The organism is Caldanaerobacter sp., from assembly GCF_049701115.1.
Lineage (GTDB): Bacteria > Bacillota > Thermoanaerobacteria > Thermoanaerobacterales > Thermoanaerobacteraceae > Thermoanaerobacter.
Genome location: NZ_JBNATX010000001.1, coordinates 115150 through 172820, shown reverse-complemented (window position 1 = coordinate 172820; position 57671 = coordinate 115150). Strand labels below are relative to the sequence as shown.

63 protein-coding genes (2 of these 63 only partly in view) are annotated in these 57671 nt (G+C 36.2%); 42 read left to right on the top strand and 21 right to left on the bottom strand.

Annotated elements, in window-relative coordinates:
- The 41 genes from ACPLVE_RS00970 to ACPLVE_RS00770 form a co-directional block, all read left to right on the top strand.
- Positions 1-778 carry the 3' portion of a CCA tRNA nucleotidyltransferase gene (locus ACPLVE_RS00970; RefSeq protein WP_424609009.1) on the top strand. Its footprint begins 395 nt before the window's first position, so 778 of the gene's 1173 nt are visible here — the last part of the coding sequence; its start codon lies off the left edge, out of view; the stop codon is at positions 776-778.
- A 35-nt stretch (positions 779-813) separates the two neighbouring features.
- Complete coding sequence (locus ACPLVE_RS00965) at positions 814-1371, top strand: site-2 protease family protein (protein ID WP_424609165.1); 558 nt, start codon at positions 814-816, stop codon at positions 1369-1371.
- Positions 1372-1373: 2 nt separating this feature from the next.
- Complete coding sequence (locus ACPLVE_RS00960) at positions 1374-2114, top strand: segregation and condensation protein A (protein WP_424609007.1); 741 nt, start codon at positions 1374-1376, stop codon at positions 2112-2114.
- Positions 2092-2598: an SMC-Scp complex subunit ScpB gene (gene scpB / locus ACPLVE_RS00955; RefSeq protein WP_424609006.1), complete on the top strand. Its 507-nt coding sequence runs from the start codon at positions 2092-2094 to the stop codon at positions 2596-2598. The genes ACPLVE_RS00960 and scpB overlap by 23 nt, the downstream gene beginning before the upstream one ends.
- A gap of 31 nt (positions 2599-2629) precedes the next feature.
- The gene (locus ACPLVE_RS00950) at positions 2630-3235 is read left to right on the top strand and encodes a DUF2953 domain-containing protein (protein ID WP_424609005.1); all 606 of its coding nucleotides are present in this window, start codon (positions 2630-2632) and stop codon (positions 3233-3235) included.
- 5 nt (positions 3236-3240) lie between these two features.
- Complete coding sequence (ytfJ, locus tag ACPLVE_RS00945) at positions 3241-3687, top strand: GerW family sporulation protein (protein ID WP_424609003.1); 447 nt, start codon at positions 3241-3243, stop codon at positions 3685-3687.
- Positions 3688-3730: 43 nt separating this feature from the next.
- Positions 3731-4876 carry a D-alanyl-D-alanine carboxypeptidase family protein gene (locus ACPLVE_RS00940; protein WP_424609001.1) on the top strand — a complete coding sequence of 382 codons (1146 nt, stop codon included), beginning with the start codon at positions 3731-3733 and terminating at the stop codon, positions 4874-4876.
- Between the two features lie 81 nt (positions 4877-4957).
- Complete coding sequence (locus tag ACPLVE_RS00935; RefSeq protein ID WP_424608999.1) at positions 4958-5929, top strand: sulfide/dihydroorotate dehydrogenase-like FAD/NAD-binding protein; 972 nt, start codon at positions 4958-4960, stop codon at positions 5927-5929.
- A complete protein-coding gene (locus ACPLVE_RS00930; RefSeq protein WP_424608997.1) occupies positions 5922-7205 on the top strand; it encodes an FAD-dependent oxidoreductase in 1284 nt (427 codons plus the stop codon). The genes ACPLVE_RS00935 and ACPLVE_RS00930 overlap by 8 nt, the downstream gene beginning before the upstream one ends.
- Before the next feature lie 21 nt (positions 7206-7226).
- A complete protein-coding gene (locus tag ACPLVE_RS00925; protein WP_424608996.1) occupies positions 7227-7937 on the top strand; it encodes a pseudouridine synthase in 711 nt (236 codons plus the stop codon).
- Positions 7938-7940: 3 nt separating this feature from the next.
- A complete protein-coding gene (locus tag ACPLVE_RS00920) occupies positions 7941-8318 on the top strand; it encodes a GNAT family N-acetyltransferase (protein ID WP_424608994.1) in 378 nt (125 codons plus the stop codon).
- 19 nt (positions 8319-8337) lie between these two features.
- Positions 8338-9171 carry a polyamine aminopropyltransferase gene (gene speE / locus ACPLVE_RS00915; protein ID WP_424608993.1) on the top strand — a complete coding sequence of 278 codons (834 nt, stop codon included), beginning with the start codon at positions 8338-8340 and terminating at the stop codon, positions 9169-9171.
- Between the two features lie 4 nt (positions 9172-9175).
- Entirely contained in the window at positions 9176-10039 is an 864-nt protein-coding gene (gene speB, locus ACPLVE_RS00910) for an agmatinase (protein WP_424608991.1), read from the top strand.
- A 172-nt stretch (positions 10040-10211) separates the two neighbouring features.
- Positions 10212-11612: an oxaloacetate decarboxylase subunit alpha gene (locus tag ACPLVE_RS00905; RefSeq protein ID WP_424608989.1), complete on the top strand. Its 1401-nt coding sequence runs from the start codon at positions 10212-10214 to the stop codon at positions 11610-11612.
- Between the two features lie 79 nt (positions 11613-11691).
- Positions 11692-12249, top strand: a complete 558-nt coding sequence (gene safA / locus ACPLVE_RS00900; RefSeq protein ID WP_424608988.1) for a SafA/ExsA family spore coat assembly protein — start codon at positions 11692-11694, stop codon at positions 12247-12249.
- 90 nt (positions 12250-12339) lie between these two features.
- Entirely contained in the window at positions 12340-13107 is a 768-nt protein-coding gene (surE, locus tag ACPLVE_RS00895; RefSeq protein ID WP_424608987.1) for a 5'/3'-nucleotidase SurE, read from the top strand.
- 131 nt (positions 13108-13238) lie between these two features.
- The gene (locus ACPLVE_RS00890; RefSeq protein ID WP_424608986.1) at positions 13239-13457 is read left to right on the top strand and encodes an indolepyruvate ferredoxin oxidoreductase subunit alpha; all 219 of its coding nucleotides are present in this window, start codon (positions 13239-13241) and stop codon (positions 13455-13457) included.
- Positions 13429-14565: a 2-oxoacid:acceptor oxidoreductase subunit alpha gene (locus ACPLVE_RS00885; RefSeq protein ID WP_424608984.1), complete on the top strand. Its 1137-nt coding sequence runs from the start codon at positions 13429-13431 to the stop codon at positions 14563-14565. The genes ACPLVE_RS00890 and ACPLVE_RS00885 overlap by 29 nt, the downstream gene beginning before the upstream one ends.
- The gene (locus ACPLVE_RS00880; protein ID WP_424608982.1) at positions 14555-15379 is read left to right on the top strand and encodes a 2-oxoacid:ferredoxin oxidoreductase subunit beta; all 825 of its coding nucleotides are present in this window, start codon (positions 14555-14557) and stop codon (positions 15377-15379) included. The genes ACPLVE_RS00885 and ACPLVE_RS00880 overlap by 11 nt, the downstream gene beginning before the upstream one ends.
- A complete protein-coding gene (locus tag ACPLVE_RS00875; protein WP_424608980.1) occupies positions 15376-15933 on the top strand; it encodes a 2-oxoacid:acceptor oxidoreductase family protein in 558 nt (185 codons plus the stop codon). Before ACPLVE_RS00880 ends, ACPLVE_RS00875 begins: the two co-directional genes overlap by 4 nt.
- Positions 15912-16775 (top strand): MurR/RpiR family transcriptional regulator, encoded by an 864-nt coding sequence (locus tag ACPLVE_RS00870; RefSeq protein WP_424608979.1) that lies wholly within the window; start codon positions 15912-15914, stop codon positions 16773-16775. Before ACPLVE_RS00875 ends, ACPLVE_RS00870 begins: the two co-directional genes overlap by 22 nt.
- A 39-nt stretch (positions 16776-16814) precedes the next feature.
- Complete coding sequence (locus ACPLVE_RS00865; RefSeq protein WP_424608977.1) at positions 16815-18065, top strand: Glu/Leu/Phe/Val family dehydrogenase; 1251 nt, start codon at positions 16815-16817, stop codon at positions 18063-18065.
- A 163-nt stretch (positions 18066-18228) separates the two neighbouring features.
- On the top strand, positions 18229-18936 hold the full coding sequence (locus tag ACPLVE_RS00860; protein ID WP_424608975.1) for an arginase: 708 nt from the start codon (positions 18229-18231) through the stop codon (positions 18934-18936).
- 18 nt (positions 18937-18954) lie between these two features.
- Entirely contained in the window at positions 18955-19575 is a 621-nt protein-coding gene (locus ACPLVE_RS00855) for a histidine phosphatase family protein (protein ID WP_424608973.1), read from the top strand.
- Between the two features lie 3 nt (positions 19576-19578).
- Complete coding sequence (locus ACPLVE_RS00850) at positions 19579-20799, top strand: NAD(P)/FAD-dependent oxidoreductase (protein WP_424608971.1); 1221 nt, start codon at positions 19579-19581, stop codon at positions 20797-20799.
- A gap of 62 nt (positions 20800-20861) precedes the next feature.
- Positions 20862-21290 (top strand): hypothetical protein, encoded by a 429-nt coding sequence (locus tag ACPLVE_RS00845; RefSeq protein ID WP_424608969.1) that lies wholly within the window; start codon positions 20862-20864, stop codon positions 21288-21290.
- Positions 21291-21310: 20 nt separating this feature from the next.
- Entirely contained in the window at positions 21311-21691 is a 381-nt protein-coding gene (gene aroH, locus ACPLVE_RS00840) for a chorismate mutase (RefSeq protein ID WP_424608967.1), read from the top strand.
- A gap of 11 nt (positions 21692-21702) precedes the next feature.
- Entirely contained in the window at positions 21703-22368 is a 666-nt protein-coding gene (cmk, locus tag ACPLVE_RS00835) for a (d)CMP kinase (protein WP_424608966.1), read from the top strand.
- A gap of 1 nt (position 22369) precedes the next feature.
- Positions 22370-22948 (top strand): lysophospholipid acyltransferase family protein, encoded by a 579-nt coding sequence (locus ACPLVE_RS00830; RefSeq protein ID WP_424608964.1) that lies wholly within the window; start codon positions 22370-22372, stop codon positions 22946-22948.
- Between the two features lie 10 nt (positions 22949-22958).
- Positions 22959-23816 (top strand): 4-hydroxy-3-methylbut-2-enyl diphosphate reductase, encoded by an 858-nt coding sequence (locus tag ACPLVE_RS00825; protein ID WP_424608962.1) that lies wholly within the window; start codon positions 22959-22961, stop codon positions 23814-23816.
- A gap of 2 nt (positions 23817-23818) precedes the next feature.
- On the top strand, positions 23819-24913 hold the full coding sequence (locus ACPLVE_RS00820) for a 30S ribosomal protein S1 (protein WP_424608960.1): 1095 nt from the start codon (positions 23819-23821) through the stop codon (positions 24911-24913).
- Positions 24914-25057: 144 nt separating this feature from the next.
- On the top strand, positions 25058-25432 hold the full coding sequence (speD, locus tag ACPLVE_RS00815) for an adenosylmethionine decarboxylase (RefSeq protein ID WP_424608959.1): 375 nt from the start codon (positions 25058-25060) through the stop codon (positions 25430-25432).
- 73 nt (positions 25433-25505) lie between these two features.
- The gene (locus ACPLVE_RS00810) at positions 25506-26282 is read left to right on the top strand and encodes a CheR family methyltransferase (RefSeq protein ID WP_424608957.1); all 777 of its coding nucleotides are present in this window, start codon (positions 25506-25508) and stop codon (positions 26280-26282) included.
- A gap of 20 nt (positions 26283-26302) precedes the next feature.
- A complete protein-coding gene (gene miaB, locus ACPLVE_RS00805) occupies positions 26303-27718 on the top strand; it encodes a tRNA (N6-isopentenyl adenosine(37)-C2)-methylthiotransferase MiaB (RefSeq protein WP_424608955.1) in 1416 nt (471 codons plus the stop codon).
- A 62-nt stretch (positions 27719-27780) separates the two neighbouring features.
- Positions 27781-30381 carry a DNA mismatch repair protein MutS gene (gene mutS, locus ACPLVE_RS00800; RefSeq protein WP_424608953.1) on the top strand — a complete coding sequence of 867 codons (2601 nt, stop codon included), beginning with the start codon at positions 27781-27783 and terminating at the stop codon, positions 30379-30381.
- Positions 30378-32141: a DNA mismatch repair endonuclease MutL gene (gene mutL, locus ACPLVE_RS00795; protein WP_424608952.1), complete on the top strand. Its 1764-nt coding sequence runs from the start codon at positions 30378-30380 to the stop codon at positions 32139-32141. Before mutS ends, mutL begins: the two co-directional genes overlap by 4 nt.
- 11 nt (positions 32142-32152) lie before the next feature.
- Positions 32153-33100 (top strand): tRNA (adenosine(37)-N6)-dimethylallyltransferase MiaA, encoded by a 948-nt coding sequence (miaA, locus tag ACPLVE_RS00790; protein ID WP_424608950.1) that lies wholly within the window; start codon positions 32153-32155, stop codon positions 33098-33100.
- 43 nt (positions 33101-33143) lie between these two features.
- The gene (gene hfq, locus ACPLVE_RS00785; RefSeq protein ID WP_424608948.1) at positions 33144-33404 is read left to right on the top strand and encodes an RNA chaperone Hfq; all 261 of its coding nucleotides are present in this window, start codon (positions 33144-33146) and stop codon (positions 33402-33404) included.
- 71 nt (positions 33405-33475) lie between these two features.
- On the top strand, positions 33476-34270 hold the full coding sequence (proC, locus tag ACPLVE_RS00780) for a pyrroline-5-carboxylate reductase (protein ID WP_424608946.1): 795 nt from the start codon (positions 33476-33478) through the stop codon (positions 34268-34270).
- A 1-nt stretch (position 34271) separates the two neighbouring features.
- Positions 34272-34736, top strand: coding sequence for a ribonuclease HI (gene rnhA, locus ACPLVE_RS00775; protein WP_424608944.1), 465 nt, complete (start codon positions 34272-34274; stop codon positions 34734-34736).
- A 143-nt stretch (positions 34737-34879) separates the two neighbouring features.
- Complete coding sequence (locus tag ACPLVE_RS00770) at positions 34880-35833, top strand: tyrosine recombinase XerC (RefSeq protein WP_424608942.1); 954 nt, start codon at positions 34880-34882, stop codon at positions 35831-35833.
- Here ACPLVE_RS00770 and ACPLVE_RS00765 read toward each other — a convergent pair.
- Entirely contained in the window at positions 35824-37092 is a 1269-nt protein-coding gene (locus ACPLVE_RS00765) for an aminotransferase class I/II-fold pyridoxal phosphate-dependent enzyme (protein WP_424608940.1), read from the bottom strand. The genes ACPLVE_RS00770 and ACPLVE_RS00765 overlap by 10 nt on opposite strands.
- A 151-nt stretch (positions 37093-37243) precedes the next feature.
- On the opposite strand from ACPLVE_RS00765, the gene ACPLVE_RS00760 reads away from it, so the two are divergent.
- Complete coding sequence (locus tag ACPLVE_RS00760; RefSeq protein ID WP_424608938.1) at positions 37244-38083, top strand: amidohydrolase family protein; 840 nt, start codon at positions 37244-37246, stop codon at positions 38081-38083.
- Here ACPLVE_RS00760 and spoVK read toward each other — a convergent pair.
- The 20 genes from spoVK to ACPLVE_RS00660 all read right to left on the bottom strand — a co-directional run.
- Complete coding sequence (gene spoVK, locus ACPLVE_RS00755) at positions 38080-38976, bottom strand: stage V sporulation protein K (RefSeq protein ID WP_424608936.1); 897 nt, start codon at positions 38974-38976, stop codon at positions 38080-38082. The genes ACPLVE_RS00760 and spoVK overlap by 4 nt on opposite strands.
- A 67-nt stretch (positions 38977-39043) precedes the next feature.
- Positions 39044-40462, bottom strand: coding sequence for an adenylosuccinate lyase (gene purB, locus ACPLVE_RS00750; RefSeq protein ID WP_424608934.1), 1419 nt, complete (start codon positions 40460-40462; stop codon positions 39044-39046).
- Positions 40459-41652, bottom strand: coding sequence for a hypothetical protein (locus ACPLVE_RS00745; RefSeq protein ID WP_424608933.1), 1194 nt, complete (start codon positions 41650-41652; stop codon positions 40459-40461). Before ACPLVE_RS00745 ends, purB begins: the two co-directional genes overlap by 4 nt.
- 113 nt (positions 41653-41765) lie before the next feature.
- Positions 41766-42953 (bottom strand): pyridoxal phosphate-dependent aminotransferase, encoded by a 1188-nt coding sequence (locus tag ACPLVE_RS00740; protein ID WP_424608931.1) that lies wholly within the window; start codon positions 42951-42953, stop codon positions 41766-41768.
- A gap of 37 nt (positions 42954-42990) precedes the next feature.
- Positions 42991-43842 (bottom strand): PHP domain-containing protein, encoded by an 852-nt coding sequence (locus tag ACPLVE_RS00735; RefSeq protein ID WP_424608929.1) that lies wholly within the window; start codon positions 43840-43842, stop codon positions 42991-42993.
- Between the two features lie 65 nt (positions 43843-43907).
- Positions 43908-44168 (bottom strand): stage V sporulation protein S, encoded by a 261-nt coding sequence (locus ACPLVE_RS00730; protein ID WP_022587739.1) that lies wholly within the window; start codon positions 44166-44168, stop codon positions 43908-43910.
- Positions 44169-44234: 66 nt separating this feature from the next.
- Positions 44235-45017 carry a TIGR00282 family metallophosphoesterase gene (locus ACPLVE_RS00725; protein WP_424608927.1) on the bottom strand — a complete coding sequence of 261 codons (783 nt, stop codon included), beginning with the start codon at positions 45015-45017 and terminating at the stop codon, positions 44235-44237.
- 103 nt (positions 45018-45120) lie between these two features.
- The gene (gene rny, locus ACPLVE_RS00720) at positions 45121-46647 is read right to left on the bottom strand and encodes a ribonuclease Y (protein WP_424609163.1); all 1527 of its coding nucleotides are present in this window, start codon (positions 46645-46647) and stop codon (positions 45121-45123) included.
- 71 nt (positions 46648-46718) lie between these two features.
- Positions 46719-47312 (bottom strand): regulatory protein RecX, encoded by a 594-nt coding sequence (locus ACPLVE_RS00715; protein WP_424608925.1) that lies wholly within the window; start codon positions 47310-47312, stop codon positions 46719-46721.
- 38 nt (positions 47313-47350) lie between these two features.
- Positions 47351-48376 carry a recombinase RecA gene (gene recA / locus ACPLVE_RS00710; protein WP_424608923.1) on the bottom strand — a complete coding sequence of 342 codons (1026 nt, stop codon included), beginning with the start codon at positions 48374-48376 and terminating at the stop codon, positions 47351-47353.
- 55 nt (positions 48377-48431) lie between these two features.
- The gene (locus ACPLVE_RS00705; RefSeq protein ID WP_424608921.1) at positions 48432-49670 is read right to left on the bottom strand and encodes a competence/damage-inducible protein A; all 1239 of its coding nucleotides are present in this window, start codon (positions 49668-49670) and stop codon (positions 48432-48434) included.
- A gap of 18 nt (positions 49671-49688) precedes the next feature.
- Positions 49689-50225, bottom strand: a complete 537-nt coding sequence (gene pgsA, locus ACPLVE_RS00700) for a CDP-diacylglycerol--glycerol-3-phosphate 3-phosphatidyltransferase (protein ID WP_424608919.1) — start codon at positions 50223-50225, stop codon at positions 49689-49691.
- On the bottom strand, positions 50225-51535 hold the full coding sequence (rimO, locus tag ACPLVE_RS00695) for a 30S ribosomal protein S12 methylthiotransferase RimO (protein ID WP_424608918.1): 1311 nt from the start codon (positions 51533-51535) through the stop codon (positions 50225-50227). The genes pgsA and rimO overlap by 1 nt, the downstream gene beginning before the upstream one ends.
- Positions 51532-53679 (bottom strand): DNA translocase FtsK 4TM domain-containing protein, encoded by a 2148-nt coding sequence (locus ACPLVE_RS00690; RefSeq protein WP_424608916.1) that lies wholly within the window; start codon positions 53677-53679, stop codon positions 51532-51534. The genes rimO and ACPLVE_RS00690 overlap by 4 nt, the downstream gene beginning before the upstream one ends.
- A 96-nt stretch (positions 53680-53775) precedes the next feature.
- Positions 53776-53985, bottom strand: a complete 210-nt coding sequence (locus ACPLVE_RS00685) for a YlzJ-like family protein (protein WP_424608914.1) — start codon at positions 53983-53985, stop codon at positions 53776-53778.
- 3 nt (positions 53986-53988) lie between these two features.
- Complete coding sequence (locus tag ACPLVE_RS00680) at positions 53989-54699, bottom strand: ClpP family protease (RefSeq protein WP_424608913.1); 711 nt, start codon at positions 54697-54699, stop codon at positions 53989-53991.
- A gap of 55 nt (positions 54700-54754) precedes the next feature.
- Positions 54755-55951, bottom strand: a complete 1197-nt coding sequence (gene dapG, locus ACPLVE_RS00675; protein ID WP_424608911.1) for an aspartate kinase — start codon at positions 55949-55951, stop codon at positions 54755-54757.
- Between the two features lie 67 nt (positions 55952-56018).
- Positions 56019-56270, bottom strand: a complete 252-nt coding sequence (locus ACPLVE_RS00670) for a YlmC/YmxH family sporulation protein (RefSeq protein ID WP_424608909.1) — start codon at positions 56268-56270, stop codon at positions 56019-56021.
- Positions 56271-56283: 13 nt separating this feature from the next.
- Positions 56284-56730 (bottom strand): dUTP diphosphatase, encoded by a 447-nt coding sequence (gene dut, locus ACPLVE_RS00665; RefSeq protein ID WP_424608907.1) that lies wholly within the window; start codon positions 56728-56730, stop codon positions 56284-56286.
- Positions 56714-57671 carry the 3' portion of a M16 family metallopeptidase gene (locus tag ACPLVE_RS00660; RefSeq protein ID WP_424609161.1) on the bottom strand. Its footprint extends 299 nt past the window's final position, so 958 of the gene's 1257 nt are visible here — the last part of the coding sequence; its start codon lies beyond the right edge, outside the window — the gene reads right to left on this strand; the stop codon is at positions 56714-56716. Before ACPLVE_RS00660 ends, dut begins: the two co-directional genes overlap by 17 nt.

Here is a 57671-nt window from a genome sequence, read left to right as displayed (position 1 = left end):
ACTTGATTTTTTTGGGGGAATTGAAGACTTAAGAAAAGGGATAATAAGGATTCTTCATGAGAAAAGTTTTGTAGACGATCCTACAAGAATATTTAGGGCCATAAGATATTCTGTAAGATATTCTTTTAAAATTGAACCAGTTACACAGGCATTAATGGAAGACGCTATAAGATATATAGCTTTTTTATCGGAAGACAGAATAAGAAATGAGATTTTTTTAATGCTTAAAGAAGGTAAAGTAAAGTTAATGATAGAAGAATTAATAAGATGTGGCATCAGCAAACTTCTGTTTGGAACTATTCCTTTAAATACAGATAAAATAGATATTTATTATACAGATGTAGATATAGTTTTGTTGCGCCTTTTGATAATGTTTTATAAGGTCGAAGAAGAAGACGTTAATCTTGTAATCAATAAATTGAGGCTAAGTAAGGAGTATGCTAGATCTCTCAAGTATCTAATTTTTTTGAAAAACGAAATAAAATTTAAAAGACAGATAAGAAAATTAAGAGAGGCAATAGAACATATAAAAAAAGAGGTTGTTAGAGTTCTTGAAGTGATGGAGGGAGAAGGAGCAAAAAGAGTCCTTGAAAGTAGACCCTACATAAGAGGAAAAGAAATCAAAGAACTGGGAGTACCTCCGGGCCCTTTGTATGGTGAATTGCTGGATGAGGTATTTAAGGCTAAATTAGAAGGAAAGTTAAAGAGTAAAGAAGAAGAGGTCATGTTTATAAAAGATATCCTTGATAAAAGAAAGGAGAGAAAAAGTTGTTGTTAGATTTTATATACAGAATTCCTGCTTTATTGATTGCAATGAGTTTTCATGAATTCAGTCATGGATATGTGGCAGATAGGTTAGGTGACCCTACTCCCCGTCAAAGCGGGAGGCTTACTTTAAATCCAATAGCTCATATAGACCCGATTGGACTTTTGATGTTGTGGATTTTAAAATTTGGATGGGCAAAACCTGTGCCAATAAATCCGCTTTACTTTAAAGACACGAGAAAAGGCGTACTTCTTGTAGCGCTGGCAGGTCCGCTCTCCAATGTTTTGTTAGCAATAATTACTAGAATTTTGATGGTGCCTTTTGGACATATTGCCATTGTAGGTCCTATATTGTATTTATTATACATCTACAACTTAATTTTTGCAGCTTTTAATATAATCCCTGTTCCTCCACTAGACGGTTCAAAAGTTCTTTGGAGCTTGCTCCCTCCGAAGGAAGCCTATGTTATTTCTCAGTATGAGATGTATGGGCAGGTTCTTCTACTGGTTTTGGTTTTTACGGGTATCATTTCTAAAGTTATGTGGCCTCTCATAAGTGGGCTTGACTATTTTATAAATCTTTTACTAAAACCTTTCGGGGTGTAAAGATGTACACTGTAAAATTAGAAGTTTTCGAAGGCCCTTTTGACCTTTTATTTCATTTGATTGAAAAAAATGAAATAGATCTGATGGATATACCAATTTCTCTTATTCTTGACCAATACATGGAGTATATAAAGACTTTGCAGGAAATGGACCTTGACATAACATCAGAATTTATAGTAATGGCGGCCACATTAGTAGAAATTAAATCTAAACTACTTTTACCTAAATTTAAATCAGAAGAAGAGAAGGAAGTGGAAGAGGATCCAAGGGAAGAACTTGTAAGACAGCTTGTAGAATATAAGAAATACAAGGAAGCCGCGCGAATTTTGAGAGAGATGTCCCGACTAAACCAGAGGTTTTTTAGAGAAGGGCCTGATGTGAAATATGTAGATAAGAAGGTCGCTCTTAACTATTCAATAGAAGACATAAAAAATGCGTATAAAAGAATTATCGAGAGAAATAAAGAAGAGGAAAATAAAATCGAGATAAAGAAGGAAGAATATACTGTAGTAGAGAAAATCAGAGAACTGCTTTCTTACCTTGTAAAAAAACCTGTTATATGGTTTAGCGAAATCGTGAAAAAAAGCAAAAGCAAAGTAGAGGTAGTAGTGTCTTTTGTAGCTCTTTTAGAGCTTATAAAGCTTAACAAAGTGATGGCAGAACAGCAGACTTCTTATGGAGACATATTTATAAGTTTTATAAGAAAAGAAGGGAGAAAAAATGGAACAATTAGGCAAAATTGAGGCTATTCTTTTTGCTGCCGGACAAGCTGTAAAAATAAGGACCTTGGCGGAAGCCCTGGAAATTAGTGAGGAAAGGGTAAGAGAACTGATTAAAGATTTAAAAGAAGATTATGCAAAACATGAGAGAGGCATAGATATAGTGGTCTTTGAGGATAAAGTAGAGATGTGCACAAATGATTTGTACGGAGATGTGGTGAGGAAGGCCTTAAAAATAGAAATAGCACAGGGACTTTCTCAGGCGGCATTGGAGGTACTGGCCATAATTGCTTATAATCAACCTATCACAAAGGCAGAAATAGAAAAAATAAGGGGCGTAAGAAGTGATAAGCCTATAAACACGTTGCTTGAGTACAATTTGATAAAAGAAAGCGGAAGAGCTCCTTCACCGGGAAGGCCTATTCTTTATTCCACTACTGAGGACTTTTTGAAGTACTTTGGAATCTCTTCCATAAAAGAATTGCCCGAACTCGATATGAAGGACTGATTACAGAGGGGCTATTATAAGAGGTGGAAAAATGAAATATTTTGTATTTTATGGTCTCCCAGTAGCTGCCTTTTTACTTGTTTTGTATTTCTTGCCACTCCAGGTAAAGGTAAAAGGTAAAAAAGAGCAAGAAAATATTTCCCTGGAAATAGAAATAAATATATTTTTTGTAAACATTATTAAATTTGCTTTAAATCTGTTGAACGAATCGAGAAATATGACTTTTAAGGTTTTAGGGATAAATTTAAAAGGCGGGAAAGGTCAAAAGAGCCTTTTAGGTAAAAAAACTGATGAATTTAACATAGACATAAGAAGGATAAATATTCTTGATATTTTTCAACTTTTAAAGGATATATTAAAGAGGACGACTGTAGATAAATTTTATATCGCTTTGAGGATTGGAATGGAAGATGCAGCTTGTACTGCTATTTCTACAGGTTCTCTATGGGGGATAGTATATACTTCTTTGATGCCGCTATACAACAATGCAAGATTTTTATATCCTCCTGAAGTTCATATAATGCCTTTATACGGAGAGAGGACTTTTGAAGGCAATTTAATTTGCATATTTAAGAGTAGGTGTGGTAATATTATTATTAATGGAATGAGGTTATGGCATATTTTAAAAGGGAGGTGAAAAAGATGAGCGATCATCCTATAGACGCCCTCATGAAAACTACGATGGAAAGCTTAAAAGATATGATCGATGTTAATACGATCGTAGGAGATGCGGTAGAGACACCGGATGGGACAATAATAATTCCAATCTCAAAGGTTACTTTTGGATTTGCAGCAGGAGGAGGAGAAATAAACCTTTCTAAAGGAGATAAAAAGGGGTCAGATCAAGATTCTTCTCAAAGCATGCCTTTTGCAGGAGGAAGTGGAGCCGGCGTATCTGTCCAACCCGTAGCTTTCATGGTAGTAGGACAGGGACAGATAAGGCTTTTGCCTGTAACTCAAAGTGCTATGTTAGAAAGAATTATAGATTTAACTCCAAAGCTTTTAGAAGAAATTCAAAACCTTTTTAGCAGAGGGAAGACGACAAAAAAAGCGCAAAGTCAAATAATTACTACTGGAAATGATATTTAAAGTGGGGGAACCCACTTTTTTGTATATACAGGGGAGTTGAAATATGAAAAAATATGTTTTTTTACTTTTGGTTTTGTTGATTTTTATTGCTCCTCTTTATAGAGCCTATGCCAATGAGGTTCCTTTTGTTTCTGCAAAGGCAGCTATTGTCATGGATCAAAATACAGGAAGAGTCCTTTATGAGAAAAATGTGCATATGAAACTTCCAATGGCAAGTACTACTAAGATAATGACTCTTATCATAGCATTAGAAAAAGGCAACTTAAAGGACATTGTAACAGTTAGTCAAAAAGCAGCTAGCATTGGGGGATCATCCATATGGCTTTCCCCTGGAGAAAAAATAGACATGGAAAGCTTGCTTTATGGTCTCATGTTAAGTTCGGGTAATGATGCAGCCACTGCTATAGCAGAACATATTGCAGGAAATGTGGAAAATTTTGCAGAAATGATGAATCAAAAAGCAAAAGAGATAGGAGCTTATAATACCCATTTCGTCACCCCTTCGGGTCTTGACATAGGAATTGATGACCATTACACTACCGCTTATGATTTAGCTCTTATTACCAGATACGCTTTCTTGAATTATCCTAAATTTGCAGAAATTGTCTCTACAAAAGAAAAAACCATACCATGGGAGGGAAAAGAATGGGACAGATATTTAAGAAATAAGAATAAGCTTTTATGGATATACGAAGGTGCCGATGGAGTAAAAACGGGTTTTACCAATAAAGCCGGGAGATGTTTAGTTTCTTCGGCTACTAGAGAAGGACGAAGGCTTATTGCAGTGGTACTAAATAGTCCTTTAATGTGGGAAGATTCGATGAAGATTTTAGACTATGCTTTTTCCAAGTTTAAACCCTTTAAAGTTTTTGAAAAAGGAGAAATAGTTAAGAAAGTAGAAATATTAAAAGGGAAGAAAAAGGAAATTGAAGTTGTCGTAAAAGAGGGATGCATTGTACCTGTTGCAGAAGAAGAAAAAGATAGAGTCTCTATCGAACTTTTTATCCCTGATAAGTTAGATGCGCCTGTAGAAAAAGGAGAAAAAGTGGGATGGGCTGTTGTAAAAATTGGTGAAGAGAAAATTTGTGAATTAGACTGTATTTCTCTTGAGAAAGTGGGTAAACAGGATTTTGTGTACAATTTTAAAAGAGTGATAACAAAATGGGTTGAGATTCTAAAATCCTCCTGAGTTTTTTCAGGGGGTTTTATTTTGTAATAGTTTTGGGTCCTCGAGAATATTTTATTAATGTAAAAATCGGGGGTGAACAAATTGGCAAACAGGCTTGAATGCGTGGATGTAGGGACAGAATATTGTCCCTGCTATTTAGCAGAACTTAATGAGTGCATAGTCTGTTCACAGCTTCAGGGGAAAAAATTTTGTGATTGTAATTGGAAAGGTGTGTGCGTATTTCAGGAGTTTGTCTGGGCAGGATACAAGGCTAAAGTAACAAGAAGTACAGTATTTACCAGGATATTAAAAAAAGAAGAAATAAATGAGGAAGTGGTAATACTAACTCTCAAGGTTCCAAATAAACTTGCGAGAGATCTTAACGAGCCTGGAGCCTATGTATTCGTAAGAGGATATTTTAGCCCCTCTTTTTTCGATACGCCTATGTCTGTAATGTGGGCAGATGAAATAGAGGGGATTATAAAAATTGCTATACAGGTAACTGGCCCAAAGACAAAATTTATTGCCTCTGCTAAAGAAGGAGAAGAAGTTTACTTAAGAGGACCTTACTGGAACGGCATGTTTGGACAACGATATATAAAAGGGATGCATAATTCTAAAGCCCTTGTGGTTTTAAGGGGAATAGCACAGGCACCCGGAGTTATCGTCATATTAAAATTAATTCAGAATAAAAACAAAGTAATTGTGCTGTTGGATAAAGGTAAAGTACAAACAAATTTTATAAAGGATTACATTAAAAACTCGGATGTAACTCTGGTAGAGGCAGATCTTTTGTCTGAAGAAGGGCAGGAGGTTTTAAAGCAATTTATAAAGGATAAAAAAATTTCTGTCATATACAGCGGCGGTTCTGATGAACAGCATATAAATATTTTAGAATATATGGATAAATATGAAAGTGAAGCATATTTAGCCGTATCTAATAACAATAAAATATGCTGTGGAGAAGGGATATGCGGAAGTTGTGAAATTGAGATAGATGGACAAAAGATGAGAACCTGCAAGGTTCAAGTGGATATTAGAAAGATGTTGGAAAGGAAGATGTCTCGTGGTTAAAGTAGTAGTCATTGGTGGTGGATGGGCAGGATGTGCCGCTGCTTTGGCAGCCAGAAAAGCTGGTGCTGAAGTTGTGCTTCTAGAAAGGACGGATATGTTATTAGGTTGTGGATTGGTAGGAGGAATTATGCGAAATAATGGCAGATACACGGCTGCTGAGGAGTTAATATATTTGGGATGCAAAGAACTCATAGAGATAACTGATAAAGCTTCAAGACATGTTAATATAAATTTTCCTGGACATAATCATGCCAGCTTATACGATGTAACGATGGTAGAACCTATGATAAGAGAACTACTGCTTGAAAAAGGTATAACAGTAAAGCTGATAGCAAGGGCTGTAGATGTGGTAATGGAAAACAAAAGGCGTATAAAAGGAATAATATTAGCAGATGATACTGTAGAATATGGAGATGTGTTTATCGAAACAACAGGATCTACCGGACCTATGGGCAACTGTTTGAGGTATGGCAATGGATGCGCTATGTGTGTTTTAAGATGTCCTTCTTTTGGACCACGCATAAGCATAAGTTATAGAGCCGGAATAGAAGATATACAGGGGATGAGGGCAGATGAAGTATATGGCGCCTTCAGCGGATCTACCAAGCTTAGTAAAGAATCTTTAAGCCCAGAGATAAGAGAAAAACTAGAAAAAGAAGGGGTAGTAATACTTCCAGTTCCCAAAGAGGATGTAAACATGGAAAAGTTAAATTTAAAAGTATGTCAGCAATATGCATTGCCAGAATACGCGGAAAATGTTATACTATTAGATACTGGATATGTAAAACTGATGACTCCTTTTTATCCCTTGGAAAAACTGAGAAAAATTCCGGGACTTGAAAGGGCCAGATATGATGATCCTTATTCAGGAGGAAAGGGTAATTCAGTTAGATATCTCTCTATGGCTCCAAGAGATAACTCTATGCGAGTGATAGGTCTTGATAACCTGCTTTGTGCAGGAGAAAAATCAGGACTTTTTACAGGCCACACAGAAGCGATGGTGACAGGATGCCTTGCAGGGCACAATAGTGTAAGAGTCGCGTTAGGCATGCCTACTTTAGAATTGCCCAGAAATTTAGCTTCAGGAGACCTTATTGCTTATGCTAATGAGAGCATAAAAACCAGAGAGGGGCTTAAAAAGAGGTACACATTTGCAGGAGCGGAGTACTTTGAAAGGATGAAGCAGCTGGGACTTTATACTACTGACACTGAAGAGATAAAGAAAAAGGTAATAAGAGATAATCTTTTGGGGATTTACGAAGAAAAATTAGTGTAAAACAAAACAGGGTGACAGCAAATGGTTAGATTACAAAAATACTTAGCGGAATGTGGAATCGCTTCTAGGAGAAAATGTGAGGAGTACATTCTACAGGGTCGTGTAAAAGTAAATGGGAAAGTTGTAAAAGAATTAGGTACAAAGATCGACCCTAATGTTGACATAATCGAATTTGATGGTAAAATTGTGAGAAGAGAAGAAAAGAAATTATACATAATGCTCTACAAGCCAGCAGGATATATCACTTCTTCAAAGGACCCTTTTGGCAGGCCTACTGTTTTAGACCTTGTGAAGGTAAAAGAGAGGATATATCCTGTTGGCCGCCTTGATTTTGATACCTCTGGGCTACTCCTTCTCACTAATGATGGCGAACTGGCAAATACGTTGATGCATCCCAAGCACGAGGTTGTCAAAACTTATGTAGCAAAGGTAAAGGGTGTCCCAACAAAAGAAGAAATGCAAATGTTTGAAAATGGACTTATAATTGATGGAAGAAAGACTTCAAGAGCAAAGATACGCCTTTTGAGCGTAAAAAATGGGACAAGTGTGGTAGAAATAAAAATCCACGAAGGAAGAAACAGACAGGTAAAGAAAATGTGCAAAGCCATTGGACATCCTGTAATAGAGCTTAAAAGGACTAAAATAGGCGATTTGGAATTAAAGGGGTTAAAGCCTGGAGAATGGCGTTACCTCACAGAAGAAGAAGTGAAATATTTAAAAAGCTTGGGGTGAACTATGTTTCGAATAAGATTTGCAAAAAGAGAAGATTTCCCTGAAATTGAAAGAATAGCAAAGAAATGCGGTATTAGTTCTAAACTAAACTTTCTAGACGAAATTTTTATGATTGCAGAAGATACCCTTCCTTTTGGATTTATTTCTATGAAAGTTGAAGATACTACGGCCTATATTACTAATTTTGTATTATTGCCCACTCATAAGGATGAAAATATGGAAAATTTAATGATAAGAGTTATGCTAAACCATGCTTTAGACATGGGCCTTGAAAAGGCTGCCGTTGGTCTTAAAGAGTGGGAAGAGTTTTTTCTAAAAATCGGCTTTGGAAGGGAAGGGGACCTTCAGGTTGTCAATTTGAAAAAATTTTTTAAAGAATAAAATATTGGAGGTGCCTTTAGTGGAACTTTGGTTTACAGAACATCAGGATGAAAATTTGAGATTTTCTATTAAAGTAAAAGAAACATTAGTGGTAGAGAAGACTCCATACCAACATCTTGCTATTTTAGATACCTATCAATTTGGAAGGGTTCTTGTATTGGATGGGATTTTGCAAACGACAGAAAAAGACGAGTTTGTATATCATGAGATGATAGTTCACGTTCCCCTCTTTACTCATAAAAATCCAAAAGATGTACTCATAATTGGAGGAGGCGACGGAGGCTCGGTAAGAGAAGTCCTAAAACACCCCTCTGTACAAAGAGTGGTTTTAGCGGAAATTGATGAGGCAGTTATAAGAAATTCCAAGAAATACCTTCCTACTATAAGCAGTGCTTTAGATGATCCCAGGGTGGAAATAATGGTTGGTGATGGAATAAAATATGTCAGTGAGCACAAAAATGAATTTGATGTAGTAATAGTAGATTCCACTGATCCCATTGGCCCTGCTGTAGGTCTTTTCACATCGGATTTTTACAGAAATGTGTATGAAACTTTAAGAGAGGACGGAATAATAGTAGCTCAGACAGAATCTCCTTTTATATACGGCAAATTAATTAATAAGATAAGTAAAATGTTTAAAGAAATTTATCCTATAACAAAAGCGTATATTGCTACGGTACCGACATATCCGGGGAGCTTATGGACGTTTACACTGGGGTCTAAAAAATATGATCCGGAAAAAGTTGATATATCTTCTATTCCAAATATAGATACCAAATATTATACGCCTGAAATCCATAAAGCAGCTTTTGTACTTCCCAAATTTGTGAAGGATATCTTTGAAGAGGTGTGATAAATTGAAAGATCTGAATTTTATCGATACAGGAAAGTTTTTGAAGGCAGATAAAAATTATGAAGAAGCAGATATCATTATAGTAGGAATACCCATGGATTATAGCGTCAGTTTTAAACCAGGTACTCGTTTTGGACCCTCTTCCATAAGACAGGCTTCTTATGGACTTGAAACTTACAGCGTATATCTCAAAAGGCGCCTTGAGGACAAAAAAATGTGTGATATGGGGGATTTAGTACTGCCCTATGGAAATGTACAAAAAAGTTTGGAGCTTATTGAAAAAACGGCAGATAAAATAATAAAAGATGGAAAAAAAGGTATCTTTTTAGGAGGAGAACATTTAATCACATATGGAATTTTAAAAAGTTATCTAAAAAAATACAGAGAAAATCTAGTTATTTTGCACTTTGATGCTCATACGGATTTGAGAGAAGAGTTTTTTGGCGAAATCTATTCTCATGCTACAGTTTTAAGGAAAGTCTGGGAACTTAATCCAAAGGTCAGGATGTATCACTTTGGCATAAGGTCTGGGGAAGAGGATGAATTCGAATTTGCTAAAAATCATACCAAGATGTTTCTCTACGAGGTCGTAGAACCCCTAAAAAGCATTTTAGAAGATATAAAAGAGGATTATATATATATAACCTTCGATATAGATGTCCTGGATCCCGCTTTTGCACCTGGTACAGGGACACCAGAGCCTGGTGGTATAACTTCTAAGGAAGCTTTAGAAACCTTTCATCTATTAAAAGACTTTAAAATCGTAGGTATGGATATAGTAGAAGTGTCACCTTCCCATGATGTGTCAGGTATTACTTCTATGCTTGCGGCAAAACTTTTAAGAGAAGCAATACTTTCATTTTTTTAAATGTTAAAGACTAAGATAACAATCAAATGTGAAATTTTGGCTTCTTTAAACGGTCAGGCATTTTGTGTATAGGCTCATTGCTGAGCATCAACACAAAATGCCTGTTTTTTAATAAATTAAGCTTTTTTTATTTTTAATTTTTTAGTATAATATATTAGGAGGAGGTATTAAAATGAGCAATAAAAAAATTAAAATAACAGAAACGGTTCTAAGAGATGCTCATCAATCATTGATGGCTACTCGTATGAGTACTGAGGAAATGCTTCCTATTGCGGAAAAGTTAGATAAAGTAGGATATCATTCACTTGAGGTATGGGGAGGAGCCACTTTTGATGCCTGCCTTAGATTTTTAAACGAGGACCCTTGGGAGAGATTGAGGGAATTAAAAAGAAGAATAAAAAATACACCCCTTCAGATGCTTTTAAGAGGACAAAACCTGGTGGGTTATAGGCATTATCCGGACGATATAGTAGAGAAATTTATCGAAAAAGCTGTTGCTAATGGAATAGACATAATAAGAGTTTTCGATGCTTTAAATGACGTGAGGAATTTAGAAGTTCCCATAAAAGCTGCGAAAAAAGCAGGAGCCCATGTACAGGGTACTCTTGTTTATACCATAAGCCCAGTCCATACAATAGATAGTTATATAAAAATGGCAAAAGATATGATTGAACTGGGTGTGGATTCCATATGCATAAAGGACATGTCAGGGATATTAACCCCTTACGTGGCTTACGAACTTGTGAAAAAATTAAAGATGACAGTAAGTCTTCCAATACAGATTCACAGCCATTACACAAGTGGGATGGCATCCATGACTTATTTAAAAGCCATAGAGGCAGGAGCAGATGTGGTAGATACGGCAATTTCTCCCTTAGCTTTGGGTACATCCCAACCTGCTACGGAGACCATAGTAGCAACCTTAAGAGGAACTTCCTATGACACAGGACTTGACCTTGAGCTTCTTTCTGAAATAGCGGCATACTTTAAGGAAGTAAAGAAGAATCATAGTAAAGAGATAGATTTTTCAATGGTGATGGGGGTCGACACAGATGTCCTTGTATACCAGGTACCGGGAGGCATGCTTTCAAACTTGATCTCCCAGTTGAAAGAGCAGGGGGCTCTTGATAAGTACGAAGAAGTGTTAAAAGAAATTCCAAGAGTAAGGGAAGACATGGGATATCCACCTCTTGTTACACCAATGAGCCAGATGATAGGAACTCAGGCAGTTTTAAATGTGATAACGGGTGAAAGATATAAAGTGGTACCGAAAGAAGTCAGAGATTATGTAAAAGGTCTATACGGCAGGCCACCCGCTCCCATTTCTGATGAGATAAAGAAAAAAATAATAGGTGATGAAAAAGTAATTGAAGTAAGACCAGCAGACCTTTTGAATCCCCAGTTTGAAGAAGCAAAAGAAGAGATAAAAGAATATTACGAACAGGAAGAAGACGTACTGACATATGTCCTTTTCCCCCAGGTAGCTAAAAAATTTTTTGAATATAGAAGGGCAAAGAAGTATTATATTGATTCGACTTTGCTAAACTCAGAGTTTATGATATATCCTGCATGATTTATTTAAGCTTCCCTCCTGTAACACATCTTTTTATAGTTCATAACATGTATTAGAAAGTTTAAAGGAGGGAAGCCTAATGACGATAGATGGATACACTCCCTACTATCCGCCTCACCCCCATCCTGAACATTGTAGAAGTTTTTATACAGTGCAGCCAGGGGATTCTATGTGGTCTATTGCCAATAAATTTGGAATAAGCCTTGATTGTTTGATTAAGGCAAATCCTCAAATAAAAGATCCTAATCTTATATATCCTGGCCAGCAAATTTGCATTCCTTTCTATTGTCCACCTATATCCTATGAGCATTGTAGGACGATTTACACTGTCAAGCCGGGGGATTCTCTGTGGTCAATTGCCAACATGTTCGGTATTAGCCTGGATTGTCTGATAAAAGCTAATCCGCAGATACCGGACCCTAGCTTAATATATCCTGGCCAGCAGATTTGCATACCTTTCTACTGTCCGCCTCCGTCTTATGAAACTTGTAGGACGATTTATACGGCAAAAGCAGGGGATAGTTTGTGGTCAATAGCAAATATGTTTGGGGTTACTTTAGATGCTTTAATCAGAGCAAATCCTCAAATACAAGATCCAAACGTGATTTATCCGGGACAGCAGATATGTATCCCTTAAAGGCGCTTTTTACGCGCCTTTATTTTATTCCCTTTCTTTTTAGTTTATAATAAAATAAAATAGGTACAAAAGATTTGGAGGAGATGAAAAATGGAAAAAATCCCGGTGCTAATTACAAACGATGATGGAGTACAGTCTAAAGGTATACTGAGTTTAGCAGAGTATTTGAGAGAAAATGGTTTTTATGTAGTAGCTGTTGCTCCAGAAAAAGAAAGGAGTGCTATAAGCCACGCAATAACACTTCACAAACCGTTAAGGTTAAAACCAGTAAAAGAAGAAAAGGATTTGCGTATATACGCGGTAAATGGTACCCCTTCTGATTGTATTAAAATGGGAATTGAAGTAGTTATGGAGGTAAAACCCAAAATTATAATTTCTGGCATAAATAATGGGTTTAACATGGGCACGGATATACTTTATTCAGGTACAGTGTCTGCTGCCATTGAAGGAGCTCTCTATGGTATTCCTGCAATAGCTGTATCTTTAGAAGAGGAGGGGAATTTAGATGATGTGCGTATTTACGTTTTTTTAAACAAACTTATTGAAAAAGTCCTGTCAGAAGGGCTTCCTCAAAATACTTTACTAAATGTCAACATTCCAGATTTTAAAAAAGGAGTTAGGGGAGTAAAGGTAACAGTACTGGGTAAAAGAATATATACGGAAACTTTTCAAAAGAATTATGACCCAAGAGGTAAAGAATATTACTGGATGGCAGGAAAAATTTCAGAAATTGACAATGATGAAAGGACAGATATAGTTTCGGTTAAAAATGGTTTTATTTCTATTACCCCAATTCATTTTGACCTTACAGATTATTCAACAGTAGAGAAACTAAAGAAATGGGAAATTGATGTGTAAATTTTAATATTCTGAATGATGCAAGACTTGTGTCAAAAATATTCTTGATAACAACTATGCAGTTTATGAAGGAATTTTTGTTTTTTTATAGAATATATATATTGCGAGAAAAGTAAGATGAGGGTGATAACTTGGGAAAAAAATTAGTAATAATCGAAGACTGGTGCAAAGGGTGCGGGATTTGTGTAGAATTTTGCCCGGTTAAGGTACTTACGATAAAAGACGGAAAAGTTAAGCTAATTGATGAGGATAAATGCATAAAATGTGGAATATGCGAGTTAAGATGCCCTGATTTTGCTATTTACTTAGAGGTGAAAGAAAATGTCGAAAGTGTTAATGCAGGGGAATGAGGCGGTAGTAGAAGGTGCTATAAGAGCCGGCATGAGGTTTTATGCCGGATATCCAATAACTCCTTCTACTGAAATCGCCGAACTGTGCGCTGAGAAACTGCCCTTTGTAGGTGGGAAATTCATACAGATGGAAGATGAAATTGCCAGCATGGCTGCAATAATAGGAGCTTCTCTTGCTGGATTAAAAGCCATGACCGCTACATCAGGTCCTGGTTTTTCCTTGATGCAGGAAAACATAGGTTTTGCAGCAATGGCAGAAGTTCCCTGTGTGGTAATAGATGTACAGAGAATGGGTCCAAGTACAGGCATGCCTACATCACCTTCGCAGGGGGATGTAATGCAGTCAAGATGGGGAACTCATGGAGACCATTCCATAATAGTTCTATCGCCCTTCTCAGTGAAGGAAGCCTATTATGTGACGATACAGGCTTTTAACCTTTCAGAAAGATACCGGACCCCTGTCGTGATTTTAATGGACGAGGTTATAGGACATCTGAGGGAGACAGTGGACCTTGACGAATATAAGGATATTGAAATCGTAGAGAGAAAAATTCCAGAAAACTTAGAAGGTTATCTTCCCTATAGGGATATAGAAGATGGGACATCACCATTTATTCCTTTTGGGAAGGGGATAAGGTATCACGTCACAGGACTTGTACACAATGAAAAAGGCCTTCCCACAAACAGCACGAAGATTGCAGAGAAGCTCATAAAGAGGCTTGTAGGGAAAATAGAAAACAACAGGAAAGACATAGTGATGTACGAAGAAAAGGGAGAAAAAGAGGGAGATGTGCTTTTGATTGCTTTTGGTTCCACTGCAAGGGCGGTGGAAGAGGCAGCAGAAGACTTAAGAAGAGAAGGCTTTAAAGTAGGTATTTTTAGACCAATAACGATATGGCCTTTCCCTGATATGAGGCTTAAAGAAATATATACAAAATACAAAAAAATATTTGTAGTGGAGATGAACAGGGGACAGCTTTACTACGAGGTAGACAGAATAGTAAAAAGAGATGGAGCAGTTGAGAAAATAAACAAGGCGAATGGAGAATTTTTTACTCCTTATGAGATTGTAGAAGAAATAAAGGGGAGAATAAAAAATGGCTTCTAGGCTTGTAGAAGAATACTTTCGTAAGGAAACGTTACCAAACATATGGTGCCCGGGATGCAGTAACGGCACAGTTACGATGGCAATAGTGAAAGCGATAGACAATTTAAAACTGGACAAAAATAAAGTAGTGGTAGTATCAGGGATAGGATGTTCATCAAGAGCGTCTGGCTATCTGGATTTTAATACCTTACACACGACGCATGGGAGAGCGATAGCCTTTGCCACGGGAGTAAAATTTGCGAATCCAGAGCTTACAGTTATAGTGATAACGGGTGATGGAGACAATGCTGCCATAGGTGGAAACCATTTCATACATGCGGCTAGAAGGAATATAGACATAACAGTTGTAATGTATAATAACCACATATATGGCATGACAGGGGGGCAGGCGTCTCCTACAATACCCAGGTACCATAAAGCCACTACGGCTCCTTATGGAAGCATAGACAGGGAATTTGATGCTTGCAAGTTGGCAATAGGGGCAGGGGCCACGTATGTTGCAAGGAGCACCGCCTATCATGTACAGCAACTTGTAAAACTCATAGAGAAGGGGATAGCTCATAAAGGATTTGCCTTTATTGAAGCCATGAGCACATGTCCAACCTATTACGGCAGGAGGAACAGAAAAGGGAGCCCTGCAGACATGTTGAAGTGGCTCAAGGACAACTCCGTAGACATAAACAAAGCGACGAAAATGAAACCCGAAGAACTGGAGGGGAAGATAATAATAGGGGAGTTTTTAAACATAGAAGCTCCTGAATACACAGAAGAATATCAGAAGATGGTGGAAAGATTGAAGGTGAGTGCAAAATGAGCAGATTAGAGATAAGACTGGCAGGTTCCGGAGGTCAGGGGTTAATCCTTGCAGGGATAATACTGGCGGAGGCTGCGATACTGGAAGGGAAGATAAGCGTCCAGAGCCAGTCCTATGGCCCTGAAGCAAGAGGAGGTTCAAGCAAGGCAGAAGTGATAATAAGTGATGGACCCATTATATATCCAAAAGTATTAAGACCAGATGTGGTACTTGCTCTTACAACTTCTGCTTATAAGGAATTCAGCCTTGATATAAAAGAGGAGGGAATTATAATAGTCGATGATTCTGTGGAGATTGAAAAAGAGAGGAAAGTAAAGACATTGAAATTTCCGATACTAAAGACAGCACAGGAAGTCGTGGGGAAATCATATGTTGCTAATATAGTCTCTTTAGGAGTGATAGCGGAGATTACAAAGATAGTGAGTGAGAAATCACTGGAGATGGCTGTTTTAAAGAGGGTACCTGCCGGAACAGAAGAGCTTAACAGGAAAGCCTTGGAAGAAGGTTTTAAACTGGGGAAGGTGAAAGATGTATGGGTAGAGCAGATGATTTGATAAAGAGAATACAGGATAATTATGCCAAACTCTCAAAGAGCCAGAAAATAATAGCAGAATATATCATAAATCACTATGATAAAGCTGCCTTTATGACTGCGGCAAAGTTGGGGTCAACTATAAACATAAGTGAATCTACCGTCGTGAGATTTGCAAATGCTTTAGGATATAACGGATATCCTGAACTTCAAAATGCTCTTCAAGAGCTTATAAAAACTAAACTCACGACAGTACAAAGATTGGAAATGACAGAAGAAAAAGACGAGATAGCTGTATTGAACAACGTTTTGAAATCAGATATAGAAAATATAAAGGAAACCCTTCATGAAGTTAACAAAGAGGATTTCAAAAGAGCCGTTTCAAAAATTCTAGAAGCTTCCAAAATTTATATAGTGGCTTCGCGAAGTTCTATAGTGGTGGCAGAGTATTTAGGGTTTTACTTAAATCTTATAAGAGGAAATGTTTCTATCGTAAAACCCGGAGTTTCAGATGTTTTTGAACAGATTTTAAGAGTAAATGAAAAGGACCTTGTAATAGGTATAGGTTATCCAAGGTATTCGAAAAGGACAGTAGAAGTTTTAAAATACGCAAAAAGCCAAAGAGCTCGGATTGTAGCTATTACTGACAGCCTTATATCTCCTTTGACTTCCGTAGCAGAAGAGGTGTTAATTGCCAAAAGCCACATGGCTTCTTTTGTAGACTCGCTCGTAGCACCGTTAAGTCTGGTAAACGCTCTTGTCGTAGCGGTTGGTTTGAAAGAAAAAGACAGGGTAGCAGATACTTTTGAAAAACTCGAAAGTATCTGGGATGAGTACGGTGTATACATTTCAAGGCAGAGTTAAAAATAAATTTTTAAAATAAATAATAGGAGGAGAAAAGAAATGACTACAGAATCTTTAAATCCACTGGTAATTGCTCAAAAACAGATAAAAAAAGCCTGTGACCTTTTAGGAGTAGAAGATTCAGTGTATGAACTTTTAAAAGAACCGATGAGAGTTTTAGAGGTATCTATACCAGTTCAAATGGACGATGGTAGTATAAGAATCTTTAAAGGCTATAGGTCACAGCACAATGATGCCCTTGGACCTACAAAAGGAGGAATACGATTTCATCCAGATGTTACACTTGATGAAGTCAAAGCTTTGTCTATGTGGATGACCTTTAAATGTGGGGTAGTGGGGCTTCCTTACGGTGGTGCTAAAGGTGGAGTGGTAGTAAATCCAAAAGAGCTTTCTAATGAAGAACTTCAGAAATTGAGTAGAGGATATATAAGAGCTATAGCTAGCATAATAGGTCCTGAAAAAGATATACCAGCTCCTGATGTTGGAACAAACGCACAAATCATGGCATGGATGGTAGATGAATACAATAAGATCGTCGGCTATAACAGTCCTGCTGTAATTACAGGAAAACCTCTTATCTATGGAGGATCAAAAGGAAGAGTAGCCGCCACTGGATATGGGGTAGCTCTAATGGCAAGAGAAGCAATAAAACGTTTAAACATGGACCTTAAGGATTGTACAATAGCGATTCAGGGATTTGGAAATGTAGGAAGTCATACTGCTTTAAGCCTTAAAAGACTGGGAGCAAAGATAATAGCTATAAGTGATGTTTACGGAGGAATTTACAACGATAGAGGAATTGATGTTGAAAGACTTGTGGAGCATGTAAATAAAACAGGAAGTGTGGTTAACTTTGAGGGTACTACCCCTATTACAAATGAAGAACTTTTAACAATGAAAGTGGACATTTTAGTATTAGCAGCATTAGAAAATCAGATTACTTCTGCAAACGCAAATGAGGTAAAAGCTAAGATAGTGTGCGAAGGAGCCAACGGTCCTACGACTCCAGAAGCTGACAAGATTTTATCCGAAAAAGGAATCTTTGTAGTGCCTGATATACTTGCTAATTCTGGTGGCGTGATAGTCTCTTATTTTGAGTGGGTACAGAACCTGATGAACTACTATTGGACAGAAAAAGAAGTAGAAGAAAGACAGGAGATAATGATGGTTAATGCCTTTAATGCTATATACGATTTATCAAAACAGTATAACGTTGATATGAGGACTGCAGCCTATATGATTTCTATAAAAAGGGTATATGAAGCAATGAAAGTAAGAGGCTGGCTATGAGATAAATTTTTAAACTATTTTATTTGAGACCTTCATTGAGGGGCTCAGATTGTTGCCAAACTGGTACTTTTCCATTCTGTCAACAAGCTGAGACTTTCGTTGAAGGTCCTTTTTTTATGTGATAAAATATTAAATATGAAGTTTTTAACAAGGAGGGTTGAACATGCGAAAAACTCTCCTTACAATAGATTGGGATTATTTTGTGCCTTTTAGAAAAGAGTGGTTTTTCTCTTATATAGAAAACAAAAGAAATTCCATTGATATATGGTACAAAAGATATATAATGGCAAGATTAAGAGGAGAAGACCTTGAAAAAACTATCAAAGCGGCTCCTGAAAGGCTCTTATTTTGGAGAAATATAAAAAATATACTGCCCTTTTACAAAAACGTGAAAGTATTTATATCAGAATCCCACAAGTTTGCTTACTACTTAGCCAAGAATTTCGGATGTGAAAGAGTTATATCCTTTGACAGCCATTCAGACTTAGGATATAGCGGCCTTGAGTCTCTTCAATTTGAAGTAAATTCTGCTAATTGGTTAGGGAAACTTCTTGGAGATGGTATAGTAAAAGAGGCATTTATAATTTACGGCCCTTACTCAGTAGAAAAACCTGAGAATTTTAAAGAGTTTTTAAGCCTTTACAAAATAAATTTTGCGCTTTCAGCGAAAGAATTACCGAAAGATAGTTTCGTTCAAGTTATTCACATAGCTCGTTCAGGAGCGTGGACTCCACCGTGGCTTGATGGCGAATTTATGAAGTTTGTAACTAGCGTGGGATTGCGGTATTACGAATTTGGAATTAGTCATAGGAGATGGAAGACCTCGTCTTTATCTTATGGAGATCAGATTTTCTATTTGAATTTTGCTTAGGAGGAAATGTGTTCAAAAATGGTTACAAGACTTTATATAGCAAGGCATGGCCAATCAAAGTGGAATTTAGAAAACAGAATGCAGGGCATGAAAGATATTGAACTCTCTGAATTAGGGATAAAACAGGCAGATCTTCTCGCAAAACGCTTAGAAGAAGAAAATATAGAAATCATATATTCTAGCGATTTAAAAAGGGCATATATGACAGCAGAAATAATTGCAGAAAGGATAAAAATCCCTTTTTACAAGGAAAAAGAGTTCAGAGAAATGTCCTTTGGAGTATGGGAGGGACTTACTGCGGAAGAGATAGAGAAAAATTATACAGGACTTTACAGTTTATGGAAAAAAGATCCTGTACAGGTTTTTATAGAAAAAGGCGAGACTTTGAAACAGGTGCAGAGTAGAATGCTTAAGAAGACATGGGAAATTGTTGAAAAAAATAGAGGTAAAAACATTTTAATAGTATCTCATGGTACTTCCATTAAAGCTTTGATCTTGGGGCTGTTAGATATCGATTTAAGCTTTTATCCTAGTTTTAGGATGGACAATGCTTCCCTTAATATAGTAGATATAAAAGAGAATAAAAAAGCCGTTTTAGTTTTATACAATGACACATGCCATTTGAGAGAGAGGAAGTAGAAGATGAAGAAGGTATTTGTAATAGGCGGTGGAGCTGCAGGAATGATGGCGGCATTGTCAGCAGCTATGACAGGTAAAAAAGTGAATCTTTTCGAGAAAAATAATGTGCTTGGCAAAAAATTATTAGTTACAGGACATGGAAGATGCAATGTCACAAATTTCATGGACATGGAATCTTTTTTTGAAAATATACCCGGAAACAGCAAATTCCTCTACAGTGCTTTTAACCAATTTTCTAATAGAGACCTAATAGAATTTTTAGAGAAAAATGGTCTAAAATTAAAAGTGGAGAGGGGAATGAGAGTTTTCCCTGTAACTGACAGAGCAAGCGATGTGAGAGATTTTTTTAAAAACATGCTTGAAAAAAATAATGTAAAAATTTTTTATAATTCAAAGGTGGAAGAAATATTAACAAAAGATAATAGAGTAATCGGTATAAGGGTGGGAGATGAGTTTTTGAGTTGCGACAGTGTGATTCTAGCAACTGGCGGCCTTTCTTATCCTTCTACTGGTTCTACAGGAGATGGATATGAGATGGCAAGAAAAGTCGGACATACTATAGTAAAACCTTTTCCTGCCCTTGTACCCATTGTAACACGAGAAAATGTAAGAGAATTAATGGGCGTTTCTCTCAAAAACGTAAAAGTATCGGCAATCCAAGGGGGAAAGCTAATAAAAGAGGAATTCGGTGAGATGCTATTTACCCATTTTGGGTTGTCAGGGCCTGTAATACTTACTTTGAGCAGATTCATTTATCAATACCTTGAAAAGGGGAATGTAGTAATAAGGATCGATTTAAAACCCGCTTTGGCAGAAGAAAGATTGGAAGCGAGAATTTTAAGGGATTTCAGTAAATATATTAATAAGGACATAAAAAATGCTTTAAAGGATTTACTTCCCCAAAATCTCATTCTCTACATCTTGAAAAGAGCCTTTATAGACCCTCATAAAAAGGTCAGAGAAATAACAAAAAGAGAAAGAAAAAGCCTTATTGCTGTCTTAAAAGGCTTGACCTTTGAGGTAAGTGAATTACGACCGATAAGAGAAGCGATTGTAACCGGAGGAGGAGTCTCAGTGAAAGAGATAAATCCTTCTACTATGGAGTCTAAGATGGTAAGAGGGCTGTTTTTTGCAGGTGAAGTGATTGATGTGGATGGTTTAACGGGGGGATTTAATCTTCAGATCGCTTTTTCTACAGGGTACGTAGCAGGAATCAATGCATAAAACTATCCTGCATTTTTTTGTTTGCAAAGCATAATATATACCTAGAAAGAGGAGGGATAAGTATGGGGAAAAGGAGAAAAAATGTTTTTAAAAAATACATGGACAGCGAATTTGTACTTGCTATTCTTATAATGATGGGACTTTTGAGTATCGCAGTTGCACAACTTTTTATTGGAAGAGAAGATACTCAAGTTTTCTTGGATTCTAACTTGACAAAGGAAGGAAAGATTACGATCGAAGTGGTAGAAAAAGACAAAGCCTCTAATTCCTATATTTTGATAAATGGAGAACCGGTCTCTAATTTTTATCAAAAATCCATAACCATTACAGTGAAACCAAATCAAATTATAGAAATAGATGGAACAAAGGAAAAGGAGCCCCTTCACTTTAAAGTGACGTCGATAAGCGATAATGTGATAGAACCACAAAATAATGCTGTAATAAGGGTAGATAAAAACATACAAAAAGTCGCTATGGTTAAATTAAAATAGCATTTATGGTATAATAAAGTTTGAAAAAACATAGGAAAGGAGAATGGGCGATAAGGGTCATAAGAGGTGCTACAACTACTGAAAACACAAAAGATGCCATTTTTAAAGATACGGTTGCTCTTATTGAGGAAATATTGAAAAGGAACAATTTAAAAAAAGAAAATTTGATAAGTATTTTTTTTAGTGCCACAAAAGACCTTAATGCTGCTTATCCTGCCGAAGCGGTAAGAAAAGAGATGGGATTTGACGATGTGCCAATGATGTGTTTTCAAGAAATGGAAGTTATGGGGAGTTTGTCAAAGTGCATTAGAGTAGCAGTTTTTACAAATATTGAAGAAAGCCAGAAAATAAATCACGTATACCTTAAAGAAGCTAAAAACTTAAGACCCGATTTAGCTTGAGGTGATAGGATTTGACCATAAAAATAGCCATCGATGGACCTGCAGGGGCAGGCAAGAGTACCATAGCTAAGAAAGTTGCAAGACTTTTGGGTTTTACTTATATTGATACTGGTGCAATGTATAGAGCGATTACTTTAAAAGTTTTAAGAGAAAACATACCTCTTTCTGATAAACAAAAAATAATTGAAATAGCGCGTAAAAGTGATGTTTTTTTAGAGGGAGAAAAAGTATTTCTGGATGGGGAAGACGTCTCTGAGGAAATTAGGAAACCTGCTGTTTCAGAGAAAGTATCTATTGTGTCTCAAATACCCGAGGTAAGAAAGATTTTGGTTAACAAGCAAAGGGAGATAGCAAAAGACAAAAATGTAGTTATGGATGGGAGAGATATTGGGACTGTAGTTTTTCCGGAAGCCCAACTGAAGTTTTTTCTTACAGCCTCTTTAGAAGAAAGGGCCAAGAGAAGATACGAAGAACTTAGAAACAAAGGAACAGATGTAAAATATGAAAAGGTACTTGAAGAAATAAAAGTAAGAGATGATATGGATTCAAAGCGTAAAGATTCTCCCTTAATCATACCAGAGAATGCAATTGTTATTGATACTACTCATCTTACCGAAGAAGAAGTTGTGAAAAAGGTATTTGAAGAAATAAAGAAGATTGTAAGAGGGGAAATATAACATGTTTTACTATTTTGCTAAGGTTTTAGTGAGGGCAATAATAAAAGTCATATTTCGCATCAAGGTAAAAGGTATAGAAAATATACCTAAAAAAGGACCTGTCATAATATGTCCCAATCATATAAGCCTTCTAGATCCTCCAGTGGTAGGTGCACTTCTTAACAGAAGAATATATTTTATGGCTAAAGAAGAGCTTTTTAGGAATCCTTTTTTAAAACTTCTTTTAGGGACAGGCCTTGGAGCATTTCCTGTAAAGAGAGGTACAGCTGATTTGTCTGCCATAAAAACTGCTTTGAATCATTTAAAAAAAGGAAGAGCAGTGGGGATTTTCCCTGAAGGCACAAGAAGCAAAACAGGAAAGCTTCAAAAGGCAGAGCCAGGAGTTGCGATGTTAGCTATAAAATCAAAGGCCCCTGTTGTACCGGTAGGTATTAAAGGAAAATATGGATTATTCTCTAAAATCACTATAAATATAGGTAAGCCAATAACTTTTGACAAATATTATGACTCAAAGCTGTCTTCTCAGCAGCTGGCAGAGATTGGGGAAGAAATAATGAAAGAAATCGCTAAATTGATTTAGGAGGGACGCAATGAAAATTTTAATTGCCGAGCACGCTGGATTTTGTTTTGGGGTCAAAAGGGCAATTGAAATTGCTTATGAAGAGTTAGGAAAAGGGAAAAAGACAAAACTTTACACACTGGGAGAAATCATCCACAACCCACAGGTGGTTAAAGATTTAGCAAAAAGAGGAGTAGAAGTTTTAGAAGAAAAGGATTTGTACAAACTTTCAAAAGGAGATCGACTAATAATACGAAGCCATGGAATTTCAAAGAAATTGTACAATTTTTTAGAACAAAAAGGTGTTGAGGTAATCGACGTAACTTGTCCTTTTGTTAAAAAGGTTCAAAACATAGTTGAAGAATATTATAAAAAGGGGTATGACATAGTAATCGTGGGTGATAAAAATCATCCAGAGGTTATAGGGGTAAATGGCTGGTGCGACGATAAAGCTTATATAGTAAATTCTGTAGAAGAAGCAGAAAATCTACCTTTTTTTGAAAGGCTGTGTGCTGTTTCTCAAACTACCCTCATTGAAAAACACTGGGAAGAGATATTACAAGTTCTTAGAAGAAAAGCTAAGGAGTTTGTTTACTTCAACACAATTTGTGATGCTACACAAAAGCGTCAGGAAGCGGCAGATGCCCTTTCTAAAAAAGTGGATGTTATGTTTGTAATAGGCGGTAAGCACAGTTCAAATACCCAAAAGTTAAGAAAAATATGTGAAAAAAATTGTAAAAATACCTATCACATAGAAAGTGCAGATGAAATAATGGAGGAAATGATAAAAGAACATGAAGTGATTGGAATAACTGCTGGAGCTTCTACTCCTGACTATGTAATCGATGAAGTCATAAACAAAATCAAATCTATAAAGGGAGAAGGGTAAAAATGAGCGATTTTCTAGAAGGATATCTTTTTAAACCTATAAAGTCTGGAGATATCGTAAAAGGTAGAATAGTAAAAGTGTTGGAGGATGGAGTCATAGCAGACATAGGATATAAAGGGGAAGCTTTTGTACCTAAAAAAGAACTTTCATTAAACCCGGATTTTGATCCTCTCTCTAATTTTCAGGAAGGAGAAGTGATGGATTTATACGTACTCACAGTCGAAAACGAAGAAGGAAATGTCATAGCTTCTAAACTCAAGGCGGAGGAAAGCTTAGGGGAAGAGAAAATTGAAGATGCATATAAAAATAGAGAAATAATAAAGGGAGAAGTAGTAAAGACAGTAAAAGGTGGAGTAATTGCTTATGCTTTAGGCAGAAGGCTTTTTGTACCTGCTTCTCATCTTTCCACAAAAAGGGTCGAAAATCTTGAAGACTATTTGGGAAAAACATTGGATCTTTTAATAATCGAATACATACCCGATAAAAAGATTGTAGCTTCTCACAGGGAAGTAATAAAGCTGGAGGAAGAAAGGAAAAGGTCAGAACTGTTTGAAAAATTAGAAGAAGGGAATATAGTGGAAGGCAAGGTAACAAAGGTCATATCAAAGGGGGCTTTTGTGGATTTAGGGGGGGTAGATGGATTCATACCCATAAGCGAGTTATCTTATGGAAGAATAAAAAACGTGGAGGACGTATTAAAATCAGGAGATAAAGTGTCCGCATATGTACTCAAATTAGATAAAAAAGAAAAAAAGATTACGTTGAGCCTGCGGAAGCTTCTGCCAGACCCATGGGAGAAGGTAAAGGGAAAATATCGTGAGGGGGATGTTTTAAAAGCAAAAATAACGCGGATCATGCCCTTTGGGGTATTTGCAGAGTTAGAACCCGGAGTGGAAGGACTCGTACACAAAAATAATTTAGAGAAGAGTATCAAATCTTACTCTCTTGAGGATATTATAACAGTAGAAGTTTTAGAAGTCTCTTCCGACAGGATAAGCCTTAAAGAAGTGCCTCCTTTTGAAGAAGATTCTACTAATACTCTTGAATATAAGGAACTTACGATCAACTTAGGAGAAATTTTGAAGAAAAATTTTTAGTTATGTCATGTAAAAAGCCTTGACAAAACAAAAAAATCTGATAAAATTAAACTGTCATGTAAAAAGCCTTGACAAAAGAAAAAAATTTGATAAAATTAAAATCATTGAATGGGAACAAAATTTTAGTAAAGGAGGCACGATAAAATGAATGCTTTGGGTCGCCACATTTTGGCAGAAGTTTATGGCTGTGACAGCAGGATTTTAGATGATGTAGAAATGATTGAAGACATCATGGTCCAAGCTGCAATAGCAACAGGAGCAGAAGTCAGAGAAGTGGCTTTTCACAAGTTTAATCCCCAGGGCGTAAGTGGAGTAGTAGTCATATCAGAGTCTCACCTAACCATTCATACCTGGCCAGAACTAGGCTATGCCGCGGTTGACGTATTTACGTGCGGTGACCATGTCAACCCGTGGGATGGCGTTAATTATATAGCGAAAATGTTAAAGGCAGAAAATATGACTGCAACAGAGGTCAAGCGGGGGGTATTTGAGAAACCTGTCAAGGTTGCAAACTTTTAAAATTAAGATTTTTAGTATTAGTATATGTGGCTTTTATAGCCACTTTTTTCTATAATTAGGAGTGAAGATATTTATGGCAGGCTATGAGGAATTTGTTAAAAAAGTGTACAAACTTACAGGAATCGACTTATCCCTCTACAAAGAAAAACAGATGAAGCGACGCTTGGAATCTTTGATATCCAACAAAAAGTTTAAATCTTTTGACGAATATTATAATGCATTGATTAATGATAGAACATTATACGAGGAATTTTTGGACTATATAACTATAAATGTTACAGAATTTTTTAGAAACCCCAATCAGTGGGAAATATTAGAAAAAGATTTGTTGCCTTTGATCGTCAGGAAGGGGTTTAGGGTTTGGAGCGCTGCTTGTTCTACAGGAGAGGAACCCTATTCTATTGCTATGCTTTTGACAAAATTCATAGATTTAAAAGATGTGACGATAATAGCAACTGATATAGATACAAGGGCATTGGAAAAAGCAAAAAGAGGTGTTTATTCTGTAGAAGCTGTCAATAAGATTCCTTATCCGGATTATATAAAAAGATTTTTTAGGAAAATAGACGATAAATATTACCAAATCTCTGAAGAAATAAAAAAGTCGGTCCACTTTGAAAAGCATGACCTCTTAAAGGACGAATACCCAAAAAACATCGATTTACTAATATGCAGAAATGTGCTAATATATTTTAATGATGTAGCTAAAGATAAGGTATATAAAAAATTTTATGAATCCTTGAATGACAATGGCATATTTTTCGTAGGAAGTACGGAGCAGATAATACTGCCTTATAGATATAACTTTGAGCCGGTCAGGACTTTTTTTTACAGGAAGCTCAGGTCGTAAAGTGAGAGGTGCAATTAAAAATGAGAAATGTTTACTATGTATCCGAAGAGGAATTAAAAAAGCAAAGAGAGATAATGGAAGAGATTGCTCGCGAAAATAAAGGAAAAGAATTATACTATCATATTGAAACCTATGGATGTCAGATGAATGTACATGACTCTGAGAAGATTGCAGGTATGTTAGAGGAAATGGGTTATAAATATACAGAAGATTTAGAAAAAACAGATATTTTGCTTTTTAACACCTGTGCCGTGAGAGAACATGCCGAGATAAGGGTATTAGGAAGGGTATCCCAAATAAAAGAGCTAAAAAATAGAAATCCAAACCTTATAATCGGAATATCCGGTTGTATGATGCAGGAAAAACATATAGTAGATGCTATAAAAGAAAAGTATCCCCATGTGGACATTGTATTTGGAACCCATAATATTTACAAATTTCCAGAACTTTTATGGCAGGCTTTAAATTCTCGAGTTCAAGTGATAGATGTGATTGAGGATACTCAAAACGTGATCGAAGGATTACCTGTAAGAAGAGACAGCAATCTTAAAGCGTGGGTAGATATAATTTACGGTTGCAATAATTTCTGCACTTACTGTATAGTTCCCTATACAAGGGGAAGAGAAAAAAGCAGGAAACCTGAAGATATAATTGCTGAAGTGAAAGAATTAGCTGAAAAGGGCTATAAAGAAATCACCCTTTTAGGGCAAAATGTGAATTCATACGGTAAAGACTTGGGCGGGGACATAACCTTTGCGAAACTCCTTTACATGTTAAATGACATAAAAGGCATAGAAAGAATAAGATTTATGACTTCTCATCCAAAGGACATTTCAGATGAATTGATATATGCCATGAGAGATCTTGACAAAGTATGTGAGCACCTCCATCTTCCTGTCCAGGCAGGAAGCAATAAAATTTTAAAAAAAATGCACAGACAATATACAAGAGAACATTATTTAGAGATAATAGACAAGGTAAGAGCCAATATACCGGATATAGCGATTACAACGGATATAATTGTAGGATTCCCTGGCGAAACAGAAGAAGATTTTTTAGAGACCCTTGACTTAGTAGAAAAGGTAAGATTTGATGGAGCTTACACTTTTATGTACTCTAAGAGGTCTGGTACTCCAGCAGCCCGAATGCCAGATCAAGTAGAAGATGAAGTCAAGAAAGAACGTTTGATTAGACTCATAGAGCTCCAGAACAAAATAAGTCTTGAAAAAAGTGCAGAATTAAAAAACAAAGTTGTAGAAGTCCTTGTTGAAGGTATAAGCAAAAGAGATCCAAGTAAACTTACCTCTCGCACCAGGACAAATAAAGTAGTGCATTTTGTTGGAGATAAAAGCCTTATTGGAAAGCTTGCCAATGTAAGGATAACGGAAACAAAAGCCTGGACAATGCAAGGAGAATTAGTAGAAGTTTTAAGATAAAACTGCGCTCTTTATAGGGCGCAGTTTTGTGATATAATAAAGAGGAGTCGGAGGTGCTGAAAATGTCTGTAACCCCAATGATGGAACAATATTTAAAGATAAAAGAAAAATATAAAGATGCTATACTCTTCTTTCGCTTAGGTGATTTTTATGAAATGTTTTACGAGGATGCAGAAATTGCAGCAAAAGAGCTCGAAATTGCTCTTACTGGAAGGGATGCGGGAGGAGAAGAAAGAGCTCCTATGGCAGGAGTTCCATATCACGCAGCAGATTTTTACATTGATAAGCTTGTAAAAAAAGGATACAAAGTTGCTATATGCGAACAACTGGAGGACCCATCAAAAGCAAAGGGTTTGGTAAAAAGAGATGTAGTTAGGATATATACACCAGGTACTATAATAAATCCTGAATCTATGGACGAGAAATCTAACAATTATTTGGTTTCTGTATATAAGGATAAAGACAACTACGGAATTTGTGCTGTGGATGTGACGACAGGGGAACTTTATGCTACAGAACTAAAAAATTGCAGAGACGGTAAGAAAATATATGATGAGATAGTAAAATACAGCCCTTCTGAGATAATTGCTAATGAAGAATTTCTGAAGAACAATAAATATGTAAAAATATTTAGAAACAATAATTCTGCTGTCAATACTTATAAACCTTTAGAGCTCGAGGAAAGCATTGAGATTATTGAGAGACAATTTGAAAAAAAGTTAAATGAACTAAATCTTGAAAACAAAAATTCCTTAATACATTCTCTAGGTGCTCTGCTTTCTTATCTTATGGAGCTTCAGAAAACTACTCTAAAACACATAAATAAACTGACTTTATACCAAGCCGACTCTTACATGGGGCTTGACAGCACTGCAATTCGAAATTTAGAAATTTTGGAGTCTAATAGAAACAAATCGAAAAAAGGTTCTTTGTTAGGAGTCTTAGATAGAACTGTTACCCCAATGGGTGGCAGACTTTTAAAAAAATGGTTGGAAGAACCTTTAATTGATAAAGAGGAGATACAAAAAAGACTTGATGCTGTAGAAGAGCTTTTTAATAATTACAAAGACAGAATGGAATTAAAGGAGCTACTAAACAAAGTTTACGATCTGGAAAGACTGGCAAGCAAAATAGTTTATCAAAGCGCTACGCCTAAAGACTTTATTTCTATAAAACTTTCTTTAGAAAAATTACCAGAAATTAAAAACATTTTGTCCAGGTTTTCATCTGGCCTTTTAAAGGAAATCTACTATAAATTAGATGTTTTACAAGATGTATATGAACTTATAGATCGTTCTATAAAAGACGATCCTTCAAATCAGCTAAAAGAAGGAAATATAATTAAAGATGGATACAATGAAATGGTGGATAAATTGAGGAAAGCGTCAACTGAAGGTAAAAACTGGATTGCAAATTTAGAAGCAGAAGAAAGAGAAAAAACAGGGATTAAAAATTTGAGGATTGGTTATAACAAAGTGTTTGGATATTATATAGAAGTTACAAAATCAAATATACCGCAAGTACCGGAAAGGTATATAAGAAAGCAGACTCTAGCCAATGCAGAAAGATACGTGACTCCAGAGCTCAAAGAAATCGAAGAAACCATATTGGGCGCTGAAGAAAAGCTGATTGAGCTGGAATATGAGCTTTTCAATGAAATAAGGGAAAAAGTAGAACTTCAAATAGTGAGAATTCAAAATACCGCCAAATACATAGCTATAATAGATGTTTTAATAGCCTTTGCTGAGGTATCTGAGATAAACAAATATATAAAACCGATTATTGATTATGAAGACAGAATTATCATAAAAGAAGGGCGGCACCCGGTAGTTGAAACAATTTCTGAGGAAGGATTTGTAGCTAATGATATAGATATAGGCCCGGAAAATCCTATAATGATAATAACAGGACCTAATATGGCAGGAAAATCAACTTACATGAGACAAATAGCTCTTATAGTGCTAATGGCCCAGATAGGATGTTTTGTGCCAGCCTCTTATGCTAAAATAGGAATAGTAGATAAAATATTTACAAGGGTTGGAGCTTCTGACGATATATTTGCAGGTCAGAGTACTTTTATGGTAGAAATGTCCGAAGTAGCTAACATTCTCAGTTCTGCTACAAGTAAAAGTTTGATAATTTTAGATGAAGTAGGAAGAGGTACCAGCACTTACGATGGAATGAGTATTGCTCAAGCTGTGATTGAATACATACATGAAAAAATCGGTGCTAAGACTTTGTTTGCTACTCACTATCACGAACTTACCAAGTTGGAAGGGAAGTTAAAGGGTGTAAGAAATTTCAATGTTTCAGTAGAAGAGAGAAAAGACGACATAATATTTCTGCACAAAATAGTTCCAGGGGGTTCTGATAAAAGTTATGGAATCCAAGTTTCAAAATTGGCAGGGTTGCCTTACAGTATAATTGAGAGGGCCAAAGAAATTCTTGAGACTCTAGAAAGAGATAGATCAGTAAAAAATGATATGGAAGAGGCCATCCCTCGATTTGCATTTACACAGATAGACATTTTTTCTTCAGCGAAAGATGCCCTTATCAATGAAATTGCAACTTGTGATCCTGACAATATGACACCTCTTGAAGCCCTCACATATTTATATAAACTCAAGGAAAAAGCAGCCTCTCTAAGGAGCGGAGTGTTATGAATAAAATTCATCTTCTTGATGAAAGCATCGTAAATAAAATTGCGGCTGGCGAGGTGGTGGAAAGGCCTGCTTCAATTGTAAAGGAGTTGGTAGAAAATTCGATTGACGCAGGAAGTAAAAACATTACAGTAGAGATTATAGAGGGGGGTATACCCTATATAAAAGTAACAGATGATGGATGTGGAATGAATGAAATAGATGCTGTTTTGGCCTTTGAAAGGCATGCAACAAGTAAAATTAAAACTGATGAAGACCTTTTTAATATAACTAGTTTAGGTTTCAGAGGAGAAGCTTTGGCAAGTATTGCGGCTGTTTCAAAGGTAGAACTTAAAACACGAGAAGAAAATGAAACTTTTGGGACGAGATTGGTAGTAGAGGGCGGCAAAATACTGGAGAAAAGCAAATGTGGTTGCCAGAAAGGTACGTCCGTTGAAGTAAAAGAAGTGTTTTTTAACACACCTGCAAGACGAAAATTTCTAAAAAGGCCTGCTACAGAAGCCATGTACGTAACAGAGGTAATCACTAGACTGAGCCTTTCAAATCCAGATACATCCTTTAAGTACATTAAAGATGGAAAAGTTCAATTTATAACTTCTGGTAGCGGAAGCATAGAAGACGTAATTTTAAGGCTTTTTGGTAGAGAAGTGCATTCAGCATTGATTTTTTCAGAATCTGAGACAGAAGATATAAGGGTCAAGCTATTTGCAACAAAAAATTTCCTAAATTATTCGAATAGAAACATGCAGTTTTTCTATGTAAACGGCAGATATGTAAGAAATAAAACCTTATCGGCGGCTGTGGATGAGGCTTTTAAGACATACGTGCCTTCTGACAGGTATCCAGGAATATTTTTGTACGTTGAAGTAAATCCCCGCTTTATAGACGTCAATATACATCCTTCAAAACTTGAAGTAAAATTTTCTGATGACAAAAAAGTCTTCGAAGCTGTTTATAAAACTATAAGACAGGCTTTAAAATCAAGTGAGCTGATACCGGAAATAAAGCTTGGAAAAACTTCAAAAGTCGAAGAAAAACCCTCTGGTGAGCAGGTAAAGCTTTCTTTGCCTCTTTATGAAGAAAAGAGAGAAGAAAGAAGCCCGCTTTTCATAAAAGAAGACAAGGAGGAGGTAGAACAAGCAGATACTAAAATAAAAGAGTACCTTCCTGAGGAGAAGACTTTTAGAAAATTGAAAGATATCAAAATAGTTGGGACACTTTTTTCCACCTATATAATAGTAGAGAAGGATGATGTATTTTATATAATTGACCAACATGCTGCTCATGAGAGAATACTGTACGAAAAACTTACATCTAAATATGAAAAAGTACAGTCAAGACAGGTGACTTTACCAATTGTAGTCGAATTGCAGCCCGGCGATATGGAAGTTGTAAATCAGGAAAGAGAACTTTTGTACAAGCTCGGGTATGTTTTTGAGGAATTTGGGAATAATTCTGTTGTGTTAAGGGAAGTTCCTGTTATTTTAGGTCAACCCGAGGCAAAAAAGTTATTTGTCGAAGTGGTAGAAAGACTGAGAGATAAGGATTTTTCAAATAGACTTTCTTTTAAGGAAGAAGAAATTGCGACAATGGCTTGTAAAGCTGCGGTAAAGGCTATGGATGTTCTTTCAGAAGAAGAAATTTATAGACTTTTTGATGACTTAAAGATTGCTGAAAATCCTTATACCTGCCCTCATGGAAGACCTGTTGTTATTTCGATGACAAAAACACAGCTTGAAAAGATGTTTAAGCGAATAAAGTAAGGGTGATAAAATTGGCTATTCAGATCGTTCTAATTGTGGGACCTACGGCTACAGGAAAATCAAAATTAGCTGTGGATGTGGCAAAAAGATTTAATGGAGAAATTATCTCTGCTGATTCTATGCAAATTTATAAATACATGGATATTGGCACTGCAAAGATCACAAAAGAAGAAATGCAGGGGATACCCCATTACATGATTGACATAGTAGAACCCAATCAAGAATTCAGTGTGGCAGAATATGAAAGAAGAGCAAAAGCCATTATAAAAGACATTCACGAACGAGGAAAACTCCCAATAATAGTAGGGGGGACAGGACTTTATATAAATTCTATCGTTTACATCATGAATTTTTCTGATTTTGAGGGTAGTAGAGAATTCAGAGAAAAAATGAAAAAAATTGCAGAGGTTTACGGGACAGGTTTTTTATACGAGAAATTAAAAGTTACTGACCCAGAAGCTGCGAGAAAAATTCATCCCAATGACCTTAGAAGAATTATAAGGGCTTTGGAAGTATACGAGTTTACTGGTAAGCCTATTTCTCATTACCAGAAGGTCAGCGGAATGAGAAAAAATCCTGAGTACGATCCTATAATGATAGGATTAAACTATAAAAATAGGCAGCTTTTGTACGAAAAAATTAATAGAAGAGTAGATGAGATGATAAAAAATAATTTGGTCGAAGAAGTGGTAAACTTACTAAAAATCGGGTATAATAAATATGGTACATCTATGCAGGCTTTAGGTTACAAAGAAATTGTCGAGTATTTAAATGGAGAAATTTCTTTAGAAGAAGCCATAGAAAAAATTAAAAAAGGAACGAGGAGGTATGCAAAAAGGCAGATCACATGGTTTAAATCCTATGATTTTATTAAATGGTTTTTTGTAGATGACTACAAAAGCTATGAGGAACTTAGAGAAAATATTTTTGAGTACTTGGCAGGAAAATTGAAATTTTGATAGAATATAACTAAATGATACATATTAAAGAAGGGGGATAAAGATGGCAAGTTCAAAAGCAGCTATTAATTTACAAGACATCTTTTTAAATCAGGTTAGAAAGGAGCACGTGCCGGTCACAGTATATTTGGTGAATGGATTTCAGCTTAAAGGCACCGTAAAAGGATTTGACAATTTTACTGTAGTATTAGAGTCTGAAAGCAAACAACAACTTTTGATTTACAAACATGCTATTTCTACAATTTCTCCTCAAAAGCCCGTCATCTTTTCTGGTACTGAGAAAGATGATAAAAAGGAGGAGTAAATTCAAAAAAACAGTATTAGGATAGGCTAATACTGTTTTTTTGAAATAATTTAAAAACAGGGGAGTTAAAAATGAAGATTGGTTTTATAGGCGCTGGAAACATGGGAATGGCTCTCATAAAGGGGATTTTGAGGTCAGACCTTGTTGAAGCAGAGGATTTAATACTTTTTGACCCTGTAAGAGAAAAAATAGAAGGTTTAGAAAGAGAATTCGGAACAACAACGGCTAAAAATAATTTAGAAGTAACAGAAATTGCAAATGTAGTGGTGGTAGCGGTAAAGCCAAACATCTACGATAATGTGCTTAAAGAAATCAGAGAAAAGGTGACAGATGATAAAATAATAATCACAATAGCTCCTGGAATAACCATAGAACACGTAAAAAACCTCCTTGGTAAGGGGAAAATAGTGAGGACTATTCCAAATACCCCTGCGTTAATTGGAGAAGGTATAACGGCCATTACATATTCCGAAGAAGTAAAAGAAGAAGACAAAGAACTTGTGCGAAAGATTTTTAGCACTTGTGGAGAAATAGTGGAGATAGAAGAAAAGTTAATAGATGTGGCAATGGCCGTGTCAAGTTGCAGCCCAGCCTTCGTATACATGTTTATAGAAGCCTTAGCAGACGGAGGAGTCCTGCTGGGATTGCCAAGAGATGTAGCTTATAAACTGGCTTCTAAAGCGGTATCTGGAGCGGGAAGCATGGTATTTAAGACAGGCTTTCATCCAGGACAGTTAAAAGACATGGTCACTTCTCCGGGAGGAACTACTATAGAAGGCATAAGGGTTTTAGAAAAAAATGGTATGAGAAGTTCGGTGATTGAGGCGGTAATTGCGGCCTATGAAAAGTCAAAAGGATTGAAATGAAATGAATAAGGATGAAATAGTAGAAATCTATACGGATGGAGCCTGTAGTGGTAATCCTGGACCCGGTGGCTGGGCAGCAGTTTTAATTTATAAAGGAGTAAAAAAAGAGATATCAGGATATGAGGAAAACACTACAAATAACAGAATGGAGTTAAAAGCGGCTATTGAAGGTTTAAAAGCCTTAAAAAGGCCTTCTAAAGTAAATTTATATAGTGACAGCAGTTATTTAATAAATGCCTTTAATGAGGGATGGATTGAAAGGTGGCAAAAAAATAATTGGCTCAAATCCGATAAAACTCCGGTGGAAAATCAGGACTTATGGAAAGAATTATTGGAGGTTTCTAAACCACATCAAATAAACTGGATTAAGGTCAAAGGTCATTCGGATAATGAGTACAATAATCTCTGTGATAGATTAGCCACAGAGCAAATTAAAAAACGTCAAAAAGAGGGTCCCAAGCTGTAGTGCGAGGGATTCTCTTTTAATTTAATGCTTGATTTTTCCTTTGATGTGTGATACCATAGATATGTAATTATACGAAATAGATATTTCGTATAATTAGATGCTGGGTTGTAAAGATTGGAGTATAAAGAAAGGAGTTTTTATTTATGGAAGCTTTAAAATATCCCCCTGTGTTAGAAGAGTTCCTTAACTATTTCTCCACTGTAAAAGCCCGGTCACCTAATACCATAAAAGCTTATACATATGACCTTGTCCTGTTTTTTCGCTTTTTAAAGAAAAGGCGTGGTCTTGTGGCAGATGACATTCCTTTTGATGAAATAGATATTTCTGACGTGGACATCGATCTTATAGAATCGGTTGATTTAAATGACCTTTATGCCTATTTATCTTTTGTAACTAATGAAAGGGCCAACACCCCCCCTGCCCGAGCTCGAAAAGTAGCTAGTTTGAGGTCTTTTTACAATTACCTTCATAGAAAGGCAAAAGTTATAAATAAAAACCCTACGCAAGAATTAGAATCTCCAAAGCTTTCTGTAAGACATCCTATTTATCTTACTTTGGAAGAAAGTAAAAAGCTTTTAAACTCTATAGATGGACCTTTTAAAGAGCGGGATTATGCGATAATAACCTTATTTTTAAACTGCGGATTAAGAGTATCAGAACTTGTAAATATAAACCTTGACGACATAAAAGAAGATAAATTGACTGTCATAGGAAAAGGAAATAAACAAAGGACTATATATCTAAATGAAGCTTGTGTAAGGGCTATAAATGATTATCTAAAAGTGAGGCCAAAAGAGGCCGTAAAAGACAAGAAGGCTCTTTTTTTGAGCAAGCGATTAAAGAGAATAAGCGTAAAAACTGTACAATACTTAGTCAAAAAGCATATAAAACAGGCTAATCTGGAGGGCAAAAAATACTCTGCTCACAAGTTACGCCATACAGCTGCTACTCTGATGTACAGGTACGGGAATGTAGACATACGCACATTGCAAAAGCTCTTGGGTCATTCCAACGTTTCAACCACGCAGATCTACACTCACGTGGATGATTCACAACTTAGGGAAGCCGTGAATAAAAATCCTTTGTCTCAAGAATAGATTTTTTCTAGGGCGATGGATAAAGCTAATTTAATCTGGGGATAAATCAAGCCTCCCTGTACATAAGCGATGTAAGGTTCTCTAATAGGAGCATCAGCACTTAATTCTATAGAAGATCCTTGAATAAATCCCCCTGCTGCCATGATTACTTTGTCCTGGTAACCTGGCATATCCCATGGTTCTGGAATTACATGGGAATCGACGTAAGAACCTAGTTGTATTCCCTGGATAAAAGATACAAGTTCCTTCTCTGTTTTAAACTTTATAGCTTGAACTATATCAGTTCTTTTTTCATTATACTTTGGAAGCACATCATAGCCTAAATCTGCCATGACCTTTGAAATAAGGACAGCACCTTTTAGAGCTTCTCCGACCACTTTTGGAGCAAAGAAAAGCCCCTGAAGTATAAGCCTATTTAGCCCCAGAGAAGGGCCGACTTCTTTTCCTATTCCTGGGGCATAAAGTTTGTAGGAGGCATTTTCCACAAACTCTTTTTTACCCACTACGTATCCTCCTGTGGGGGCAATCCCTCCTCCTATATTCTTTATAAGAGAACCCGCTACAATATCAGCACCTACCTCTGTAGGTTCTTTTTTTTCGGTGAATTCGCCGTAGCAGTTATCCACAAAAACTATGACTTCTTCTTTAACTTTTTTTATTTCCTCTATCACTTTTCCTATTTCTTCTACAGTAAAAGATTTTCTGTAATCGTACCCTTTTGACCTCTGAATCAATACCATTTTTGTTTTTGAAGTTATGGCTTTTTTTACACTTTTTACGTCTATTTCCCCATTTTCAAGAAGAGGAATCTCCTTATAGATTATTCCGTATTCTCTAAGACTTCCTCTGCCCTCTCCTTTTATACCTATAACCTCATCCAATGTATCGTAAGGCCTACCTGAGGCCGAAATTAGCTCTTCATTCGGTTTTAGATTGCCGAATAGTACAATTGATATAGCATGGGTTCCAGAAACGATCTGAGGCCTTACTAAGGCGTCTTCTGCTGCAAAAATACCTGCGTATATTTTTTCTATGACATCCCTTCCAATGTCTCCATATCCGTATCCTGTTGTACCATTAAAATGGGCATCACTTAATCTATTTTTTTGAAAATGATATATTACTTTGTATTGGTTATATTCAGCAATTTCATCGATTTTTCTAAATTCATCTAAACAAGCTTTTTCGGCTTTCTCTATTAATTCGAGAACTTTTGAAGAAATGCCGAATTTATCTTTTAAAAATTCCTGAGATGTCATTTTTATCAACCTCTCTTTGGTTTTAAAATTCGCAATCAATACTATTATAGCACCTGAAAAAGTTTCTGAAAACAAAGAAGGAGTGGTATAATTTACTTATGGGCAATGTTGAGGAACAAAATAAAAATTAGTGAAATAAAGGAGGCACAATATGAGAATCGATTTTCATGTGCATATACTTCCTCCAGAGTTTATAAAAAATATCGACAAGAATATAGAAAGAGATGCACACTTCAAATTATTGCATTCTACTCCTAAGGCAAAGTTTGCAACAGCAGAGGATGTATTGGAAGAAATGAAGAAGGCTAACATAGATAAGGCAGTAGTATTTGGATTTTCTTGTTTGGACATGGGACTTGCAAGGGAGTTTAATGACTATATAATAGATGTTGTAAAAAGATATGAAGACAAATTTATTGGATTTGCTGTAGTCCCTTTAAACCATAAAGACACGGAAAAAGAGCTTATAAGATGCGTAGAAAAGGGATTAAAAGGAGTCGGAGAAATAATTCCAGAGGCTGTGAGGGTAGATATAAGCAGGCAAGAAGAAGTAGGTAAATTCGCTTCTATATGCCGGGAATTGAATCTGCCAATATTGATGCACGTAAACGAACTCGTAGGCCATTATTACCCCGGAAAGGGCAGAATGGGACCTGAACATGCATATCTTTTTGCTTTAAACAATCCAAATAACGTTATAATTTACGCCCACTGGGGGGGAGGTCTTCTCTTTTATGAGCTAATGCCAGAAGTAAGAGATACCTTAAAAAATGTTTACTATGATACTGCCGCATCTTTATATCTTTATTCTCCACAGATATATGAAGTAACAGAGAAAATAGGAATAGAGAATAAAATTCTCTTTGGGAGTGACTTTCCTCTCATCTCTCCCCTGCGCTATTATAGAGAATGGGATAAGATAAATCTTGCTCAAGAACTAAAAATAAAAATTGAAGGCGAAAATGCTTATAAACTTCTTTTTAAAGGCTAATCTTCACGTATATCAATGCTGTCTATAGTTATCAAATCTTCTTTCGTTATGTTTACTTTGTTTAAAACCCTTACAGCTTGCTTTCGTATTGCCTTTTCGATCAAATTTCGAACCATTCGAGCATTTCCCATTTCTCTGGAAGCATCATTTTTTATAAGTATCTTCATAAGTTTTTTCTTTGCACTTTCTGTGAGCTTGTACTGCCTGTTTTTTACCATAACTTCAGCAATCTGAAGTAATTCCTCTATTGTGTAATCTGGAAAGTCAATCTGTATAGGGAATCTAGATCTTAAGCCAGGATTTGTGTTTAAAAAATATTCCATTTCATATTTGTAGCCTGCCAAGATTAAAACAAATTTATTTCTATTGTCTTCCATCTCCTTTACCAGAGTGTCGATGGCTTCTTTGCCAAAGTCTTTTTCTCCACCTCTCGCCAAGGAGTACGCCTCATCCACAAAGAGAATACCTCCAAGAGCTTTTTTCACATTTTCTCTTACCCTGTGAGCCGTGTGCCCTATGTACTCTCCAACAAGGTCTGCCCTTTCTACTTCTACCACATGGCCCTTTTCCAGCACCCCTATCCCTCTTAAGAGTTTTCCTAAAATTCTTGCTACAGTAGTTTTACCAGTACCGGGATTCCCTTTAAAAATCATGTGAAGAACTACAGGGTCAGTAGCAAGCCCTTCTTTTTTCCTCTTTGTTTGAAGTTGAGAAAAAGCATAAATCTCATATATAATCTCTTTTACTTTTTGTAGTCCGATAAGAGAATTTAACTCTTTTAAAGCTTCCTCCTGAAGTCTTTTCTCATCATTTTGTTCAAATTCTTTAGAAGTACCATTTTCCCCTCTCTTATCGATCCTATAACCTTCAAAGAATATAGGCCATATTCCCATATTACACCACATCCCAATATCATTTTCAGTTTATTTTATGATATTGGGATGTAGAAGGTGAAAATTTTTAAACTTCTACGCGTACTTCTACCTCTTCTACTTTTTCAAGCAAAGGATTTACATTTTCCACGATAAATTCTACCACTTGACTTGAGGACCTGCCCGTAAATTTCTTGGGATCGGTAAGATGAAGGATCTCTTCATGGGTAAGACCAAATCTTTTATCCTGTGCTATATAATCAAGAAGGTGATTTTCTCCTCCATTTTTTACTTCTTCTATAGCCTTGAGGGAGTATACTCTTATTGCTTCATGCAGTTCTTGCCTGTCTCCACCCTTTTTAACCGCAGCCATCAAAATTTTTTCTGTAGCCATAAAAGGAAGTTCTCTTTTTACGTTTCTTTCAATTACCTTTTCATTTACCTTTAACCCAGAAGCAATGTTTATATAGAGGTTTAGTATGGCATCTGTAGCCAAAAACATTTCCGGTATCACAATTCTCCTGTTAGCTGAATCATCCAGAGTTCTTTCAAACCACTGATTCGATGCAGTGATAGAAGAATTTAATAAAGTTACAATTACATATCTGGATAATGATGCCATCCTTTCGCTTCTCATGGGATTTTTCTTATAGGCCATTGCAGAGGAACCAATTTGTCTTTCTTCAAAAGGTTCTTCAATTTCCCTCAAATGTTGCAAAAGACGTATGTCGTTACTGAATTTGTGAGCACTTTGAGCTATTCCACTCAAAACGGAAAGAATCATAAAATCGTACTTTCTCGTATAAGTTTGCCCCGTTACGGGAAAAGACTTTTTATAGCCCATCTTTTCTACAACCAGTTTATCAAGCTTTTTTACTTTCTCTTCATCTCCGTCAAATAGTTCCATGAAGCTGGCTTGTGTACCTGTTGTACCTTTTACACCTCTTAACATCATATTCTGTCGTCTGTATCTTAAATCTTGAAGGTCAAGAAGAAGGTCTTGAATCCAGAGGCATGCCCTCTTGCCCACGGTTGTGAGCTGGGCAGGCTGAAAATGAGTATACCCTAAAGTGGGCATATCTTTATATTTTAATGCAAATTCCGAAAGAACTTTTATTACTTTAAGAAGCTTTTTTTCAAGAAGTTCTAATCCTTTATCCATCAATATAATATCTGTATTGTCATCGACAAAAGCAGAAGTAGCCCCCAAATGGATTATGGGTTTTGCTTTTGGACACAAAAGTCCATAGGCATGGATATGAGCCATTACATCGTGTCTAAATTCTTTTTCAAATCTTTCTGCGTCTTCATAATTTATGTTTTCTATATTTTTTTCTAGCTCTTCTATTTGTTCTTCTGAGATGTTAAGTCCTAATTCTCTCTGACTTTTTGCTAGTGCTACCCATAACCTCCTCCATGTTTTAAACTTTTCGTCATCAGAAAAAATCCTTGCCATTTCTTTACTGGCATACCTTGTAACCAATGGAGATTGATACACATCTCTCATCTTTCATCCTCCTTCAAATTATAAGTTGCTACTACCTTTAAAGGTCGATTTTTTTCATCTACCAGTGACAGCTTTATTGAATCTTTCGTTTTGACGACTTTGAGAATTTTTCCATAGGATAGAGGATAATTTCTTTGAAGGTCTAAAGGAAAGTCGATATTTAATTCTTTTATCTTGATCTTATCAAAATTTTCTAAAAAAGTGCTTTGTCCGTTGGCTGTGTTTATCATTTCTGTACCTTTATCCTTGTGGAATATCAAAGCTACAGAACCGTCATCATAAAAGAGAGGTTCATCAATTAGTAGATTCTGATAGACATTATTTATTTCTATCTTTTTTTCTGCCTTTAAATTAACAATGACCATTGAATCAAATCTGTTTGATGAGATGTCCTCATTTACCAAAAAAGATATTGCATCTTTGTCTTTCCTGAGCGGGAATATTCTTCCATTAATTTCAGCAATTTCTTTAATATTTTTATCTTTTTGTACTTTGTATACTTTTGTTATGGATCCTTCAGTTCTGTAAATATAAACTATTCCTTCATTATTTGCATCGATCAAATGTCCATAAGTAAATTTTTCTGGAGGTGTACTGGCAATTTTACGATATATTCCATCGCTATTTTCAAAATAAATGGCATAACCTGAATTTTCTTTTAAAGCAACTGCATAATATACCGGAGTATTTACATCAACTGTAAACTCTCTAAAATTTTTCAAATCTATTACGTTTATTACTTTGTCAATTCTTGGTTGATTAATATATGCAAAATAGTTGTCATTAGAAAATTTTGTAGAATAAAAAGGTGCATCCAAGTACTTCAAGACTTCTTCTTTTAATTCCATTCTTTTGCCGCTTATTACATCTATAAGGTGTAAGCTCTCTATTCTTCCGTTTTCTATTTTCCCTGCAATAACTATATTTTCAGTTACTGCTGTGATAAAACCATCTTTAGAATCATCAATTGATACAGGCAATTTATAAAAGTTACCTCTGTATTCTAAAACCAGCTCCCCTTTATCTCTCAAAAGTACTCTATCTGAGGTCGCATATATTATTGTGGGATCTGAATTAGCAGTAAAGTGATACTTTTCAAGTTTTTTGAATGTATCATCTGAAACAGCACATGAAGTTAAAAGAGATGAAAAAATAAACAAAACAGAAAGAAATAACAGGTACCTTTTCATAAATAACCCTCCTTTAGAAAATCTCACCCCCATTATACCATTTGAATACATTCCGAGCAAACTTAACTTATTAAAGCCCCTGTTTAACTTAATAGCAGGGGCTTTAATAAGTTTTATTTTCTACTTAAAAGATTTTCAATTCTGTCAAGACCTTCTTCTATACTTTCAAGGGAAGTAGCATAAGAAAGTCTCACATAATTATCCATTCCAAAAGGCAGCGCGGGTACTACAGCTACATTTGCATCTTCAATTAAGGCGTTTGCAAAATCTATGGAACCATTTATTGTTTTTCCGTTGATCGTTTTCCCTATGTAATTTTCTATGTTTACCATTACGTAAAAAGCACCTTTAGGAGTGGAACACCTTAAATCTTTTATTTTGTTCACTCTTTCTACCATATAAAGCCTTCTTCTGTTAAATTCTTCTTTCATCTTCTTTATCTCTTCTTCTCCGCCTCTTAAGGCTGCAACACTAGCATACTGAGCGATTGAATTGGGGTTTGATGTGGTATGGCTCTGGATATTTGACATGACTTTCGCCACTTCCAGTGAAGAAGCCGTGTATCCTATCCTCCATCCCGTCATGGCATAAGCCTTTGACATTCCATTTACTACGATTGTCAGCTCCTTTATCTTTTCACCTAAAGAAGCGATGCTTACATGCTCTCCTTCATATATGAGCTTTTCATATATTTCATCTGAAATCACGAAAATATTTGCCTCTTCAATTACTTTAGCAAGTTTTTCTAATTCTTCTTTAGTATATACGGCCCCAGAAGGGTTGTTTGGGCTGTTTAAGATTATAGCCTTTGTCCTGGGTGTAATAGCATTTTTTAGCTCTTCAGCAGTTATTTTAAAATCATTTTCTTCCTTTGTATAAACAAAAACAGGTTTACCATAAGCCAATCTCACCATTTCAGGATAGCTTAACCAGTAAGGCACGGGTATTATCACTTCATCCCCGGGATTTAAAATTGCACAAAGAGCGTTGTATATCGAATGTTTTGCACCGTTTGATACCACAATCTGTTCAGGAGTGTAATGAAGACCGTTATCTTTTAACAGTTTTTCACATATGGCTTTTTTTAACTCTATGATTCCAGAAGATGGCGTATATTTAGTGTATCCTCTTTTTATGGCTTCAATTGCAGCCTCTTTTATGTAGTCAGGAGTATCAAAGTCCGGCTCGCCTACTCCAAAGTCTATGACGTTTATCCCTTCAGCCCGCAATTTTTTAGCCTTTGCAGTTATTTCCAAAGTCATAGAAGGAGTGATTTGCAAGGCATTTTGTGATAGGTTCAATTTTTACACCTCCAAATTTGTCATAAGTGTCACAATATTATTTTAACTTATAAGTCGTCAAATTTCTATCTAAATTTTTTGACTTGCTTTTTAAAATCTCCACGTATTTATAATCAAGCATTATCGTGCCCAGCAAGTCTTTTCCGTCCACTTCTATACCGTGAAAATCCGAGCCTCCAGTTATTATTAAATTGTAATCTTTTGCCTTCTTTAAATATTTCTTTTCATCTTCTTCTGTGTGTTTCGAGTGAAAAACTTCTATCCCTACGAGACCTGCTCTTACTAATTCTTCAATCACACTGTCATTGATAAGAAGCCCTGGATGAGCAAGAACCGGAACGCCTCCATTTGCTAGTATTAAGTCTATTGCCTCTACAGGAGTGATGCGATATCTTTCCACGTAAGCCGGTCCGTCAACGCCTATATACTTTTCAAAGGCTTCTTTGACATCCTTTACGTAATTTTTCTTGACCATCGCTCTTGCTATATGGGGTCTTCCTACAAATCCTTCTGATGTAAATTCTAAGACATCTTCTATAGTAATTTCGATTCCCAAGTCATTTAATTTTTTTATCATAGCTTTTGCCCTATCATTTCTTAGCTTTTTCATTTCCTCAATCTTTTTAGTAAAATGTTTGTTTCTGTAATCTATACAGTATCCCAAAATGTGAACCTCTTGGCCTTCATAGTAACAGTTAAATTCAATCCCCGGGATTACTTCTATACCAAATTCAAGAGAAGCTTCCATAGCTTCTTCTAATCCTTCTACTGTATCGTGGTCCGTCAATGCAATACAGGAAAGTCCATGTGCTTTTGATAATTCAACCACTTTCCGTGGCGGATTTGTCCCATCAGAAGCTTTTGAATGCATGTGCAAATCAGCAAACATTCTCTCCGACCTTTCCTTATAATTTTTCTAAAATTTAAAATAACCTGCGAAACGCAGGTTATTCATTATCTCGGTTCCACAATCAATTTTATTGCCGTTCTTTCCTCCCCATCTATCTCAATATCTGTAAAAGCAGGAATACAAATTAGATCTATGCCACTTGGAGCAACAAAACCCCTTGCAATTGCAACGGCTTTTACAGCTTGATTAATAGCCCCTGCCCCTATCGCCTGTACTTCTGCACCGCCCCGCTCTCTTATCACTCCTGCCAATGCTCCTGCTACAGCATTTGGATTAGACTTTGCTGAAACTTTTAATACTTCCATTACTTTTTCCCCCTTAAAATAATTTTTTCACTTTAAATATTCTACATCAAATGAAAAAATCCTTCTTTATTGTGAAGAAATTTTATTAATTCTTTCTATTTTTAAAGCTTTTCCTGTACTTTCGTCGATTTCAACAACTATTGCATTTATCTGCGCAGGACCTTTTGCTACTTCAAATCTTACAGGTACAGAAGAAGTAAATCTTTTGATGATTAAATCTTTGTCTATTCCAAGCACAGATTCATAGGGTCCGGTCATCCCTATATCTGTGATGTACGCAGTACCTTGTGGAAGAATCTTTTCGTCTGCTGTTTGTACATGGGTATGGGTACCAAATACACAGCTTACTTTCCCATCAAGAAAATATCCCATGGCTATTTTTTCTGATGTAGCTTCGGCATGAAAGTCGACGATTATTATATTTGTTTCCCTTTTTAATTTTTTTATTTCTTCTTCTGCCACAAAAAAAGGATTTCTGTTACAAGGCATGAAGGTAATACCTTGAAGATTTAATACTCCAACCTTCTTTTCTCCTACTTCTATTATGGCAGAACCTCTGCCAGGAGTTCCTTCGAGGTAATTAGCAGGTCTTAAAATTCTCGGCTCTTCATCTATGAATTGCAGTATTTCTTTCTGGTCCCACACATGATTGCCAGTGGTTAAAAGAGAAATACCCATTTCAAAAAGTTCGTCAGCTACCTTTCTTGTTATACCATTTCCTCCAGCAGCATTCTCGCCATTTGCTATGATTAAATCCACGTCATAGGCTTTTTTTAGCTCTTCTAAATTCTCTTTTAAAATATTCCTTCCAGGTCTGCCAACTATATCTCCTAAGATAAGTATTTTCATCTTATACCTCCAGACGAATTTTTATAAATATCTTCAATTTTATTATTGCACAATTTTATAAACTTTTAAAGCGTGCGAAACGCACGCTTTTTTTCAAATTTTTTCACTTTGCATAATCAATAGCCACTGTCTCCCTTATTACAGTAACTTTAATTTGGCCGGGATATTCAACTTCCTCTTCAATCTTTTTACTTATGTTTCTCGCAAGTATTACAAGTTCGTCATCGCTTATAATTTCGGGTTTTACCATTATCCTTATCTCTCTACCCGCCTGAATAGCATAGGCCTTTTCAACACCCTCAAACGAATTAGCAATTTGCTCTAACTTGTCAAGTCTCTTTATATATGCTTCCAAAGCCTCACGCCGTGCACCCGGTCTGGCCGCTGAGATTGCATCAGCTGCCTGTACTAACACTGCCTCAATTGTTTGAGGCTCTACATCATTGTGGTGAGCCATTATAGCATGTACCACCGCATCGGACTCATGATATCTTTTTGCAAGCTCTGCCCCTATCATTACATGGGGCCCTTCCACTTCATGGTCAACAGCCTTTCCTATATCGTGTAAAAGCCCAGCCCTTTTGGCAATAGAAGCATCTGCTCCTAGTTCATAAGCCATAAGGCCTGCAAGATGAGCTACCTCTATAGAATGTTTAAGGACATTTTGGCCATAGCTGGTCCTAAATTTAAGTCTGCCCAGAAGTTTTATAAGCTCTGGATGTAAACCATGAACTCCTACCTCAAAAGCAGCTTCTTCTCCAGCTTTTATTATCATATTGTCTACTTCTTTTTTGGCTTTTTCTACCATTTCCTCTATCCTTGCTGGGTGTATTCTTCCGTCTTCGATCAGTTTCTCAAGGGCAATTCTTGCAATTTCTCTTCTTATTGGGTCAAAACCAGAAATTACTACGGCTTCAGGAGTATCATCGATTATTAAATCAATACCTGTTAGGGTTTCAATAGTCCTTATGTTTCTACCTTCCCTACCTATTATCCGACCTTTCATTTCATCATTAGGAAGAGTAACGACCGATACAGTTGTTTCAGCAGCATGATCTGCCGCACAGCGTTGTATAGCTAGCCCTACAATTTCCCTTGCTCTTTTCTCAGCTTCTTCTTTAGCTTTGTTCTCCATTTCCTTGATCATTACTGCCATATCGTGCTGTATCTCTTTTTGCACACTCTCTAATAAGATATTTTTCGCTTCTTCCTGAGTAAGTCCTGAAATCCTCTCTAACTCCTCTAATTGTCTTTTATGAAGAAGAGTTATCTGTTCTTCCAGCTGCTGAATTTCTTTTTGCTTTTGTTCTAACAAATTCTCTTTTTGTTCAAGGCTTTCAGCCCTTTTTTCAAGCAACTCTTCTTTCTGAAGAAGCCTTTTTTCAAGTCTCTGTAGTTCTCCTCTTCTATCTCTTACTTCTTTTTCAAAATCCGCTCTTAATCGGTGAATTTCTTCTTTTGCTTCCAGCAAGGCTTCTCTCTTTTTATTCTCCGCATCCTTTCGGGCACTTTCTAGTATGGTTCTGGCTAGAGTTTCTGCACTTTTTATCTTGGATTCGGCAATTACCTTACGCACCAGAAAACCTGCTAGAAAGCCGACTAGTATTGCAATAAGTGCTGTGATTATCAATTCAACATGGCTTATATTCCTACACCTCCTTAAGTACATGTTTCATATTCTATTTTAGACCCTTTACAAAATTATGTCAAGTTTAAAGCCTTTTCAATATTTTCAATCTCAAAGCCATTTGTGTATAAATATCTCTTTAATTTTTGAACCTCGTCATAGGATTTTCTTTTCTTCTGAATGATTTGTTTTATTACTTCTATTTCTTTTTCAAATGGGTATAAGGTCTCCAATACCTCTTCTATTATATCTTTTTTGATACCTCTTTTTATGAGTTCGTGGTATATCCTTCTTCGACTGTATTGATTCCTAATCTTTTCTTCTACGAAAAGTTTTGCATAGTTCTTGTCGTTTATATAATTATACTCTTTTGCCTTCAATAAAGCTTTGTCTATAGCTTCTTCTGAAAAACCTTTTAGTTTAAGCTTATCTATAAGTTGCTTTTCAGTGAGTATTCTTTTTGATAAAAGTCTAAAAGCATAGTCTTTGGCATTTTTGCTTTCAATATAGTTTACATAATATTTATACTGTTCATTATTTATTTCTTTTCCTTCTTCAATACCCAGCACAAGAAGTGCTTCTATATCGCAAGTAAAAGAATATTCCCCATCAATAAATACATCATACTTAGAATCTTTTTTTCTTTTTATCACTCCAGTAATAACCATTTTCTTCCCCTCGCTAATAAAATAACCCCTTGCAGGGGCTATTCTAATAGGTTATCAGGTGTTGATTTTATCTTATTATAGGCAAGATTAAAATTTTCCCTGATTTTTCTTTCAATCTCCTCAGCTATTTCTTTATTTTCTTTTAAGAATTGCTTTGCATTTTCCCTTCCTTGGCCTAATTTTATGTCCTTATAAGAATACCAAGAACCGCTTTTTTCTATTATATCAAGGGCTGCACCCAAATCGAGTATACTTCCTTCTTTTGATATCCCTTCTCCATACATTATATCAAATTCTGCTTGTTTAAAAGGAGGTGCGATTTTGTTTTTTACGACCTTCACGCGAGTTCTACTTCCTACAATTTCATTCCCTTGTTTTATGTTATCAACCTTTCTAACATCAAGCCTTATAGTAGCATAAAATTTTAATGCTCTTCCACCAGGGGTAGTTTCAGGATTTCCAAACATTACTCCTACTTTTTCTCTTAGCTGATTTATAAATACAACTATAGATTTGGATTTGCTGGTTACTCCTGCTAATTTCCTCAAGGCCTGTGACATGAGTCTGGCTTGAAGACCTACGTGACTGTCTCCCATTTCTCCTTCTATTTCGGCTCGGGGCACTAAAGCTGCAACAGAATCTATTACGATTATATCTACCGCACCACTTCTTACCAAAGCTTCTGCTATCTCAAGAGCTTGTTCTCCAGTGTCAGGTTGAGATACAAGGAGGTCTTCTATATTTACACCAAGTTTTTGAGCATATACAGGGTCAAGAGCATGCTCAGCATCTATGAAGGCTCCTGTACCTCCCATTTTTTGAGCTTCTGCTATCATGTGGAGGGCTAAGGTGGTCTTTCCAGAAGATTCAGGTCCAAAAATCTCAATTATCCTACCCCTGGGTATACCTCCAACTCCCAATGCTATATCCAGCTCGATTGAGCCTGTTGGTATTACTTCTACGTTTAATTTGGCAGTATCGCCGAGCCTCATTATGGCTCCCTTTCCAAATTGCCGCTCTATTTGGTTAATAGCAATTTCTAAAGCCTTTTGTTTCTCAATCATCAATTTTTACCTCCTGATAAAATTTTGTTCCCCTCTCCATATTAAAATTATTATACTAATCAATTTGTTTTCCTTCAAGATACCTTCTTACCATGTCAAGAGCATGAAGCATAGCTCTTGTGCGAATTCTATCCCTGTCACCACTTAACATCAGTTTTTTTATATAAGTCTTCTGCGGTGTAGCAAAACCTACATATACTAATCCTACAGGTTTTTCAGGGGTCCCTCCTGATGGGCCAGCAATACCAGTTGTGGAAAGGCCTAAATCCGCGTTTGCCAGAGACCTCACTTTTTCAGCCATCTCTTTTGCAGTTTCGGGGCTTACTGCACCGTAAGATTCTAACGTCTTTTTGTCAACCCCTAATATTTTTTCCTTTGCTACATTGCTGTAAGTCACTACACCAAATCCAAAAACTTTAGAGGCACCAGGAACGTCTGTTATTTTTTTTGCCAAAAGGCCCCCTGTACAAGATTCAGCGGTAGCGAGCGAAAGCCCTTTCATCTGCAACAACTTTACTACAACTTCTTCCATGTCCTCGTCATCTACAGCGTAGATATATTCACCTAAAATTTCCCTTATCTTGCTTTCTACTTCTTTTATCATCGTATTTACATTTCCTTCTAACCCTTTTGCAGTTATCCTAAGCGTTACATATCCGTCCCCCACAAGCGGAGCTACAGTAGGATTGCTTCCTTGAAGCAAAGGTTTTACCATCTCTTCTACTTTTGACTCTCCAATGCCAAATATTTTTAATACTCTAGATTTTATAGTTTCTTTAGTGAAATTCTTTAAATAGGGATATACATGTTCTTCAAACATGGGTATGAGTTCAGAAGGAGGACCCGGCAAAACGACAAAAATTTTCCCCGATTTTTCAAGAATGAATCCCGGAGCAGTTCCATTCCTATTGGGTAAAATCCTTGAACCTTCCGGGAAAAAAGCCTGCTTAAAATTGTTTTCAGTGGGTTTTTGCCCTATTCTTTCAAAAAAATTTATTATTTCTTGTTTTGCCTCTTTATTTTCTACAAGGGGTAGATTTAAAAAGGAGGCGATAGTCTCTTTTGTTATGTCATCGACAGTGGGACCGAGACCTCCCGTAGTTATTATTAGTTCTGACCTTTCGTAAGCAATTTTTAGGCATTGCTTAAGTCTGTCCTCATTGTCTCCTACATTGGTATGAAAATATACATCTATTCCCAAAAGAGCAAGCTTTTCGGACAGGTATTTAGCATTTGTGTTAATAATTTGTCCCAGTAAAAGTTCTGTTCCTACAGAAATTATTTCTCCCTTCATAAGAACACCTCTTTGTATTTAATCTTTAAAAAGGTTTTTTGATTTTATTATATAATCGACGCCAGAGTATATTGTCAAAATTAAAGCTGTGTATACCATTATCATATCAAAAGGAAAATGGATGAGACTAAAAGGATAGTTGTTAAGCATTAATGCAATAACTGCAATCATCTGAAAAGTAGTTTTATATTTCCCGTAATTACTGGCTGCTATTACAATTCCCTTATCTGCTGCCAATGTCCTTATTCCCGTTATTAAAAATTCTCTTGCTATTATGATTATTACTATCCAACTGGGGATCCTGCCCATTTGAACTAAAGCAATAAGTGCAGAAGTAACCATTATTTTATCGACCAAAGGATCCATAAATTTTCCAAAATTAGTTATTTGTCTGTATTTTCGCGCCACATATCCATCCAATTTATCGGTGATGGCGCCAATAGTGAAGAAAAATGCAGCTAAAAAATCACCGTATGGAATTTTTATCAACAAAAACACCATAAAAATGGGTATTAAGAAAAGCCGTGACATCGTGAGTTTATTGGCTAAGTTCATTAATATTCCCCCAAAAGGTCATATTCAAATGCATCTTTTATAGTAACAGATATGAAGTCTCCGGGCAAAAGCTTTTTATTGCTTTTTACATATACAATTCCATCTATTTCTGGAGCATCCATATAGCTTCTGCCATAATAAATTCCGTCTTCGAATCCCTCGATCATCACTTCTAATCTGGAACCTATTTTTGAAAAGTTGAATTCATAAGATATTTTTTGCTGAATTTCCATTAATTCTCTCTGCCTTTTAAGTTTCACACTTCTTTTTATTTGAGGTTTCATGTAGTAAGCTTTCGTACCTTCTTCCCTCGAATAAGTAAACACACCAACCCTTTCAAATCTTTTGTCTATTAAAAATCTTTTCAAGTTTTCGAATTCTTCCTCGGTTTCCCCAGGAAACCCAACTATGAAGGTGGTTCTTATTACCATTCCCGGTATACTTCTTAACTTTGATATAACCTCCTCTATTTTATCCCTTGTTGTACCTCTATTCATCCTTCTTAAGACAGATTCGCTGGAATGCTGAAGAGGAATATCTATATATTTCACTACTTTTTCATTCTTTTTTATCTCTTCTATCAATTCATCTGTTACGCTGTCAGGATACGCATAAAGAAGCCTAATCCATTTAACTCCTTCAATTTTAGCTAACTCACGCAAAAGCTCAGGGAGTACAGGTTTTTTATAAAGGTCTATTCCGTATTTAGTAGTATCTTGAGCAATCAGTATAAGTTCCTTTACTCCCCTTTTTACGAGTTCTTCTGCCTCTTTAAGAATATCCTCAATCTTTCTACTTCTGTATTTGCCTCTAAGTTTTGGAATTATACAAAAAGAACAGGCATTGCTACAGCCTTCTGCAATTTTCAAGTAGGCATAATAAGGGGGAGTAGTTAAAACCCTGGAAATACCCTCATCTTTTAAAAGGTCAGGATGACCGTATTTTAACACTTTTTCTCCTCTTTTTAGTTTTTCAATTACCTTTACAATTTCAGTAAAGTCTCCAGTCCCTATAACTGCATCTAGCTCTGGCAGTTCTTTCATTAATTCTTTATTGTATCTTTCTGAAAGACAACCAGTAGCAATCAAATATTTTAATCTTTTTTTCTTCAATTGTCCCATCTGTATTATAGTTTCAATGGATTCTTTTTTAGCATCTTCAATGAAGGCACAGGTATTTACTATGATAATATCTGCTTTCCTTTCATCGCTTACTATGTTATACCCATTTTCTTTAAGTAAGAAAAGCATTTTTTCTGAATCCACGCTATTTTTAGGGCAACCTAGCGATATTAGGCCAACGTTTTTCATATCGACTTCCTTTCTAAAAGCTTTTGTATTTCTTCCCTAGACATGAGTATTTGTCTGGGTTTTGCACCGTCATAACCGCTTATTATACCTTTTTGTTCTAATTGGTCTATGATTCTGGCAGCTCTAGCATATCCTATCCTGAGTTTCCTCTGAAGAAGAGAAATAGAAGCCTGACCGGTTTCCAAAATGACAGAAATTGCATCTTCCAGAAGTTCGTCTTCCTCCTCTTCTAAAGCTTTGCCGTTCAATTTTTCTTCAATCTTGATTTCTTGGTAATGAGGATTATAATTTTCCTTTAAAAAGTTTACTACCGCTTCTACTTCTTCTTCTGAAATAAAAGCTCCCTGGACTCTTATGGGCTTCGAAGCCCCAATAGGGTCAAATAGCATATCACCTTTCCCTAAAAGTTTTTCCGCCCCTGCCATGTCTAAAATGGTACGGGAGTCTATTTGGGAAGAAACAGCAAAAGATATCCTTGAAGGTATATTCGCCTTTATTACTCCCGTTATCACATCTACAGAGGGCCTTTGAGTTGCGATTACCAAATGGATACCTGCGGCTCTTGCCATTTGAGCAAGTCTGAATATATACTCTTCAACTTCTGCAGGAGATACCATCATCAGGTCAGAGAGCTCATCTATTATTATGACTATTTTATAAAGTCTTTCTTCTTTATACTTTTCATTATAACTTTCTATATCTCTTACTCCAGCCTCTGCAAAAATTTTATATCTTCTTATCATCTCCTGTACAGCCCAGTTTAAAACCCCGGCTGCCTTTTTGGGATCTGTCACAACAGGAGTAAGAAGATGAGGAATTCCATTATAAATGTTGAGTTCAACCACTTTTGGATCTATTAGAATCATTTTTACCTGTTGCGGAGAAGCCTTGTAAAGGAGACTTACTATCAAAGAATTTATGCAAACACTCTTCCCTGAGCCTGTTGCTCCTGCGATCAAAAGGTGTGGCATTTTCCCAAGGTCTGCTATGATTATATTCCCGGCTATATCTTTTCCCAATCCGATGGCAAGTTCCGACTTGAAACTTCTAAATTTCCTGCTGTCAATAACTTCCCTTAAATATACAGGAGTTATCTTTTCATTTGGAACCTCAATTCCAATAGCAGACTTTCCAGGAATGGGTGCTTCTATCCTCACAGAAGGAGCCGCTAAGCTCAAGGCTAAGTCATCTGTTAAACTCACAATTCTGCTTACCTTAACTCCTGCACTGGGCTGCAGTTCAAAACGGGTTATGGCAGGTCCCTTTGTAACCTGAACCACTTTAGCTTCTATACCGAAATTCCTCAATGTTTCTTCTATCCTTTTAGCTTTTTCAAAAAGCAATTCGTTCTTTACTTTCGGTGAAGGAATCGCCTCTTTTAATAGGGTAATTGGAGGGGGAGTATATTCTCCATCTTCTTTTGCCAGAGAGGGTCTTTCATACACCTTTCTTTCTTCCTCTATCTGCTCTACTATTTCAATTGGTTTCCCAATGTTTTTATCCTCATTTTCCGCTTCGTAGAAAGACTGCACTGGTTCTTCTACAGGCTCTATCTTAACAGACTTTTTTTCTTTTTCATGTTTTTTATTATGTATGAGGTTTTCCTTTTTTACCATTAATTTTTCATACGAGCTTTTTATCAGACTTACAATAGAAATATCTGTTACAAGTACTGTAAAAATAGCAGTAAACGATATTAGCAATATATAACTTCCAACTATTCCTACCATCTTGACAAAAAAATACACTATTAACCCGCCGATAACCCCTCCACCTGTGTTATTGATTCCGCTTATATAAGATACAGAGATATAATCTTTAAAATTCGTAAGTATAGGAAAGTAATAAAGTTGATTCAAACTTATAAACATGAGAAACAACCCTAAAAGCGCCATGGACCTGTGAAGTTTTATGAAATCCTTACTTGCAAATAAAAACATCAGAGCAAAAATTAAAAGTAGTGCTGAAAACACATAGGAACCTGTCCCCAAAAAGCCTTTTAGAAAAGTACCTATATGTTTACCTATTATGCCTGTTGAATCGGTATAAAGGCTCAAAAAAGAGATAAGAGTAAAAGCCAAAAAGATTATCCCCATGATTTCTTCTTTTACTGGTTTTTGTTTTTTATTTTTTCTATCTATCATATGTATCACCTAGCTAAAAATTTCTTCTCCTATAAAGATTTTAGTATTAATCCTTCAAAATAGCAACAAAAAAATAGATGAGTGTGTAAAACCCATCTATAAAAAGATAATATTCCCGGGAGAATAACTTTTATCAAGATAATCATAGGGATTGGTAGAAAACATGTTACGTATAAGATATTTCCCTTCAGAAAGCCTTTCAACTAAAAGAGTCTTATTACCTAATTTTAATTCTGAATAATTCATGACAGTATATTCCTCTTTTTTTTCGAAAATTACCTCGTAGGGAATTATGGTGTAGAGCATGTTTCAAAATACTCCTTCCTTTTCTTTTTTCTCAATCAGTTGATGTAGCTTCTTTAAAGCCTCCTTTATCCCCCCGATTTCATCTATCAATCCATAATCGACGGCTTCTTTACCCACAAGTATTGTTCCAATGTCGTTGGCAAGTTCTCCCGTTTTTAGCATTAAACTCATAAAGGTGTCTCTTTTTATTTTTGAATTTCTGACAATGAATTCTACTATTCTGTCTTGCATCTTGTTAAAGTAATCAAAAGTCTGAGGGACTCCCACTACAAGTCCAGTCATTCTGATTGGATGAATAGTCATCGTAGCACTGGGAACTATGTAAGAGTAATTAGCAGAAACAGCCAGCGGGACACCAATGCTATGACCTCCTCCCAGTACAATCGAGACCGTGGGTTTGGAAAGGCTTGCAATCATCTCTGCGATGGCTAACCCTGCTTCCACATCTCCACCGACGGTGTTTAAAAGTATGAGTACCCCTTTTATATTTGGGTTTTCCTCTATGGCTACCAGCTGAGGAATTATATGCTCATATTTCGTAGTCTTATTCTGTGGGGGAAGAACCATATGTCCTTCTATCTGACCTATTATGGTTAAACAATGAATATCACTTTCGAAATTAGGTACGTTGGTTTGCCCTAAATTTTTTATATTTTCCTGAATTGGAGGAAGGGTTTGAGGTTGATCTGTCCCTTCTTCATTCATAAACTTCATTTGTATCACTCTCCTACATATTAGTATAAAAAAAAAGAAGGAGAGTATGCATCCTTCAAAGTCCAAATTCTTCGTGCAGCACTCTTATGGCATCTTCTACCTTATCCTGACTTACAAGACAGGATATTGTGTTGTGGGAGTCCGCTGTTTGATATATTTCAATACCACGGCTGGACAAAGCCTTAATCACTCTGGCCATTACTCCAGGGACTCCTCTTATTCTATTGCCTATAATAGAAACTTTGGCACAGTTGCTTCTATAAGAATATTTTACGCCAAGCCTCTCAAAAAGGTTCCTGAGTTTTTCAAAATCAGAATCGGAGATAGTAAAAACTTGTTTATCAGGGAAAATATTTATCAAATCAATACTAATTCCTTCCTCTCCAATCTTTGCAAATATATCCTCCACGTTCCCTTTATCTTCAATCACAATCTGGACCCTGTTATTCATGTTTGCTATTCCTGTCACCAGCTTATTTATTTCATATATGCTGGCGTAGGCATCGCTATAATTAGTTATTATTGTCCCTCCGCCGTCAGACATGGTATTTTTTATAATTAATGGTATATTACCCCTCATAGCTATTTCTACAGCCCTCGGGTGAACCACCTTTGCGCCTTGTTCAGCAAACTGGAAGACCTCATTATAGCTTATTCTATCTATGACGTGTGCTGCCGATACAATTCTTGGATCTGCAGTCATTATTCCATCCACGTCCGTATATATTTCGACAGCTTCAGCCTTTAACGCTACTCCCAAAAGCGCTGCTGTAGTATCACTTCCCCCTCTCCCTAATGTGGTTAGTTCACCCTTTTGAGTAATTCCTTGAAAACCTGCTACCACGGGTATTACTCCATCTTTTAATATATCTAAAATCCTTGAAGGGTCTACATTTATAACTTCTGCATTTCCAAAATTATCATCTGTTATTATGCCAGCTTGTCCTCCTGTCAGAGCTGTAGCCTTATACCCTTTGCTGGACAAAGTAGCAGCAAAAAGTACACTGGAAATTATTTCGCCGCAGTTCATTATGAGGTCTAAATCTCTTTTTGAGATGTCCTTATATACCGATTTAGCCATGTTTATAAGGGTGTCTGTAGCATAGGGATCTTTCTCTCGCCCCATAGCAGATACTACTACAACGACGCTATACCCATTCTTCACCGCTTCTATTACCCTCATAGCAGCCTTTTCCCTTTTTTCTTCTGAAGAAACGGATGTTCCTCCAAATTTTTGCACCAATATTTTCACAATCTCATCCTTTCCACTATAATATCAGTTATTATTATACTTTACTACAGCATCAAAGGAAAGTAGTTCAATAAAATTTTCTCGGTCTGCCCTCAAACTCTACTATTATCATGTCATCTCCTATTCTTCTTATGGCATTCCAAGGGATTTCTATGTAGTTTGTCTTTCCCCTGAAAAATCCTCCTGGTTCGTACACTATTATAGAATGGATTCTCCCCGTTTCTTCGTCGATTATAAGGTCGGAATCCTCAATCAACCCCCATCTTTTTCCATCGATAATGTTCACAATTTCTTTATTTCCAAACTCGCTCAACCTCACTGATATCCTCTCCTTACATTCCCGTATGGCCAAAACCACCGTCACTTCTTTGGGTTTCAGAAAGTTCTTCTACCTCTATTATTTGAGGTCTTATTATCTGGTTTATTACCATTTGGGCGATACGTTGTCCTCTTCTAATGGTAACGGGTTGTTTTCCTAAATTTATGACTATGAGTTTGATTTCACCCCTGTAATCGGAGTCCACTGTACCAGGGGTATTAAGCAAAGTAATACCGTAATTTAGAGCAAGACCGCTTCTTGGCCTTATCTGGGCTTCATAATTTGGAGGAAGCTCGATCTGTATTCCTGTAGGTATTAATTCAATTTCCCCCGGATTTATCACCACTTCGCCCTTTACGTTGGCATATAGATCCATTCCTGCTGCTCCCTCACTCATATAAGTCGGTAAAGGCAGGTCTTTTGCATCTTCTGTTCTCTTTATCTTAAGCACTATTGACATTTTCTAACCACCTTTTGTCTTTTTTATTGAGTTTACCCACTACTGATACAGTCATTTCATCTGGTTTTATTATCATTTTTGCCAATTGATTTACTTCTTCAAAAGTTATTTCTTCTACAACTTTTAGAGCATCTTCAATGAGGTAGACTCGGTCAAAAAGCAGTAATGACTTACCTATATTACTCATTCTAGCACTTATGCTGTCTTGATCCATTAAAAGGTTTATCTTAAGTTGCTCTTTAAATTTTTCGAACTCTTCCTTGGTAACGCCATTCTTTGAGATTTCCTCTATTTCCTTCACTATCAAATCATAGACTTTTCTAAAGTTGCTGGAAGTCATACTCGCAAAAATTGCAAACATTCCTGCATGGGGATAAGTAACTGGATAAGAGTAAATGGAGTAAACCAATCCTTTGTCTTCCCTTATTTTCTGAAAAAGCCTTGAACTCATTCCTCCTCCAAAGGCATTGTTAGCAATGGAAAGAGCGTATACTTTCTTCAAGTCATAGGATATGGAGGGAAGTCCTATGCAGAGATTTACTTGTTCAAAATCTTTTTCATAAATGGCTACATCCTTATGCCACAAAGGCGGGAGAAGAGCATTGTCAGATTTTATTTCTTTAATTTTCTGAAGATAAGGTTTTAATATGTCGTATATCCTGTCATCAAAATTACCGGCCACTGATACAACTACTTTGTCTTTAACATAATGTCTGTTATAATAGTCCAAAATATGATTCCTATTTAAATTTTTAATCGTATTGAAGGTACCTAATACAGGAAATGAAAGGGAATGCCCCTTCCAGGCCGTTTTGGCGAGAAGGTTATAGGCAACATCTTCTGGAGAGTCAAGCTCTGATAATATCTCTTCAAAAACCACCTGTTTTTCCTTTAAAATGTCTTCTTCCCTGAATGCCGGATTAAAAACCATGTCGAAAAGA

Bases quoted from the DNA above. Each gene is read 5' to 3' on its own strand.
- mutL (WP_424608952.1), top strand. From the start codon at position 30,378: ATGAATAAAATTCATCTTCTTGATGAAAGCATCGTAAATAAAATTGCG.
- ACPLVE_RS00905 (WP_424608989.1), top strand. From the start codon at position 10,212: ATGAGCAATAAAAAAATTAAAATAACAGAAACGGTTCTAAGAGATGCT.
- rnhA (WP_424608944.1), top strand. From the start codon at position 34,272: ATGAATAAGGATGAAATAGTAGAAATCTATACGGATGGAGCCTGTAGT.
- ACPLVE_RS00690 (WP_424608916.1), bottom strand. From the start codon at position 53,679: ATGATAGATAGAAAAAATAAAAAACAAAAACCAGTAAAAGAAGAAATC.
- ACPLVE_RS00960 (WP_424609007.1), top strand. From the start codon at position 1,374: ATGTACACTGTAAAATTAGAAGTTTTCGAAGGCCCTTTTGACCTTTTA.
- ACPLVE_RS00925 (WP_424608996.1), top strand. From the start codon at position 7,227: ATGGTTAGATTACAAAAATACTTAGCGGAATGTGGAATCGCTTCTAGG.
- dut (WP_424608907.1), bottom strand. From the start codon at position 56,730: ATGTCAATAGTGCTTAAGATAAAGAGAACAGAAGATGCAAAAGACCTG.
- speD (WP_424608959.1), top strand. From the start codon at position 25,058: ATGAATGCTTTGGGTCGCCACATTTTGGCAGAAGTTTATGGCTGTGAC.
- hfq (WP_424608948.1), top strand. From the start codon at position 33,144: ATGGCAAGTTCAAAAGCAGCTATTAATTTACAAGACATCTTTTTAAAT.
- ACPLVE_RS00920 (WP_424608994.1), top strand. From the start codon at position 7,941: ATGTTTCGAATAAGATTTGCAAAAAGAGAAGATTTCCCTGAAATTGAA.
- surE (WP_424608987.1), top strand. From the start codon at position 12,340: ATGGAAAAAATCCCGGTGCTAATTACAAACGATGATGGAGTACAGTCT.
- rimO (WP_424608918.1), bottom strand. From the start codon at position 51,535: ATGAAAAACGTTGGCCTAATATCGCTAGGTTGCCCTAAAAATAGCGTG.
- mutS (WP_424608953.1), top strand. From the start codon at position 27,781: ATGTCTGTAACCCCAATGATGGAACAATATTTAAAGATAAAAGAAAAA.
- ACPLVE_RS00820 (WP_424608960.1), top strand. From the start codon at position 23,819: ATGAGCGATTTTCTAGAAGGATATCTTTTTAAACCTATAAAGTCTGGA.
- ACPLVE_RS00940 (WP_424609001.1), top strand. From the start codon at position 3,731: ATGAAAAAATATGTTTTTTTACTTTTGGTTTTGTTGATTTTTATTGCT.
- scpB (WP_424609006.1), top strand. From the start codon at position 2,092: ATGGAACAATTAGGCAAAATTGAGGCTATTCTTTTTGCTGCCGGACAA.
- ACPLVE_RS00870 (WP_424608979.1), top strand. From the start codon at position 15,912: ATGGGTAGAGCAGATGATTTGATAAAGAGAATACAGGATAATTATGCC.
- ACPLVE_RS00770 (WP_424608942.1), top strand. From the start codon at position 34,880: ATGGAAGCTTTAAAATATCCCCCTGTGTTAGAAGAGTTCCTTAACTAT.
- ACPLVE_RS00965 (WP_424609165.1), top strand. From the start codon at position 814: ATGAGTTTTCATGAATTCAGTCATGGATATGTGGCAGATAGGTTAGGT.
- miaB (WP_424608955.1), top strand. From the start codon at position 26,303: ATGAGAAATGTTTACTATGTATCCGAAGAGGAATTAAAAAAGCAAAGA.
- ACPLVE_RS00765 (WP_424608940.1), bottom strand. From the start codon at position 37,092: ATGACATCTCAGGAATTTTTAAAAGATAAATTCGGCATTTCTTCAAAA.
- ACPLVE_RS00715 (WP_424608925.1), bottom strand. From the start codon at position 47,312: ATGGTTATTACTGGAGTGATAAAAAGAAAAAAAGATTCTAAGTATGAT.
- ACPLVE_RS00735 (WP_424608929.1), bottom strand. From the start codon at position 43,842: ATGTTTGCTGATTTGCACATGCATTCAAAAGCTTCTGATGGGACAAAT.
- ACPLVE_RS00875 (WP_424608980.1), top strand. From the start codon at position 15,376: ATGAGCAGATTAGAGATAAGACTGGCAGGTTCCGGAGGTCAGGGGTTA.
- ACPLVE_RS00830 (WP_424608964.1), top strand. From the start codon at position 22,370: ATGTTTTACTATTTTGCTAAGGTTTTAGTGAGGGCAATAATAAAAGTC.
- recA (WP_424608923.1), bottom strand. From the start codon at position 48,376: ATGATTGAGAAACAAAAGGCTTTAGAAATTGCTATTAACCAAATAGAG.
- ACPLVE_RS00860 (WP_424608975.1), top strand. From the start codon at position 18,229: ATGCGAAAAACTCTCCTTACAATAGATTGGGATTATTTTGTGCCTTTT.
- purB (WP_424608934.1), bottom strand. From the start codon at position 40,462: ATGAGAGATGTGTATCAATCTCCATTGGTTACAAGGTATGCCAGTAAA.
- ACPLVE_RS00850 (WP_424608971.1), top strand. From the start codon at position 19,579: ATGAAGAAGGTATTTGTAATAGGCGGTGGAGCTGCAGGAATGATGGCG.
- ACPLVE_RS00725 (WP_424608927.1), bottom strand. From the start codon at position 45,017: ATGAAAATACTTATCTTAGGAGATATAGTTGGCAGACCTGGAAGGAAT.
- ytfJ (WP_424609003.1), top strand. From the start codon at position 3,241: ATGAGCGATCATCCTATAGACGCCCTCATGAAAACTACGATGGAAAGC.
- ACPLVE_RS00705 (WP_424608921.1), bottom strand. From the start codon at position 49,670: ATGAAGGGAGAAATAATTTCTGTAGGAACAGAACTTTTACTGGGACAA.
- ACPLVE_RS00760 (WP_424608938.1), top strand. From the start codon at position 37,244: ATGAGAATCGATTTTCATGTGCATATACTTCCTCCAGAGTTTATAAAA.
- ACPLVE_RS00855 (WP_424608973.1), top strand. From the start codon at position 18,955: ATGGTTACAAGACTTTATATAGCAAGGCATGGCCAATCAAAGTGGAAT.
- safA (WP_424608988.1), top strand. From the start codon at position 11,692: ATGACGATAGATGGATACACTCCCTACTATCCGCCTCACCCCCATCCT.
- ACPLVE_RS00685 (WP_424608914.1), bottom strand. From the start codon at position 53,985: ATGCTCTACACCATAATTCCCTACGAGGTAATTTTCGAAAAAAAAGAG.
- ACPLVE_RS00825 (WP_424608962.1), top strand. From the start codon at position 22,959: ATGAAAATTTTAATTGCCGAGCACGCTGGATTTTGTTTTGGGGTCAAA.
- ACPLVE_RS00810 (WP_424608957.1), top strand. From the start codon at position 25,506: ATGGCAGGCTATGAGGAATTTGTTAAAAAAGTGTACAAACTTACAGGA.
- ACPLVE_RS00880 (WP_424608982.1), top strand. From the start codon at position 14,555: ATGGCTTCTAGGCTTGTAGAAGAATACTTTCGTAAGGAAACGTTACCA.
- ACPLVE_RS00745 (WP_424608933.1), bottom strand. From the start codon at position 41,652: ATGAAAAGGTACCTGTTATTTCTTTCTGTTTTGTTTATTTTTTCATCT.
- ACPLVE_RS00845 (WP_424608969.1), top strand. From the start codon at position 20,862: ATGGGGAAAAGGAGAAAAAATGTTTTTAAAAAATACATGGACAGCGAA.
- ACPLVE_RS00885 (WP_424608984.1), top strand. From the start codon at position 13,429: ATGTCGAAAGTGTTAATGCAGGGGAATGAGGCGGTAGTAGAAGGTGCT.
- ACPLVE_RS00950 (WP_424609005.1), top strand. From the start codon at position 2,630: ATGAAATATTTTGTATTTTATGGTCTCCCAGTAGCTGCCTTTTTACTT.
- ACPLVE_RS00730 (WP_022587739.1), bottom strand. From the start codon at position 44,168: ATGGAAGTATTAAAAGTTTCAGCAAAGTCTAATCCAAATGCTGTAGCA.
- ACPLVE_RS00865 (WP_424608977.1), top strand. From the start codon at position 16,815: ATGACTACAGAATCTTTAAATCCACTGGTAATTGCTCAAAAACAGATA.
- ACPLVE_RS00680 (WP_424608913.1), bottom strand. From the start codon at position 54,699: ATGAAGTTTATGAATGAAGAAGGGACAGATCAACCTCAAACCCTTCCT.
- spoVK (WP_424608936.1), bottom strand. From the start codon at position 38,976: ATGGGAATATGGCCTATATTCTTTGAAGGTTATAGGATCGATAAGAGA.
- pgsA (WP_424608919.1), bottom strand. From the start codon at position 50,225: ATGAACTTAGCCAATAAACTCACGATGTCACGGCTTTTCTTAATACCC.
- proC (WP_424608946.1), top strand. From the start codon at position 33,476: ATGAAGATTGGTTTTATAGGCGCTGGAAACATGGGAATGGCTCTCATA.